At 59.2% G+C, this 57,212-nt stretch carries 52 protein-coding genes (1 of these 52 cut by a window edge); 31 read left to right on the top strand and 21 right to left on the bottom strand.

Translation table 11 applies throughout. The annotated features are described in order from the left end of the window. On the top strand, window positions 1-247 hold the end of the coding sequence (locus DW123_RS08145) for a response regulator (protein WP_199407131.1). The gene continues 467 nt to the left of window position 1, outside the view; the window shows 247 of its 714 coding nt (coding positions 468-714); its start codon lies off the left edge, out of view; the stop codon is at window positions 245-247. 92 nt (window positions 248-339) lie between these two features. On the opposite strand, the gene rlmKL is transcribed toward DW123_RS08145, so the two are convergent. Next, window positions 340-2,898: a bifunctional 23S rRNA (guanine(2069)-N(7))-methyltransferase RlmK/23S rRNA (guanine(2445)-N(2))-methyltransferase RlmL gene (gene rlmKL, locus DW123_RS08150; RefSeq protein WP_118273513.1), complete on the bottom strand. Its 2,559-nt coding sequence runs from the start codon at window positions 2,896-2,898 to the stop codon at window positions 340-342. Between the two features lie 75 nt (window positions 2,899-2,973). On the opposite strand from rlmKL, the gene DW123_RS08155 reads away from it, so the two are divergent. Both DW123_RS08155 and DW123_RS08160 read left to right on the top strand, forming a co-directional pair. Continuing rightward, on the top strand, window positions 2,974-3,801 hold the full coding sequence (locus DW123_RS08155; protein ID WP_117734882.1) for an HAD-IIB family hydrolase: 828 nt from the start codon (window positions 2,974-2,976) through the stop codon (window positions 3,799-3,801). Between the two features lie 192 nt (window positions 3,802-3,993). Then, window positions 3,994-4,698, top strand: a complete 705-nt coding sequence (locus tag DW123_RS08160) for a transaldolase (RefSeq protein WP_233540173.1) — start codon at window positions 3,994-3,996, stop codon at window positions 4,696-4,698. A gap of 884 nt (window positions 4,699-5,582) precedes the next feature. Here the strand turns inward: DW123_RS08160 and DW123_RS08165 are convergent. Both DW123_RS08165 and DW123_RS09775 read right to left on the bottom strand, forming a co-directional pair. Further along, window positions 5,583-7,730 carry a Tex family protein gene (locus DW123_RS08165; RefSeq protein WP_118099226.1) on the bottom strand — a complete coding sequence of 716 codons (2,148 nt, stop codon included), beginning with the start codon at window positions 7,728-7,730 and terminating at the stop codon, window positions 5,583-5,585. Beyond that, the gene (locus DW123_RS09775; RefSeq protein ID WP_233540174.1) at window positions 7,690-8,142 is read right to left on the bottom strand and encodes a hypothetical protein; all 453 of its coding nucleotides are present in this window, start codon (window positions 8,140-8,142) and stop codon (window positions 7,690-7,692) included. Before DW123_RS09775 ends, DW123_RS08165 begins: the two co-directional genes overlap by 41 nt. A 378-nt stretch (window positions 8,143-8,520) precedes the next feature. Between DW123_RS09775 and DW123_RS08175 the strand changes: the two genes are divergently transcribed. Beyond that, window positions 8,521-9,396 (top strand): LysR family transcriptional regulator, encoded by an 876-nt coding sequence (locus tag DW123_RS08175; protein ID WP_118273516.1) that lies wholly within the window; start codon window positions 8,521-8,523, stop codon window positions 9,394-9,396. Window positions 9,397-9,541: 145 nt separating this feature from the next. Here DW123_RS08175 and DW123_RS08180 read toward each other — a convergent pair whose 3' ends face one another. The 3 genes from DW123_RS08180 to DW123_RS08190 are packed head-to-tail and all read right to left on the bottom strand — an operon-like array spanning window position 9,542 to window position 13,767. Beyond that, on the bottom strand, window positions 9,542-11,461 hold the full coding sequence (locus DW123_RS08180) for an ABC transporter ATP-binding protein (protein WP_118273517.1): 1,920 nt from the start codon (window positions 11,459-11,461) through the stop codon (window positions 9,542-9,544). After that, window positions 11,454-13,268, bottom strand: coding sequence for an ABC transporter ATP-binding protein (locus DW123_RS08185; RefSeq protein WP_117797596.1), 1,815 nt, complete (start codon window positions 13,266-13,268; stop codon window positions 11,454-11,456). The genes DW123_RS08180 and DW123_RS08185 overlap by 8 nt, the downstream gene beginning before the upstream one ends. Further along, window positions 13,261-13,767 (bottom strand): MarR family winged helix-turn-helix transcriptional regulator, encoded by a 507-nt coding sequence (locus DW123_RS08190; RefSeq protein ID WP_117793879.1) that lies wholly within the window; start codon window positions 13,765-13,767, stop codon window positions 13,261-13,263. The genes DW123_RS08185 and DW123_RS08190 overlap by 8 nt, the downstream gene beginning before the upstream one ends. Before the next feature lie 689 nt (window positions 13,768-14,456). Between DW123_RS08190 and DW123_RS08195 the strand changes: the two genes are divergently transcribed. Together DW123_RS08195 and DW123_RS08200 are read left to right on the top strand one after the other, a co-directional pair. Continuing rightward, on the top strand, window positions 14,457-15,281 hold the full coding sequence (locus DW123_RS08195) for a PfkB family carbohydrate kinase (RefSeq protein ID WP_118273518.1): 825 nt from the start codon (window positions 14,457-14,459) through the stop codon (window positions 15,279-15,281). Continuing rightward, window positions 15,274-15,603: a TIGR04076 family protein gene (locus DW123_RS08200; RefSeq protein WP_199568905.1), complete on the top strand. Its 330-nt coding sequence runs from the start codon at window positions 15,274-15,276 to the stop codon at window positions 15,601-15,603. Before DW123_RS08195 ends, DW123_RS08200 begins: the two co-directional genes overlap by 8 nt. A 170-nt stretch (window positions 15,604-15,773) precedes the next feature. On the opposite strand, the gene DW123_RS08205 is transcribed toward DW123_RS08200, so the two are convergent. The 9 genes from DW123_RS08205 to DW123_RS08245 form a co-directional block, all read right to left on the bottom strand. Next, entirely contained in the window at window positions 15,774-16,220 is a 447-nt protein-coding gene (locus DW123_RS08205) for a low molecular weight protein-tyrosine-phosphatase (RefSeq protein ID WP_118273519.1), read from the bottom strand. Between the two features lie 160 nt (window positions 16,221-16,380). Beyond that, window positions 16,381-17,586: a site-specific integrase gene (locus tag DW123_RS08210; protein ID WP_199407132.1), complete on the bottom strand. Its 1,206-nt coding sequence runs from the start codon at window positions 17,584-17,586 to the stop codon at window positions 16,381-16,383. 72 nt (window positions 17,587-17,658) lie between these two features. Then, window positions 17,659-18,264 carry a hypothetical protein gene (locus DW123_RS08215; protein WP_117734894.1) on the bottom strand — a complete coding sequence of 202 codons (606 nt, stop codon included), beginning with the start codon at window positions 18,262-18,264 and terminating at the stop codon, window positions 17,659-17,661. A gap of 63 nt (window positions 18,265-18,327) precedes the next feature. Next, the gene (locus DW123_RS08220) at window positions 18,328-18,849 is read right to left on the bottom strand and encodes a Rep family protein (protein WP_117743461.1); all 522 of its coding nucleotides are present in this window, start codon (window positions 18,847-18,849) and stop codon (window positions 18,328-18,330) included. A gap of 169 nt (window positions 18,850-19,018) precedes the next feature. After that, window positions 19,019-19,963: a hypothetical protein gene (locus DW123_RS08225; protein WP_147330301.1), complete on the bottom strand. Its 945-nt coding sequence runs from the start codon at window positions 19,961-19,963 to the stop codon at window positions 19,019-19,021. A 447-nt stretch (window positions 19,964-20,410) separates the two neighbouring features. Beyond that, entirely contained in the window at window positions 20,411-20,626 is a 216-nt protein-coding gene (locus DW123_RS08230; protein ID WP_117743463.1) for a hypothetical protein, read from the bottom strand. Window positions 20,627-20,780: 154 nt separating this feature from the next. Continuing rightward, window positions 20,781-21,104, bottom strand: a complete 324-nt coding sequence (locus DW123_RS08235; protein ID WP_117734898.1) for a hypothetical protein — start codon at window positions 21,102-21,104, stop codon at window positions 20,781-20,783. Between the two features lie 361 nt (window positions 21,105-21,465). Continuing rightward, window positions 21,466-23,004, bottom strand: a complete 1,539-nt coding sequence (locus tag DW123_RS08240; protein ID WP_117743464.1) for an ATP-binding cassette domain-containing protein — start codon at window positions 23,002-23,004, stop codon at window positions 21,466-21,468. 824 nt (window positions 23,005-23,828) lie between these two features. Continuing rightward, window positions 23,829-24,578, bottom strand: coding sequence for a MurR/RpiR family transcriptional regulator (locus DW123_RS08245; RefSeq protein ID WP_117757480.1), 750 nt, complete (start codon window positions 24,576-24,578; stop codon window positions 23,829-23,831). 298 nt (window positions 24,579-24,876) lie between these two features. Between DW123_RS08245 and DW123_RS08250 the strand changes: the two genes are divergently transcribed. After that, on the top strand, window positions 24,877-26,202 hold the full coding sequence (locus DW123_RS08250; RefSeq protein WP_089573127.1) for a 6-phospho-alpha-glucosidase: 1,326 nt from the start codon (window positions 24,877-24,879) through the stop codon (window positions 26,200-26,202). Between the two features lie 82 nt (window positions 26,203-26,284). Then, on the top strand, window positions 26,285-27,847 hold the full coding sequence (locus tag DW123_RS08255) for a PTS transporter subunit EIIC (protein WP_117734901.1): 1,563 nt from the start codon (window positions 26,285-26,287) through the stop codon (window positions 27,845-27,847). A gap of 206 nt (window positions 27,848-28,053) precedes the next feature. Here the strand turns inward: DW123_RS08255 and DW123_RS08260 are convergent, their stop codons facing one another. From DW123_RS08260 to DW123_RS08275, 4 genes are all read right to left on the bottom strand, one after another. After that, the gene (locus tag DW123_RS08260; RefSeq protein ID WP_117743849.1) at window positions 28,054-28,854 is read right to left on the bottom strand and encodes a MurR/RpiR family transcriptional regulator; all 801 of its coding nucleotides are present in this window, start codon (window positions 28,852-28,854) and stop codon (window positions 28,054-28,056) included. A gap of 77 nt (window positions 28,855-28,931) precedes the next feature. Further along, on the bottom strand, window positions 28,932-30,512 hold the full coding sequence (locus DW123_RS08265; RefSeq protein WP_118273520.1) for a PTS transporter subunit EIIC: 1,581 nt from the start codon (window positions 30,510-30,512) through the stop codon (window positions 28,932-28,934). Window positions 30,513-30,536: 24 nt separating this feature from the next. Continuing rightward, a complete protein-coding gene (locus DW123_RS08270; protein ID WP_117763852.1) occupies window positions 30,537-31,862 on the bottom strand; it encodes a 6-phospho-alpha-glucosidase in 1,326 nt (441 codons plus the stop codon). Between the two features lie 236 nt (window positions 31,863-32,098). Then, window positions 32,099-33,337: an MFS transporter gene (locus tag DW123_RS08275; RefSeq protein ID WP_233540175.1), complete on the bottom strand. Its 1,239-nt coding sequence runs from the start codon at window positions 33,335-33,337 to the stop codon at window positions 32,099-32,101. A 250-nt stretch (window positions 33,338-33,587) separates the two neighbouring features. Here DW123_RS08275 and DW123_RS08280 point away from each other — a divergent pair, with 250 nt between their 5' ends. The 3 genes from DW123_RS08280 (at window position 33,588) to prfA (ending at window position 36,831) form a co-directional block, all read left to right on the top strand. Further along, complete coding sequence (locus DW123_RS08280) at window positions 33,588-34,457, top strand: hypothetical protein (RefSeq protein ID WP_117734905.1); 870 nt, start codon at window positions 33,588-33,590, stop codon at window positions 34,455-34,457. 113 nt (window positions 34,458-34,570) lie between these two features. Beyond that, complete coding sequence (locus DW123_RS08285; protein ID WP_118273521.1) at window positions 34,571-35,464, top strand: aldose 1-epimerase family protein; 894 nt, start codon at window positions 34,571-34,573, stop codon at window positions 35,462-35,464. A gap of 299 nt (window positions 35,465-35,763) precedes the next feature. Next, on the top strand, window positions 35,764-36,831 hold the full coding sequence (gene prfA, locus DW123_RS08290) for a peptide chain release factor 1 (protein ID WP_006235697.1): 1,068 nt from the start codon (window positions 35,764-35,766) through the stop codon (window positions 36,829-36,831). 494 nt (window positions 36,832-37,325) lie between these two features. Here the strand turns inward: prfA and DW123_RS09510 are convergent, their stop codons facing one another. Beyond that, window positions 37,326-37,589, bottom strand: a complete 264-nt coding sequence (locus tag DW123_RS09510; protein ID WP_147351610.1) for a hypothetical protein — start codon at window positions 37,587-37,589, stop codon at window positions 37,326-37,328. Window positions 37,590-37,625: 36 nt separating this feature from the next. Between DW123_RS09510 and DW123_RS08295 the strand changes: the two genes are divergently transcribed. The 17 genes from DW123_RS08295 (at window position 37,626) to DW123_RS08375 (ending at window position 52,574) form a co-directional block, all read left to right on the top strand. Beyond that, entirely contained in the window at window positions 37,626-38,876 is a 1,251-nt protein-coding gene (locus tag DW123_RS08295; protein ID WP_118273522.1) for a HemK/PrmC family methyltransferase, read from the top strand. Window positions 38,877-38,944: 68 nt separating this feature from the next. Then, a complete protein-coding gene (locus DW123_RS09875; RefSeq protein WP_118273523.1) occupies window positions 38,945-39,130 on the top strand; it encodes a type II toxin-antitoxin system HicA family toxin in 186 nt (61 codons plus the stop codon). Continuing rightward, window positions 39,097-39,588 (top strand): type II toxin-antitoxin system HicB family antitoxin, encoded by a 492-nt coding sequence (locus tag DW123_RS08305; RefSeq protein WP_128620077.1) that lies wholly within the window; start codon window positions 39,097-39,099, stop codon window positions 39,586-39,588. Before DW123_RS09875 ends, DW123_RS08305 begins: the two co-directional genes overlap by 34 nt. A 134-nt stretch (window positions 39,589-39,722) precedes the next feature. Next, a complete protein-coding gene (locus DW123_RS08310; RefSeq protein WP_117734912.1) occupies window positions 39,723-40,466 on the top strand; it encodes an L-threonylcarbamoyladenylate synthase in 744 nt (247 codons plus the stop codon). 13 nt (window positions 40,467-40,479) lie between these two features. Next, complete coding sequence (glpK, locus tag DW123_RS08315; RefSeq protein ID WP_117734913.1) at window positions 40,480-42,021, top strand: glycerol kinase GlpK; 1,542 nt, start codon at window positions 40,480-40,482, stop codon at window positions 42,019-42,021. A 123-nt stretch (window positions 42,022-42,144) separates the two neighbouring features. After that, entirely contained in the window at window positions 42,145-42,792 is a 648-nt protein-coding gene (gene upp, locus DW123_RS08320; RefSeq protein ID WP_118273524.1) for a uracil phosphoribosyltransferase, read from the top strand. A gap of 281 nt (window positions 42,793-43,073) precedes the next feature. Next, on the top strand, window positions 43,074-43,385 hold the full coding sequence (locus tag DW123_RS08325; protein ID WP_117734915.1) for a hypothetical protein: 312 nt from the start codon (window positions 43,074-43,076) through the stop codon (window positions 43,383-43,385). Window positions 43,386-43,388: 3 nt separating this feature from the next. Next, window positions 43,389-44,192 (top strand): F0F1 ATP synthase subunit A, encoded by an 804-nt coding sequence (atpB, locus tag DW123_RS08330; RefSeq protein WP_022094263.1) that lies wholly within the window; start codon window positions 43,389-43,391, stop codon window positions 44,190-44,192. Between the two features lie 124 nt (window positions 44,193-44,316). Further along, on the top strand, window positions 44,317-44,511 hold the full coding sequence (locus DW123_RS08335) for an ATP synthase subunit C (RefSeq protein ID WP_022094262.1): 195 nt from the start codon (window positions 44,317-44,319) through the stop codon (window positions 44,509-44,511). 15 nt (window positions 44,512-44,526) lie between these two features. Next, complete coding sequence (gene atpF / locus DW123_RS08340) at window positions 44,527-45,129, top strand: F0F1 ATP synthase subunit B (protein ID WP_117635548.1); 603 nt, start codon at window positions 44,527-44,529, stop codon at window positions 45,127-45,129. Next, window positions 45,119-45,595 carry a FoF1 ATP synthase subunit delta gene (locus DW123_RS08345; protein WP_006235713.1) on the top strand — a complete coding sequence of 159 codons (477 nt, stop codon included), beginning with the start codon at window positions 45,119-45,121 and terminating at the stop codon, window positions 45,593-45,595. Before atpF ends, DW123_RS08345 begins: the two co-directional genes overlap by 11 nt. After that, complete coding sequence (gene atpA / locus DW123_RS08350) at window positions 45,595-47,193, top strand: F0F1 ATP synthase subunit alpha (protein ID WP_117734916.1); 1,599 nt, start codon at window positions 45,595-45,597, stop codon at window positions 47,191-47,193. The genes DW123_RS08345 and atpA overlap by 1 nt, the downstream gene beginning before the upstream one ends. A gap of 5 nt (window positions 47,194-47,198) precedes the next feature. Next, on the top strand, window positions 47,199-48,107 hold the full coding sequence (gene atpG, locus DW123_RS08355) for an ATP synthase F1 subunit gamma (protein ID WP_117743860.1): 909 nt from the start codon (window positions 47,199-47,201) through the stop codon (window positions 48,105-48,107). Next, complete coding sequence (atpD, locus tag DW123_RS08360) at window positions 48,107-49,561, top strand: F0F1 ATP synthase subunit beta (protein ID WP_006235717.1); 1,455 nt, start codon at window positions 48,107-48,109, stop codon at window positions 49,559-49,561. Before atpG ends, atpD begins: the two co-directional genes overlap by 1 nt. 3 nt (window positions 49,562-49,564) lie before the next feature. Next, window positions 49,565-49,957 carry an ATP synthase F1 subunit epsilon gene (gene atpC / locus DW123_RS08365; RefSeq protein ID WP_006235718.1) on the top strand — a complete coding sequence of 131 codons (393 nt, stop codon included), beginning with the start codon at window positions 49,565-49,567 and terminating at the stop codon, window positions 49,955-49,957. An 88-nt stretch (window positions 49,958-50,045) separates the two neighbouring features. Beyond that, a complete protein-coding gene (gene murA, locus DW123_RS08370; RefSeq protein ID WP_117734918.1) occupies window positions 50,046-51,329 on the top strand; it encodes a UDP-N-acetylglucosamine 1-carboxyvinyltransferase in 1,284 nt (427 codons plus the stop codon). Between the two features lie 12 nt (window positions 51,330-51,341). Beyond that, window positions 51,342-52,574, top strand: a complete 1,233-nt coding sequence (locus tag DW123_RS08375; RefSeq protein ID WP_118273525.1) for an LCP family protein — start codon at window positions 51,342-51,344, stop codon at window positions 52,572-52,574. Window positions 52,575-52,825: 251 nt separating this feature from the next. Here the strand turns inward: DW123_RS08375 and pepT are convergent, their stop codons facing one another. Further along, on the bottom strand, window positions 52,826-54,073 hold the full coding sequence (pepT, locus tag DW123_RS08380; protein ID WP_117818412.1) for a peptidase T: 1,248 nt from the start codon (window positions 54,071-54,073) through the stop codon (window positions 52,826-52,828). Between the two features lie 120 nt (window positions 54,074-54,193). Between pepT and DW123_RS08385 the strand changes: the two genes are divergently transcribed. From DW123_RS08385 to DW123_RS08395, 3 genes are all read left to right on the top strand, one after another. Beyond that, the gene (locus DW123_RS08385) at window positions 54,194-54,616 is read left to right on the top strand and encodes a metal-dependent transcriptional regulator (protein ID WP_040359600.1); all 423 of its coding nucleotides are present in this window, start codon (window positions 54,194-54,196) and stop codon (window positions 54,614-54,616) included. Between the two features lie 10 nt (window positions 54,617-54,626). After that, window positions 54,627-55,520 carry a homocysteine S-methyltransferase family protein gene (locus DW123_RS08390; protein WP_118273526.1) on the top strand — a complete coding sequence of 298 codons (894 nt, stop codon included), beginning with the start codon at window positions 54,627-54,629 and terminating at the stop codon, window positions 55,518-55,520. Between the two features lie 159 nt (window positions 55,521-55,679). Beyond that, complete coding sequence (locus DW123_RS08395; RefSeq protein ID WP_117743864.1) at window positions 55,680-57,080, top strand: phosphoglucomutase/phosphomannomutase family protein; 1,401 nt, start codon at window positions 55,680-55,682, stop codon at window positions 57,078-57,080. The last annotated feature ends 132 nt before the right edge of the window (window positions 57,081-57,212 follow it).

Consider the following 57,212-nt stretch of genomic DNA (forward strand, 5'->3'; position numbering starts at 1 on the left):
TGGCGAGGAGCTGCATCTGACGCCGATCGAGTACAAGTTGCTCTGCCTGCTGGCACACAATGCCGACAAGGTGCTGACGCACCAATTTATCCTGAACGAGATTTGGGGTACGGCGACTAAGAGCGACCTGGCGAGCCTACGCGTCTTTATGGGCACGCTGCGCAAGAAGATCGAGTCCGACCCCGCCCATCCGCGCTATATCCAAACGCATGTGGGTATCGGTTACCGATTGGTCACCCAGGAGTAGGGCAGAGCGCGGCCCCTCTATGAGTTGCGGTGAAATAGATCCTATTTGGGCCTTTACCAGGCATTTTTAGGAACTATTCCACCGCAATTTTGTTATTTGCCCTTGGGCTTGCTGGCGTAGAACTTCTTCTTTTTGGGCTTACCTGCACAGGTGGGCTTGCCGTCACCGCGCGGCCCTCGGTCGCCGGCCTGCGCGTGCGCGGGCACTGCTGTACGGGGCTTGCGGGCTTCGGGGTTGCGCAGCTCCTCGGTTCGCTCGGCAATCTCCTCGGTACTAAAGCCGACTTCGGCCATGGCATCCTCGATGGGCAGGCGGCGCACGATATAGCAATGGTGCACCTTCTGGTTGCGCGCGAAGTCCTCGGGGATGGTCTGCGCCGTAATGTCCTCCAGCACGACGCCCGCGCGCGCGAGCTTGCGCGTCTCGGGGCGGAAGCCGCGCAGGTTGCAGCTAAAGATGGCGTGGCCGCCCTGCGCGAGCAGGCGCGATACACCGGCCAAAAGCTCAACATGGTCGCGCTGAACATCCCAGGTGCGGTGGCCCATCTTGGACGAGTTCGAAAACGTGGGCGGATCGACAAAGATCAGGTCCCAGCGATTGCGCGTCTGGCGCTGGTCGCGAATCCAGGCGAGCACGTCGTCGCGCACAAAGTGGTGCTGCGGCCCCACAAAGCCATTCTGGCGCATGTTGCGCTCGGCCCAGTCCAGGTAGGTGTTGGAGAGGTCGACCGTCACGGTTTCCTCGACGCCGCCGTCGGCTGCATAGCAGGTGGCGGTGCCGGTGTAGGCAAACAGGTTGAGGAAGCGGCGCGCCTGCTTGGCGTGCTCGCGCACCAGATTGCGCGTGACGCGATGATCCAGGAAGATGCCGACGTCCAGGTAGTCGTCAAAGTTGACGGCAAAGGTAAGGCCGCCTTCCTCGATGAGCGGCAGGCGACGGCGCGCAATGTTGGCGCGCTCGCCCGAGCCGCCCTTGCCGGCGCCCTGCTTACCGTACTGCGAACCGCCGCGCGAACGTATGCGGGCTTTGGCGTGCACGTGCTCGGCTGGAACATCCAAGATGAGCGGCGCGATGGCCAAGATATCGAGCATGCGGGCCTGGGCCAGCGCAGGATCGATGGTCTTGGGTGCGGCGTACTCGGCGATGACGAGCCAGCGGCCCGGCGTCTGCGAGCAGCCCTCGTACAGGTCGATGGCGGCGGAGTAGTCGGGCAGGTCGGCATCGTAGACGCGGTAGCAGCTCACGCCCTCACGCTTTGCCCACTTGCGGCGCAGGCGGGCGTTCTTGCGCAGACGGTTGGCGAACTGCTCGGACTCGGGAATGAGCACGGGCAGCGGCTTGCCGTCGCCCAAATCGAGCGTGGCGGCAGGTTCGGGCATGGGGGTGTCGGCGGCTTCGTCTTGGGCGTCCGCGGTCTGCTCCTCGGCATCCGCGCTGGTCGCAGCTTCAAATGCTGCGGCGGCGTGGTCGAGCGAGAGCCAAACCTCAATAGTCGCCTCTTCGTTGTTGGGCATGACGGCGATGGAGCGCGCGGGCTCGGCATGGAGCGCGCGGGCCATAAGTCCGTCGCGGGTGAGCGCGGCGACCGGTGCGGCGGTAAGCTCGGGCGCGCGGTGCAGCTCGCCGACCAGCGTCATGGCGTCGTGCATGAGCGAAAGCGGGGTCTCGGTGGTGTCTGCGACCACGGCGGCGCCGGCGACAGCACCCGCATGGTCCAGTACGGTGGCGGGCTTGGCGGCGCAAAAGTCGACAAAGCGCTTATAGCCGGCGCACTTGACCATGCGCTCGGCGGTCTTGCGCGCGGCGGGGTCAACATCCACGGCAACGATGCGCGCCTGGCGCTCGCGCGCTGCCGTCTCGCGCTCGCGTGCCTCGGCAAGCAGCTGCTCCCATAGGGCGGCATCGTGCAGCTGCCAGCCCTCAAAGCCCCAGTGCTCGCGCGCGGCGCCCGGGGCGCGGTCGGCCAGAATGTTCACGGCCTCTAGCAGCAGGCCGCCGCCGGCGCACGAGGCGTCGATCAGCGTAGGCAGGGCTTCGTTTTCGTAGTCGTCGGCCGTCAGCTCGCGCTCGCACAGTGCGGTCCAGCCGACCTGCGCCAATACCAGGGCGGCGTAGTCGGGGCGCAACACGTGCGCGCCCTCGCCGGCGCGAGTCGCGGCGGGAGGCAGGCGCTTGAACAGCGGGTCGCCCGAAAGGTCCAGGCTTATGCTCGCGCGGCGCTGACGCAACGAAAGCAGCAGGTGGACATCGGGATCGGTGGCATCGACATCGGCGCGACGGCCTGTGGTCTCGGCCAGGCGATCGCACAATGCGTCCTTGGCGCGCAGGGCAGAGAAGCGCGTGTTGCGCAGCTGCTCGGTCACACCACGGGCAGTGATGGCAATGGTGGCGCCGGGACGGACGATGTTTTCCCAGGCAATGTCGTAAACGGCATCGTACAGCTCGTCGGCATCCTGTGCCTCAAAGCGCCCGAGCACCACAAACACGCGGCTGGCCAGGCGCGACCACAGGCAGGCACGGTAGCCTTGCTCGAGCTCGCCCTCAAACGTGGCGCGGCCCTTGAGGCGGCGGACATGCGAAAGCCCGAGCCGTTTAAGCTCGTCGGCGAGTGCGGACTCAAAGCCCTCGGGGCAGCTTGCGTAAAATTCCATGGGTGACCTCTCTGGTTGCGTCGCTCCATTATATGATGGATGCTTCGTTTACTCTCGCCCCCGAAAGGAACCTATATGATTGATGCGTGCCCCGATTCCGCTGTACTGTTTTTTGACGTGGACGGCACGCTGACGTCGTTCGATCCCGACAGCATGACCGATAAGGACTTTTCGGCGGTGCGCCCCTCGCAGACGGTCATTGAGGCGTTTCATCGCCTGCACGATGCGGGGCACAAGGCGTTTATCTGCACAGGACGCCCCTTGTGGCTGATTGCCGATGGTCTGCGTGAGCTCGAACCTGCGGGTATCGTGGCCATGGCGGGGGCGACGCTCGAGGTTGAGGGCCGTGTGGTGCACGAGGATTGCTTCGAAGAGGACATTGTCGAGGAGCTTGCGCGTCGCGTTGTGGACGCCGGCATTGAGGTCTTTTTTGAGGCCAACGCTGCGACTTTTGCACTGGAGCCCGCGGGTGTTGAACGGTCGTCTCTGATCGGCACGCATGTGGTGCATAGCGCCGAGGAAATGCGCATCGACGGCCGCCTGCGTGTGGGCAAGGTGTGCCTTAACGAGCCCGGCTTGGCTCGCGTGGCCAATGACGACGGCTTTATCGAACGCAACTTTGAGCTGTGCAACACCGGCGGCCAGAATCGCGAGCTGAGTCCCAAGGGCATTGACAAGGGCGTGGGCGTGGCGCGAGCGCTTGAGTATCTGGGGCGCGCCGGCAACGCGCGCACCTTTGGCTTTGGCGATTCGGGCAACGACCTGGGCATGCTTGCCGCCGTCGAAACGGCTGTTGCCATGGGCAACGCCATGCCCGAGGTCAAGGCGGTCGCCGACTACGTGACCGACGACGTCGCACGCGACGGTACCGTCACCGCCATGCGCCACTTTGGGTTGATCTAATTATTTCGCCGTTCGGACGATTTTCGATCTGCAACTCACCGGATTCACATGCTCAATCGATTTATCAATTCAAACGCTAAGGCGTTTATACCGTTCGCCGAGAAGATAAAAAACCGCAGTTCACGCCTTGATAAACGTAGATAAAGTGTTTAGCAGTTCCACGCCCGTATGCTAACGAAAGGAATCAGGCAGATGGCAATCAAGGTGTTCGCTGACGGTGCAAACCTCGAGGGCATGCTCGACATGTACGAGAACGGCAACGTTCAGGGCTTCACGACCAACCCGTCCCTTATGAAGAAGGGCGGCGTGACGGATTACCGCGCGTTTGCCAAGGAGGTCCTGGCCCACATCACCGATGTGTCCGTATCGTTTGAGGTCTTTGCCGACGACGTCGAGACCATGGAGATCGAGGCCCGCGAGATCGCTGCCTGGGCCGAGAACGTCTATGTCAAGATTCCGTGCGTGACCACCAAGGGCGAGTCCACGGCCGAGTTGGTGCGCAAGCTTTCCGCCGACGGCATCAAGGTCAACGTCACCACCATCTTTACGCCCGCGCAGGTTGACGAGATGGTCGACGCCGTCGACGCCGAGACGCCGTCCATCATCTCGCTCTTTGCCGGCCGCATCGCCGACACCGGCGTCGATCCCATTCCGTTTATGACGGAGTCGGTCAAGAAGGCCGCCGCCAAGCCCAACTGCGAGGTTCTGTGGGCGTCCACGCGCGAGCTTATCAACATCTACCAGGCGCAGGCCTGCGGCTGCCAGATCATCACGGTGCCCAAAAGCATTCTGGCCAAGCGCAAGAACACCGGCCGCGACCCGTACGAGGTTTCGCTCGATACCGTGCGCGGCTTTGCCAAGGATATCGCGGCGCTCGGTTTCCATATCCTGCCGTAATGCGAACACTGGCTGCGCCGCGGATTGTTCGCCCCGGCCTTTCCTTTCCCTATCGCTCACGCGCTTCGCGAGGGTCGCGCTAGGCAAAGGAAAGGCCGGGGCTGCCGACACGAACCCGTCGGTAGGTCCTGAGCTGAATCGCTACCTTTATTCCGATGGGGGTCGACAGCGCTACCCCGCCAACTGTCTCGGGCAGTAATGGGGCTGGGCTCGGATGGCAACGCCGCGTGCCACTGGCGGCTTCGTTCGCCGGATGACGATTCGTGTTACGCGTCCGGCGTCACCTCGGACGGCGGCGTGGGCTCCGACGGCATCGCGTGGACAACGCGGTTCCGCATCATGGATCAACTTGTAATCTAATGATCTTCTAATCCATATCTATCAAGTATCGAAAACGATCCGGCCCCGAGTTGGCAGTCATCGCCAAGGCAAAGGACCCTGCCGGCTATGTGTTCGGGGCGACGCGCAAGTCGCCCAAGACCCTTCGATTATCCTTTGTTCCGCGCATGTAAGATCTCATACTTGACGTGGTTGAACAGCTCTACCGGGCAAACGAGGTCTTTGCGGTTCGTGCCCATAAGTGCTCCACTAACAAAAATCGAGATATTCGGCCTCAGGGTGCCGTCAAGATTGCCAATATGGCTGAAAAACGTCCCGTACCGCACCTCTGCGGGTGCAGATATAGGACGTTTGTAGAATATCTGACGCTTATTTGTTGAGCTTGCACTTTGAAGAGGTGTTATCGCGGCCCAGTGAGGCCGAATATCTCAAAAATTGCAGGTGAGGATTAGCGGAAACGGCGTCTCGCACTTCGGGATATCGCCAAATCGTTTTAGAAGGAGGGGCGCTCGGCGGAATGGGACCCGCCGAGCGCCTGCAGCGGCTTATTTGCCCCGCACCATGGTGAGCGAGATCTTCTTGCGGTCGCGATCGACCTTCTCGACCCACACCTTGACCGTGTCGCCGACGCGCACCACGTCGCTCGGGTGCTTGACAAAGCGGTTGGCAAGCTTGGAGATGTGCACGAGGCCGTCCTGGTGCACGCCCACGTCGACGAAGGCGCCAAAGTCCACGACGTTGCGCACCGTGCCCTTGAGTTCCATGCCGGGCTCCAAGTCGTCGATGGAAAGTGCCGAGCGGCTAAAGACCACCTCGGGCGCGTCGTCGCGCGGGTCGCGGCCGGGCTTCTTGAGCTCGTTGACAATGTCGATGAGCGTCAGGGTACCGCAGTCCAGGTCGCTTGCCAGCGCCGAGATGCTGCCCAGACGGCGCTCGATGTCGGGCACGCCGCCGCGGCTGAGCTCGCTTGCTTTAACGCCGGCGCGCTCCAGGACGGCCGTGGCCACCTCGTAGCTCTCGGGGTGGACGCTTGTCGCATCGAGCGGGTTTATACCGCCGCTGATGCGCAGGAAGCCCGCGGCGTTGAGATATGCCTTGGGTCCTAACTTGGGAACCTTCTTAAGCTGGCGACGATCGGTAAAGGCGCCGTTTTCCTCGCGGTAGGCCACGATGTTCTTGGCCACGCTCGGCGTGATGCCCGATACGTATCCCAGCAGGCTCGCGCTCGCGGTGTTCACGTCGACGCCCACGCGGTTGACGACGTCCTCCACCACGTGGCCCAGGGCGCGCGAGAGCTCGGCCTGGTCAAGGTCGTGCTGGTACTGGCCCACGCCGATGGACTGGGGCGGAATCTTGACGAGCTCTGCCAACGGGTCCTGCAGGCGGCGGCCCAGGCTCATGGCGCCACGCACGGTGACGTCCAGGTCGGGATACTCCTGGCTGGCGAGCTCGGAGGCGGAGTACACCGACGCGCCGGCCTCGTTGACGATGGTGTATCGCAGCCCAGGCGCCTGCTCGGCGATGAGCTCCGAGACGACTTCCTCGGTCTCGCGGCTGGCGGTGCCGTTGCCGATGACGATGGTGTTGACGCCGTCCTTCTTGACGAGGCGGGCGAGCTCGCGCTTAGTGCCGGCGACGTCGTGGCGCGGCTTGGTGGGGTAGACTACGCTGTGGTCGAGCAGCTTGCCGGTCTCGTCCATGACGGCGACCTTGCAGCCGGTGCGGTAGCCCGGATCGAGCGCGAGCACACGGGCGCCGCGGACGGGGCGTGCCGAGAGCAGGCCCTCAAGATTCTTGGCAAAGACGTTGATGGCCTCGGTCTGGGCACGAACGGTGAGTTTGGCGCGGGCCTCGCGCTCCAGCGAGGGGGCCATGAGGCGCTTGTAACCGTCAGCGATGGCGGCATCGAAGATGGGAGCAAACACGCCCTGGCGTCGGGGCCAACGGCTGCCGAGGCGTGCCGTGGCGGCAGCGCCGTCGACGTTCACGCGCACGCGGAGCTTGCCCTCGCGCTCACCGCGGTCGATAGCCAGCACGCGGTGGTTGGGAATATGGCGCAGCGGCTCGTCAAAGTTGTAGTACGGCTCATAGGGGGTCTTCTCGGCAGGGTCGGTGGCCTCGACGACGATGTCGGCGGTGTTTTGCGTAAAGGCGCGCAGGTCGGCGACGTTCTCGGGGTCCTCGGCCACCGTCTCGGCCACGATGTCGGCGGCGCCGGCGAGCGCTTTCTCGGGCGTGTCGAAGCCGGCCTCCTCGTTGACGTATGCCGCGGCGGTGTCGAGCGCGCTGCCCTTGGCCGAGGCCTGCATGATGATCATGTTGGCGAGTGGCTCCAGGCCGGCCTCGCGGGCCTTCTGCGCGCGAGTCATGCGCTTTTTGCGGAAGGGCTTGTAGAGGTCCTCGACACGCTGGAGCTGCGTGGCCTCGCGAATCTGCTGCTCAAGCTCGGGCGTGAGTTTGCCCTGGGCATCGATGAGCAGGATGACGTCCTCTTTGCGCTGTTCAAGATTGCGCAGGTAGGACAGGCGCTCGTCGAGTGCGCGCAGGGCGACGTCGTCCATGCCACCCGTGGCTTCCTTGCGGTAGCGCGAGATAAAGGGGATGGTGTTGCCATCGTCGATGAGCTTGACGGCCGCCTCGACGTTGGCGGCCTTAAGGTTGAGCTCGCGGGCGAGCTGGGCGATAAGATCCATGGGACTCCTTGCGTTTAAGGTGCGTTTGCGACACAGGGCTACCAAGGATACCACCTGTCCCAAAAGACTGTTTTGGGGCGAACGAACCAAGCCGAGGTGCGAAATAGCCCCCCCCGCCCCAGAAAAAAACGTCGGCAACGTAGCAAAATACCCCGCGGGCAGGAGGCTGCTCGCGGGGCAAAGAAGAGGGGCTTGTTGGTGGCGGGCCGAGACGCTCGGCGGGGAGTTTGCCGCGGCCCGCTCTTAAGGCATACAGCTCGACGAGCTGGCCGGTCTTGGCGGCCTCCTTGATGGCGTTGAGAAGCGTGAGCGTCTTGACGTTGTCGACCGGCGTCACGACGGGCTCGACCTCGCGGCGGACAACCTTCACAAAGTGCTTGAGCTGCATCTTGTGCGGCAGTGCCGGGTCCACGGCTGGAATCTCCATCTGCAGCGGCTTGTGCCAGTTGGAGGTGCCGTCGTAGGAGAACTGGTGCAGGCGGGGCAGCGACAGGGCGCCCTTAGTGCCGCCGATGAAGTAAGCGTCGGCGTCGATCGAGCTTAAGCCAGTTGCTCATAGGAACTTCCCTTCTTGAACCTCCCTGTGGGCCGCTCCCATTAATCGACCCACGTGGTTTTCGCTGGTTATCGTATGCTTTGAATTTGCGCAGGTGAATTGCATATTTGTTAGAATGGCGTTAACCGTAGGTTCATACCGCTTGATGCGATTTGTATCCGATTGAGCGCGTGACCTGCGAAAACGACCCCCTACGGCACCGTGTGGCCGTACGTGCGAAAACGGAGAGATGACGTGTACGATCGACGACTTGAGGCTATTTCGGCTGCCGCAGAGCTGGGAAGCTTCTCGCGCGCCGCGGCAAAATTGCGCGTGTCGACGCCGGCGCTCGTCAAACAGGTATCGGGGTTCGAGGCCGAGTTTGGCATCACGCTGTTCGAGCGCTCACATTCGGGCGTCAAAGTGACGCCGGCGGGTGCGTTGCTGGTAGACGACGCGCGCTCGATCATGCGCCAGTCCGAGGATGCCCTGCGCCGCGCCCGACGCGCGGCGGGCGATGGCGGTGCGGTTCGCCTGGGCGTGTCGATGATGTGCCCGGGCCGCCAGACGCTTTCGATGTGGACGGGCGTGCACGAGCTGGAGCCGTCGCTGCGTTTTGAGATCGTGCCGGTGAGCGACCTCTACGACGAGCGCGAGACCGTCATGCGCAGCTTGGGCCGTGAGGTCGATGTGGTGCAGTCGAGTTTTTCGACCCCGCGCTGGGGTGACGCATGCCAAAAGCTCCTTATCGTCAATGTGCCGTTTTATATCGATGTGCCGCGCACGAGCCCGCTTGCGCGCAAGAGCCGTATTGCGGTTGCGGACTTGGAGGGCATGCGCTTGCGCGTGCTGCGTCACGGCAACGACGCCATGGACAGCCTGCGCATCGACCTTTTGGCCGACGGCGGCGTGGACGTGATCGACGTGGACAGCTTTGACTTCGCACTCTTTAACGAGGCGGAGGAAAAGGGCGACGCGGTACTCACCTGCGGCGCGTGGTCGGGCATGCATCCGGCCTTTGTGGGCGTGCCGTTCCTGTGCGGCCGCGAGGTGCCGGTCTATCTGCACTACCCGCTCGAGCCAACCTTACAAGTGCAAAAATTCGTCAACGCCATGGCCCAACTCCTCTGATGTGACAAAGGGACAGTCCCTTTGCCACACAAAACGAGGCCCTGGCCAAACGGCCAGGGCCTCGCAAACTTTTATTCCGTTTTTAATGACGGGCTGATCGCGCGCAGGAGGGCGCCCCCGGGGCGCCCTCCGTCAGTAACCGGTCCTACTCCAGCTCAAACGCTCCAGTGTAGAGCTGATAGTAGTAGCCGCGCTTGGCGATCAGCTCGTCGTGGTTGCCGCGCTCGATGATGCGGCCGTGGTCTAGGCAGATGATCGCGTCGGAGTTGCGCACGGTGGAGAGACGGTGTGCGATGACAAACGTCGTGCGACCCTCCATGAGCTTGTCCATGCCTGCCTGCACGATGGCCTCGGTGCGGGTATCGATGCTCGATGTGGCCTCATCCAGAATCATTGCCGGCGGATCGGCGACGGCGGCGCGTGCAATCGAAATCAGCTGGCGCTGGCCCTGCGACAGCTGTGCGCCGTTGCCGGTGAGCATGGTGTCGTAGCCGTCGGGCAGGCGGGTGATAAAGTCGTCCGCGCCCGCGAGCTTGGCCGCCGCGATGCACTCCTCGTCGGTGGCGTCCAGGTTGCCGTAGCGGATGTTATCCATCACGGTGCCGGTGAACAGGTTCACGTCCTGCAGCACCACGCCCAGCGAGCGGCGCAGATCGGCCTTGCGGATCTTGTTGACGTTGATGCCGTCGTAGCGGATCTTGCCATCGGCGATGTCATAGAAACGGTTGATGAGGTTGGTGATGGTCGTCTTGCCGGCACCGGTGGCACCGACAAACGCGACCTTCTGGCCCGGCTTGGCAAACACAGACACGCCGTGAAGCACCTCGTGGTCGGGCGTGTAGCCAAAGTCGACGTTGTCCATGACCAGGTCGCCGCGCAGCGGTACGTACTCGATCTCGCCGGTCGCGCGGTGCGGATGCTTCCACGCCCACATGCCGGTGTGGTGGTCGGCCTCCTCGAGCTGCCAGGTATCGGGGTTCACCTGCGCGTTGACGAGCGTCACATAGCCTTCGTCGGCCTCGGGCTCCTCGTCGATGAGTTCAAAGATACGGTCGGCGCCGGCGAGGCCCATGACCACGGCGTTGATCTGCTGCGAGATCTGGCCGATCTGTCCGCAGAACTGCTTGGTCATGTTAAGGAACGGCACCACGACGGCGATGGACAGCGCCATGCCCGAGATGCTCAGGTTGGGCACGCCCAGCGCTAGGAAAATGCCGCCCGCCAGTGCGACCAGCACGTAGAGCAGGTTGCCCAGGTTCATAAGGATGGGCATGAGGATGTTGGCGTACATGTTGGCCTTCTGCGAGACCTCGAAGAGCTTTTCGTTGCGCTCGTCAAAATCGGCCTCGGCGGCAGACTCGTGGCAGAATGCCTTGACGACCTTCTGGCCGTTCATGACTTCCTCGATATGACCCTCGACCACGCCGAGCTCGGTTTGCTGCGCAATAAAGAAGCGCGCGGAGTTGGAGCCGAGCAGCTTGGTCATAAAGGTCATAAAGGCGACGCCGGCGATGATGACCAGGCACATCCACACGCTGTAGTACAGCATGATAAAGAACACCGTGACGATGATGATGATCGTCATGAGCAGGTTGGGCAGCGACTGACTGATCATCTGGCGCAGCGTATCGATGTCGTTGGTGTAGTGGCTCATGATATCGCCGCGCTGGTGCGTGTCGAAGTAGCGGATCGGCAGGTCCTGCATGCGGTTGAACATCATCTCGCGCAGCTTCTCCAGCGAGCCCTGCGTGACGATAGCCATGGCGCGGTTCCAGAAGAGCGAGGACAGGACACCGACGCCGTAGATGCAGGCGAGGGTGGTCACGAGCTGCAGAATCTTGGGCTGTGCGGCTTCCCAATCGCCCGACTGCCACGATTCGCTAATAATCTGCAGGGCGCTCTGCAGGAAGGTCGCGCCGATGGAGTTGATGATGGCGCAGAGCACCACGCCGGCGACGACAAGGGGCAAAAGCACAGGATAGAAGCCAAAGAGCGTCTTGATGAGGCGCGACATGGTGCCGCCCTTACGGTTGAGCGCGCGCTCGGCGGTCGTTGCCTTACTCATGTGCCTCGCCTCCTTCCTGGGTCTGAGCTTGCGTTGCGGATGCCTCGGTGTCGGCCTCGACGGCCCCTTCGCCCTCGGCAGACATCTTGTTTTGCGAGGTAAAGGTCTCGCGGTAGATCTCGCTCGTCTTGAGTAGCTCGTCATGGTTGCCGATCTGCGCGATACGGCCGCCCTCCATGACGATGATGCGGTCTGCGTCCTGCACGGAGCTGATGCGCTGGGCGATGATGAGCTTGGTCGTGTTGGGCAGATAGCTTGCCAACCCTGCGCGGATCTTGGCGTCGGTCTTGGTGTCGACAGCGCTGGTGGAGTCGTCCAGGATCAAGATCTTGGGGCGACGCAGCAGGGCGCGTGCAATGCACAGGCGCTGCTTCTGACCGCCCGAAACATTAGAGCCGCCCTGTTCGATCCAGGTGTCGTAGCCCTTGGGGAAACCGTCGACAAACTCGTCGGCGCAGGCCAGATGCGCTGCCTCGCGGACTTCCTCGTCGGTGGCGTTCGGGTCGCCCCAACGCAGGTTCTCGGCGACGGTGCCGCTAAACAGCACGTTTTTCTGCAGCACCATGGCGACCTGGTGACGCAGCGCGTCCAGGTCGTAGTCGCGCACGTCCACGCCGCCCACGCGCACAGCGCCTTCGGTGGTGTCGTACAGGCGGGCGATGAGGTTAACGAGCGTGGACTTGGCCGAGCCGGTGCCGCCGATGATGCCGATGGTCTCGCCGCTCGTAATGTGCAGGTCGATATCGTCGAGCGCCTGGCGCTTCGCATGCTTGGAATACTTAAAGCTCACGTGGTCAAAGTCGATGGAACCGTCGGCAACCTCGAGCACGGGCTCGGCGGGATCGGCGATCGTGGGCTCGGCGGCCAGCACCTCGGCAATGCGGTGCGCCGATTCGTCGGCCATGGTCACCATGACAAAGATCATCGACAGCTGCATCAGGCTCATGAGAATCTGGAAACCATAGGTAAAGGTCGAGGAGAGCTGGCCCACGTCGAACAGCGTGCCCTGGCTCGTGATGATGAGCTTGGAGCCCAGGTAGATGATGACGACAAACGCGCCGTTGACGCAGATGTTCATCATGGGGTTGTTAAAGGCGAGCAGCTTCTCGGCGCGGGTGAAGTCCATCTGGACGTCGCGCGCGGCGGTCGCGAACTTCTCCTTCTCAAAGTCTTCGCGCACATAGCTCTTGACCACGCGCATGCCGGTGACGTTTTCCTCGACGGACTCGTTAAGGGCATCGTACTTGTGGAACACGCGCGAGAAGATGGGGCGCACCTTAAAGATGATAAAGAACAGTCCAAAGCCCAGCAGCGGAATGATGACCAGGTAGACCATGGCGACGCTGCCGCCCATGATAAATGCCATGGTAAAGGCGAAGATCAATACCAGCGGCGCGCGCACGGCGATACGGATGATCATCATAAAGGCCTGCTGCACGTTGTTGATATCGGTGGTCAGGCGTGTGACGAGCGAGGAGCTCGAGAACTCATCGATGTTGGCAAAGCTGAACGTCTGGATCTTGTAGAACAGGTCGTGACGCAGGTTCTTAGCGAAGCCGCAACTCGCATGGCTGCAGGTGACGCCGGCAGCGGCGCCAAAAGCAAGCGACGTCAGCGCGATGAGCACCAAAAAGCCCGCGGTGGGAAGCATCTCGGCTACGGTGGCGCCGTCTTTGATGGCATCGATCAGGTTGGCGGTGATAAATGGAATCAGCATCTCGCAGAGCACCTCGCCAAGCACGAGCAATGGCGTGGCAACAGTGACTTTCATATAGTCGCGGATGCTGCCCATGAGGGTTTTAATCATCCAGTTCCTCCCAGGTTACACGGATTTTCTCGAGCATTTCGGCGAGCTGCTCGCGCTCGTCGTGGGTGAGGGCACTAAAGGCCTGCTCTCTAAAGCGAATGCGGGCTGCCTGCTCAACGCGGGCCTTTTCCCATCCCGCATCGGTCAGGCGGATGGTGAGCTGCCGACGGTCTTTGGGATTGCGACTGCGCTCGATAAGACCGCCCAGTTCGAGCTTGGACAGAATCTCGGAAAGGGACCCCGGCTTGAGGTCGAAGTGCATGCCGAGCTCCTGTTGGGACAGCTCGCCGGTCGGCTGCTTGGCGAGTAGGCAGACAATAGGCGCCTTGCCAGATATGCCGCCGCCGTGAAAATGCATGTAATGGCCGCAAAACCCCAGGCCATTGAGGATGCGCTTGGCAAGCTTGTCTTCTGAGCTAACCGCTTCGGGTACATCCGCCGGCTGTGACGGGTCGCCGCCGGGCTCGTGCGAACAAAGGTTAAGAGGTTCATCGCACATGAATTAGTGTTGCTCCTTTCTTTAGTTAGGTAGTGGAATTGTTTTGTGCCTAACCAATCTAGGAGCATGAGAAATGAATGTCAAGGTACCAAACTTATAGTTACGGCGTTTTGCCAAACGCCGTAACCGCTCGACGCTGCAAACGTTCCTAAGCGGCAATCTGGCGTTCAATCGTCGGGCATGGCCACAAGGCCTATGCCCTCCTCTTTCACGCCACCTTGCTCGCTTAGGAACGCTTTCGCTGTCCGTCCTCAATCTGTAGCGCTGCCTGGGTTGGCATTTGAGTGATCCGTGGGGGACGGAGGATAACGGATCATTTTGGGCTGCGGTGACACCCTTCCGAAGCTGCTTTGCCCAAAACTATGCCGGATTACTACGATGAATTCGAAATCTCAGACCTCGGCATTGTTTTCGGAAAATCACAAGCTGTCTACCTGCGGTTTTGCTGGAGTGCAATTTGTTGTGGTTGGAGACTGGCGGTTTATCGTAGTAATCCGGCATAGTTTTGGAATGGTAGTAAATAGGTGGCAGCTACTGTGCCGCTACTGCCGTGATTTGCCTCCCATTTCCGAAACCTTTCCGCAACAATGCGCTCTTCGCGACCCTAGCGACTGCTCACGACGCCTCCTGCGCTACACTTAGTCGCACTGTGGCGCTGCTGCGCCGTGCCCGAACCAAGGGGGACACTCATGAAGAACACTCAGCTGCTGCTGATTAACGATATGTGCGGCTACGGCAAGGTCGCGCTTTCCGCCATGCTGCCGGTGCTGTCGCACATGGGTTACCGTATCCATAACCTGCCGACGGCGCTTGTGTCCGATACGCTCAACTATCCCAAGTTCTACATCCACGACACCACGGAGTACGTGCGTCAGAGTCTTGCCATCTGGGAAGAGCTCGGCTTTGAGTTCGACGCCATCTCGACCGGCTTTATCGTGACCGAGGAAGAGACGCGCATCATCTCGGACTTTTGCCACCGCCGTGCGCAAAAGGGCACCAAGGTGTTCGTCGATCCCATCATGGGCGACAACGGCAAACTCTATGCCGGTGTTCCCGAGTCCACGATCGGCCTCATGAGGCACTTGCTCGAGTGCGCCGACTATGCGGTGCCCAACTACACCGAGGCCTGCCTGCTCACCGACACGCCCATCGCCGAGCAAATCACGCCTGACGAGGCCCGCGTCCTTGTGGACGCCATGCGCGCGCTGGGAGCCAAGTCGGTGGTCATTACGAGCGCTGTGGTCGACGGCACGAACGCCGTCATCGGTTACGACCACGTGGCGGGGGAGTACTTTACGATTCCCTTTGAGCTCATTCCGGTCTATTTCCCGGGCACGGGCGACACGTTCTCGGCGGTGCTCGTCGGCCGCGTTATGGCAGGCTGGAGTCTGCAGTGCGCGACGTCCGATGCCATGCGTGTGGTGGCTGAGCTTATCGAGCGCAATGCCGACCAAGAGGACAAGTCGGCCGGCCTTCCCATCGAGGCCTGCCTGGATGTGGTTGACCATGAGTAATGCTGACGAGAGCGGCGTCAAGCCTGCGGGCGAGAACAGGCCGCTCGGCGCGCCGCGTGGCAAGCGTCCGCGTATCCGCGTGAGCTGCGTGGATCAGCTGGGTGCGTGCCGCTGCCACCATGGTCACAAGCCCGGCGACGTCTTCGACTTCGACCGCGATCGCGGCAAGATGTGCGCCATGGCCTGTCACGTGGGCTTTCCCTATATCGATATCCTGCGCTATGGCGGAACCGTGCCCGGCAACGAGCCCGGCACGGCAAAGTTCTGCTGCCCCGAGGTCGATACGTTGAACGTTTGGCTCGCCGAGATCGTCGACGAGTAATCGAGCGTAGATTTTCTCCCGTCAAGATAATGAGCGTGGATAATCTCCCGTTTAGAGCGCGCTTGAACGCTCAAAGTGGGAGATTATCCACGCTCAATTTGCATGCGGGAGAAAATCCACGCTCGTTTTATGCCGATGGCGCGGCTCGTGTGTCTGCGCCGCCCGAACGTCTACAGTTGCTCGAGCATGGCCGTGCAGCCGGCGAGCACATCGCGGTAGGTGGCATCGAAGTTGCCGGTGTACCAGGGATCGGCGACGTCGCCGGGGCGATCGGTCCAATCCGGCAGCCGCGAAATCTTGCCGTCGGCATCGTCGCCGAAGATGCGGCGCAGACCGCGCGCGTTCTCGGCATCCATATAGACAATGTGATCCCAGTCGGCATACTCCGCGCGACGCACCTGGCGCGCGCGGTGCGGGACAACGGGAATTCCGACCTCGCGCAGCTTGGCGACGGTGCCATGATGCGGAGGGTTGCCAATCTCCTCGGTCGAGGTCGCGGCAGAATCAATGACGAACTCCGCCTCGCGCCCAGCACGGCGCACCAGCTCGGCAAACACCGACTCAGCCATCGTCGAGCGACAGATGTTCCCATGACAGACAAATAGGATTTTGCGCATTGGCTAAAACCTCTCGAATATCAGAGTTTTCGCAGATAATCGCACTGCTTTTTGATCCCTCGTCAAGGACAGAATATCAAATTGATTCATAAATGAGCGGATTATTCTTCTTTCCAGCGTCGTAAGAATTGCGTAAAGAACGAGGGTTTACGACTTGTTGTCACAATGTTGACCGTCCTTTGCATCCAATTTTCAGCATATCCTCTCTGACGTCGTCGAAATCAAGATGGGTGTATGTGTTAAAAGTCACGTTGATGTCGGAGTGGCCCATGATGCATTTTAGCTTCGCAGGGTTCATTCCCCTGCGTGCCATCTTCGAGCAGAAGGTATGTCGGCAGACATGTGGTGTGATTTTGGGAAGCTCATCCTTGTAGATGCGATTATGTTTCTCTATCGCGTGGTGGAAGTACTTCTCCCAGTGCAGGGCAACACGCGGCATCTCGTTTTTATCAAGAAACAGAAAACCGCTAACACCGTCAACGACCGGCTCACTCGAAGGCTTTAGACGTTGCGCAAGGATACTCCTGAAACACTCTGTCACGGCTTGAGTCATGGGAACATAGCGGATCCCGCTCTCCGTCTTGGGACGTTCGATGTAGTATCGCATGTTGCTGGTCCGCTGAAGTTGCTTGTTTACCCGAATGCTTCCGTTTTTGAAATCAAGGTCTTCGACGGTAAGACCGCAGAATTCAGAAATGCGCAGGCCCGTATTTAGAAGGATGTAGATGGCGTCACGATAGCGGTGAAAGTGTTCATCGCCCTCCACGAAAGCAAGAAATCTGCGTTCTTGGTTAGTGGCCAAGGCCTTGCGTGTAACCATGTCGTTTGTCAGTATCGTTGCGAGCTCGAAATAGAAGGGATTTCGGCGAATCAGGCTGTTCTCCTCTGCCAGTTGAAACGCCGGTCTCAGAACACCACGGATGCTATGGATTGTGCTATAGCGCTTGCCGTGGATTTTTTGCAGGTTGATGAGCCATTCCTTGGCATCAAGGGAGGTGACACCGCATATTCGTCGCGAGCCGAATTCATCTGTAGCAAGAAAATTGAGGATTGTCTTGTAGGCGGCTCGAGTGGATTGTTTCACGGCAGTCTTTGTTTCAGTGTAACGAGATGCGAGTTCGTAGACTGTCATATTGTTCGGCGCGACCTTATCAAGCAGATCGCGCTGGATCTCATGCTCCAACGCGCGCAAGCACGGACTGGCTTTCTTCCCCTTCGGAGTTAGATCATGAGTTGTCAAGGTCCACGAGTAGACGCTCCGCGTTTTACCTCTTGCATCCACATACTTGAAGCAGTAACGGCCGTTTTTTCTCTGGCTTTCCCCGCGTCTGAGGATTCGCCCTTTGCTGTCTTTTCTCACAGTCACTAGCAGGCTCCTTCCTGTTCAGAAAAGAGCCCTGATGCGATATTTCAAGATTATCGCACGGGGCCCGATTGGTTAAGCTGTCAAGTGCGAAACGGTGTCGAGAAGCTCTTTATAAAGAGCGTTGGCGCAGGACGAGGGGGCGAGTCCTCGCGCATAACTCGAATATGGGTTTGTACGAGAGGAACCTTCGACCGGCCAGTATCCGTCGAGATCGTGCCTAAACTCAGAGAGACAGATCTCCCTCGTCTGCATCTCCGCAACGACGGAGAGGCGCCTCTCAAGTTGACCAAATCCGTCGACATCGTTTTGCGGACGATAAGTCGCGGATCGGCGCATCTGTTCTCCATAGAATTCCAAGGGGCTGTAGGGCGTCGTGACGATTACGAGATCGGCGGCTATCGCTTTGTCGGAATATCGGGACGGTGCCATCACCTCATGCTCCATCGCATAGGGATCCGTGATGCGAAGCAGGTCGGCGTAGGGGATGGATGAGGGACGAAGTTCGTCAAGAATCACCGTGTGCTTGCCCTCATACCCCTGAAAGATGTCTCTCGTAGATCCAGAGACGAAGAACGGTTCGCCCTTCCGCTTCGCATAGAGCTTTGCGAGGGTGGACTTCCCCGTTCCAGCAGGCCCGAAGATCCAAACTGATTCCACCCTTCTTTCGCCCTTGAGCATCAACCCCCGCCATTCCCGGGCCTGAACCTGAAGGCGGCGTGCATAAACGTCTTCGATCTGACGCTATGTCCGGGCATATTCGGATCCGGAGAGCTGAGAGATCAAGGACTCCTTGTCGATACGACCTTCGAGAAGGTCATCGAGAAGGACTTTGATGCTGCTATGGGACCTCGTTCGAGCAACGCGCGACTCAATAGAAGCAAGTAGCGCTGGGTAATCGAAATTGGAGCGCACGATTTTGGGGTCGTACTGATGCTTGGATCGTGCGCCATCCGTTCTGTGGCACAGGTAGGAAAAACCGTTTTCCACACCTGCCTTCCAAGCCTCGATGCGCTCAGGTTTATCTCCAAGGAGCTTCGCGATGCTATTGAGCGAGCGCGGATTCTGGAACTCCATCATCACGTGAAGATGCGCGGCTGCCGGACGTCCCGCGTCCGTCGTGTCGCTGTCGTGCACGATGCCCGCATAGCGCTTCGGGGCGAGTGTTTCGATTCTTCGGTACATTTCGTCCACAAGACGGGGCAGGTGATCGAGCTGCTGCTCGTACATCATCGCGCGGGTCTTCATGGGCAGAGAATTGGTCATGGTTCCGAGTCCTTTCTCGTAAATGAGCTATTTCGGGACGATTTTGGAACGCGCCCGAGGGTGCGCCTTGGGATAACAAGCTCCCCAAGGCGCATAAATGAGCAGAATTTCAAGTAATGGAACAATCGACGGGGTCCGCTTTTGCTGCGCGAAGCGGACCCCGCGGTGGTTATTCTCTGAAGTACAGGTCAAGGAGCCGCCCAAGCTCGCGGTACACGGGGAAGTCCATGATCGGAAAATGCACAAAGCCGATGCGGTCGTGCGCCCCGTCCGTACTGCTGAACCAAGCGTCGCCCGGGGAGAAGGTGCGAGGTGCACCGAGGTCGAGCAGGCGTTCCGCGCCCCATATGAGCCGCGCCTCGGGAAGCGTCGGCTTGAAGAGGACGCGGGTGCTGCACGCCGAGCGCAGCATCGACGGCAAGCCCCCCTCCTCAACAGACGCCTCGGCGATCGAGATGATGGCGTAGCAGCCCGCGCTCGCCCCCATCGTTACGATGCGCTTCACCAGCCCATCAAACGTCGCGAGGCAGTAATCGGGGTCCTCCTTGCTCGCGCGCTTGGGAAACAGCGTGCGGAGTGCCACGTACTCATCCATGAAGAGAAGCGAAACGTGAAGCCCCGCATCCCACCAGTGCACGGCGTCTCCCGTCTCTGTCGACCTGTCGTTGAGGAAGCTCTGTCGCTCTTTGATGCTGTCGGCGAACCGTGATAACGCAGACAGGATTGCGCGAGCGTCCCCGTCAGCATTCAGTGAAACCACGCGAGGAAGTCGGGAGGGCTCGGCCTGCTTGGGGTCTATGATGAGGACTTGCGATCCGTGTCCGTCAGGACCAGCCAACAGGGCTTGGAGCAAGAGGGCGATCACGCCCGTGGTCTTTCCAGCGATGAGCATGGAACCGGAGGTGCGGAGGTCGATGCTCGTGCCGTTTTGAACGCGGAATTCGTAGGCGTTCGCCGGGCACAAATCCTCGACACGCGATGCCTTGATCTCTCGATGCAACGTCACATCTTCAAGGAAGAAGGTCACTTGATTGCATGCGACGTCTGCTTCGGCAAGTACGACGGCGTAGCGGGAGAACCTTCCGCGAAGTCGGGAGCTAATGCTAGGTCCCATCTTCGATATTTCTTCTGCCGTTGAGGATGAGGTTGAGATGGCGAGCTCGAACTGTCCAGGAGCCGTCTCTTTGCAAGAGATGTCGGGAAGAAGCTCGCCTTCTCGCAGGTGTAGAGGATTCCCGTAACGTGGATCAAAGAGCCCCTTCCTAATGCGTGCATGCAACCGTGTTGATTCAGATAGCATGACGTAATGTGTGATCCCTCCCGCAAACAACATGGTCCCAGCGAGGCTAAGAGTGGCCGCTGCGGAGGTAAGGTTGCCGCCAAACGCCATCACCGTACTGGGCTCTATGGCGATGGGCGCAAGAATGGTGTTCACGAATAGCCCGATGCAATAAACGCACGCGGCGACCGCAAATAAAGCGACCCCCAGCACACAAAGCTTTGCGCTGGGGGTCGAATACACGATCGCCGGTGCGCCACTGGAGTAACGCACCACAATCACCTAGCCCTTCGCGGGGATGACGGTAATGCCGTCCGCCGTGATGGACAACTGGTTGCGATAATCACCGTAAACCTTTGCGACCACGCCGGTGGGAATGACGTGCTGATTGACGGGAATCTCGATATCATTCGAAACCTTGATGGAAAGCTTCTCGAAACGATTGCTGACCACCTCGCCTTCGTTTTGGTGATACTGCGTGTTATCGGTTGTGATCACCACGTCGATCTTGGTGCCGCGATGCTCTTTGGTGTTTTAATCAACCCATTTACCACCTCCGACACAAAGGAAACGCTTGCCTTTCGCAAAAGCTTCCCAATCGAACTTCATAAACTGATTCAATTTCCTCATACTCGAACTCCTCTCAATCCAATTATTTGCTGACTCCGCGTTGCGGCTCGCCGTGGACATCGAGATAGAGGCGCAGGACGTTGCGCAAGATCTCCTCGACATTTCTTGTTGCGGCATGAAGATCATCGTCCCCAAACATTGCCCCATGGAGCTTCGTGTGGGCACAAAGAATCTGGCGATACATGACGCGAGAGAACATCTCTTCGGCCTTCAGGGCATGTCGAACAGCTCGTTCAGAACAAGTCGGCATGCTCGCCGAAGACTCCTTTATAGACGACATTGCCGTACTGGTTGTTGAGATGGAGCCGCATTCAAACGGTCCGCGCATGATCTTCGGTCGGGTCATACACACCTCTTTCCTAAAATTGGATATTACCGACGATTCGTCAATCGTCATCGAGCACTCGGTGAGCACATCATGCCATAAGCTTCTGAGCTGGGATTATTTCGCAAGGACCTGTCGTTCTCGACGTCCTCTGATGAGAAGAAGTGGGGCGTAATGATGACAAAGTATTCAATCACGGAACAAACACAATTTAATAATCACCCAGATGGGGCAAATATGGACATCCAGATATTGAATCGTCGGTATCGTTGGTGTCGCTGAGCCTTCAGGCTGAGGGGGATGGGCCATTTGCGCTGAGTTGCTTGCAAAACGGGGGAGGGGATATCAGAAGAAGGCGGCTTGCAGAAGACATGCCTGAGCGCTAGAGGAGGGGCTGACCAATAGTGTGCTCCTCTTCTGGGGCCAAATCCAAGCGGAGGGGGCATGAGGCCGAGAGGAACTGCTCGTCATGGCTCACCAAAACAAGCGCGCCGGGAAAGGCGGAAAGCGCTCGCTCGAGTGCCTCCACCGAGTGCAGGTCCAGGTGATTCGTGGGTTCGTCCATGACGATGATTTCGGGGGCATCTAGTATACCGCGGGCGAGCATGAGCTTCCGCAGCTCCCCCGGGCTGATGTTCTCGCCGGACAATATTCGTTCGGGATCCGAATTGAGTTGCGCAACGATCGAAAGCAGGGCTCCACGTTCGGCTTGGGGCAGGTCCTTGATTTCCGAGAGGAATTCAATTGAGGATGAATCGTCGACTTCCTGAGGGATATACAGCGTGCGAATGTCCAATCCCGTGGCCTTGCGGCCTTCCAATATCTCCAGGATATGCTTGACCAGTGTTGTTTTCCCCGCTCCGTTGGGGCCGCTTATGCCCAGATGATCGGTATTTCCCAGATAAATCTCGGGAACCCGCAAAGATTGCCTCGGGCCGCACGGTATGCGATCTGAGCTGACGTGAATCAGTGTTTTGCGCGGGCTGGGTTGCGCTTCCATCCACAAGGTGCTTTCGTAGCGCTTTTCGACATGGTGGGCGTCGACGGCGGCTTGCGCGCGCTGGATTCGGGAGTCCATGCGCGAAGCGAGCTTGCCCGCAACGCCGTCTCTGCCAGTGAGAATGGCGAGTTTGATTCGTGCTTTCGCGTCGTGATCCTTCGGATCGACATGACGGGCGCTTCTCTTGGATGCGGACCGTGAGGCGTTTTCAACGCGCCTGATATACTCAGCCTTCATGCGCTTTTCTTCGGATCGCGCAATCGATTTGGCCCGCGCCGCGCTTTCGCGCTCCAGATTCGCCTGCGAGCGAGCTTGGGAGTAGTTGCCGGGGCGCATGGTGACGTGCCCCGACTCAAAGCACAGGCAGTCCTTTGCCAAGGAGTCGAGCAACGCACGGTCGTGCGAGACGAGGAGGCCAATACCCTTGTACTCGGCGAGTGCTTTGCAAATCTGCCTTCTGCATTCTGCGTCCACATGGTTAGTCGGTTCATCCATTGCCAGAAGATCGGGATTCTGCCAAAGCGCGACGGCTATTTGAATTTTCTTCTGCTCGCCACCGGAGAGCTCGGAAAAACGCCAGAGCATATCATCGGTGATGCGGAGCATCCTTCTGAGGTGCGTGGTCGCCGGGGCGAAGTCGCACGCAAAATCGAAGAGCATGGGCGGTTCGACTCCGGCTTCTTGCGCGCAATATGCGGAGACGAGACGCGGTGAAACGACGCCGCGATCTGGAATCAGAAGTCCGCACGCAATGCGGACGAAAGTTGATTTCCCGCACCCGTTGTCTCCGACGATGCCGTGCCAGCCGGGGGCAAATGTCGCCGACACGTTGTCGAGTGCGGGCATTGCGCTGCCAGGATATGCATAAGTAATATGGGAAAGAACGAGGGTGGTGGAGCTGTTCAAATTGGTTCTTGACATTGTGCCTCCTCGGCATGGGAGGCCGCGTTTTGCCGCATATGCTCTGATTGGCTCGTTCCGACCAACGTGAACGCCCGTCGACTCGAGTCAAGCTGAAAGAAAATGAGTCGACGGCAATGCTCGCAAAGGTAGTGTTTAGGATATACGAGGATCAGTGAAAAGACGATACGACAAATGTGCAGCCAGATTTATTCTTGGATAGATGGCAATTTGCAAATTGGCGTCGATATGTATCGTCTACAGCTTCACGAATCCTTTTCCTTTCCGGGGCGCTGGCTTGGCATATGGGCCTGCGCTGAATTCTTCCGTAGAGTCTAACAAAGCAATAATGCGGACGCAAGGAGGCGTTGCGTCTGAAAGCACGCCATTGCGTTGGACGCTTGAAGGGGTTTGCAAGTCGATTGAAAGAATACTAGTGCATCCGCTTCTTGTAACTAGCATGCGATGGTGGTCGTCGTGAATGTTGAGCGAGGTCATCGACTTGATTTTTCTGGTGTTTGAGATATTAGCTTTCGCGATTTACCCTCCAAATTGCAGAGGTTTGAGACGACCGGAAAGGAATGCTTATGCTCGATTCTCCGTTCTTCAGCTACTGGGGAAAGGCGAAAGGAGTTGCTTTTCTCCATCACGGCAATATCGCATCGGGGCTCAAAGTCGTAAAAACGTCGTAAGGTACGCGATATGGTTCGCCGGGATCCTAACTAGCTAGGCATTTTTCTGAATCTGCAGATATTCCCATGACAGATAAACAGTACGCGTTGCATAGAACGATACCTTTCATATAGAAGGCTGCTAAAGAGTCGAAGCCGGGCGCATACAGAGTTTTATTTCTTAGCCAGTTTGAAGTAGCGCTCAAATATCAATTCGAAAACGTAATAGAACATTAATCGACTGTCGAGGTCCATGCTGCCCAAGCGGATTTCTTTTTGCACGGTGTAGATAGGGTAGTCGGCTAGTTTCGAGAGAGAATTTCGAGAAAAGCCGGTGAGTGTGACGACCTTGCATCCGCGCGTTTTGGCTATCGATGTGGCGTCAATAGACACCTGCGTCTCGCCGCTTACGGAAACGCTGAAGACCAGGTCGTTTTTGCCAAGCAGTTCTGCGTAATGCCTCATGACATGGCGTTCGCTGAGCGTATCGGTGTTCTTGCCCATTATTTTGAGCTTTTCAGCCATCTCGAGGCACGGGTATTTCGAAAAGCCCGAGCAGAAGAACACGATATGCGAGGCGTCCTGGATAAGGCTTACAACCGAGTCGATGACCCGGTCGTTAAGCAGATCTTTGGTCTGTACGAGCTGGGTATCAAGAGGAAGTGCCTCGATAGTGAATCGATTGCGATCGAGCGAGGCGGAATACGATTGTTTGAGCTCCGTAAACCCCGAGAAGCCAAGCTTATGAGCAAGCCTGACGATTGTATTGGGAGCGACGAAGAACCGTTCAGCAACGCTCTTAAGCGTGACATCGTCAATATCATCACGCAGCTCGATGATGTAGCGCATGATCTCGCTTTCGAGATCGTTGAGCTTGCTCTCGCCAGCCCGCACATGATCATAAAAAGATTCTTGATCTTTCATAAGATGTTTCAGCCCCTCGCACCTCGTCGTACATATGGTACCGCTTTGTGTAGCCAGGAGAGAAATCGGTAATCGGTCAAGATTGCCTATTGCCTATGAACTGGGCAAACGCGCGTGTTTGCCTACACATATCTGTGTCGTGAGCGAAATCATGTGTCCCCGTTTCGCATTGGCTCACACGGGGACTCGCAAATGACCTTATGTCGCAAAATATCAATCGAAACGAAGCAAGCCGAGGACAACCGCGGAGCCCAAGGTCTTCGAGAACACCGATCAGCCAACCCTGGAGGGACGGAACATGAAGGATAAGCTCAATATTGTGATCGTTGGCGGCGGCTCCACGTGGTGCCCTGGCATTCTTAAAGCCCTGACCAAGCACATGGACATTCTGCCGCTGAACCGCGTGATGCTCTATGACATCGATGCCGAGCGTCAGCGTCCGATTGGCGAGTTTGGCAAGATCCTCTTCGCCGAGGAGGAGCCCGGTGTGGAGTTTGGTTACACCACCGATAAGGACGAGGCATACACTGACGTTGACTTTGTGCTCTGCCAGATTCGTACCGGCGGCTATGAGATGCGCAGCAAGGATGAGAAGATTCCGCTGCATATGGGAATCATCGGCCAGGAAACGGTGGGCCCCGGCGGCATGGCTTACGGTATGCGCTCCATGCATGACATGGTTGAGATCGTCAACGACGTTCGCGCTCATAGCCCGGAGGCGTGGATTATCAACTACACCAACCCGGCTGCTATTGTGGCATATGGTCTCGAGCGCGTTCTGCCCGATGAGCATCGCGTCCTCAACATCTGCGACCAGCCTGTCAACCTCATGCGCTCTTACGGTCGCCTGCTCGGTCGCGATATGAGCAAGACGGAGCCCGTGTACTTTGGCCTCAATCACTTCGGTTGGTTCAAGCACATCTACGATGAAGAGGGTCATGACCTCGTCCCGCAAATTAAGGAGTACACGGAGAAGAACGGCTTCCTTCCTGCCGATGCCGAGCAGCGTGACCAGTCCTGGCTTGATACCTACGCCATGGTCAAGGACATGCTCGAGGACTTCCCCGACTATCTGCCCAACACTTATCTGCAGTACTATCTGTATCCCGAGTACAAGGTCGCTCACCTCGACCCCGACTACACACGCTCCGATGAGGTTATCAACGGCCGTGAGAAGCGCGTGTTCGCCGAGTGCGAGCGTGTTGCCAAAGTCGGCACCGCAAAGAACTCCTCGGTTGTGCAAAACGACGCTCATGGCGATATGATCGTGGAAATCACCTCGGCCATTTATCGCAACACCAACAAGACCTTCATTGTCATCGTGCCCAACAACGGCATTATCGAGGGGATGCCCGATGACGCCATGGTCGAGGTCGCGGCAAGCGTGGGCGCCAATGGCCCGCAGCCCTATGCTGTTGGCAAAATCGGTACCTTCTATCGCGGCCTTATGGAGAACCAGTACGCCTATGAGCGCCTGACTGTTGAGGCTTGGATGGAGGGTTCCTACGAGAAGGCTTTGCAGGCACTCACGCTTAATCGTCTGGTCGGTGATGCTAAGAAGGCTCGTAAGGTGCTCGACAAGCTCATCGAGGCGAACAAGGATTATTGGCCGGAGCTTAAGTAACTAGTTCCATATCGCTTGATAACTGTTATGGGGCGTGTGGATTGTAGAGCCGCGCGCCCCGTTTCTTTAAGAGGGGTATCCCATGAACAAAGATGAGCTGCTGGCAAAGTTCCAGCGCCTGGGCAAAGTCCTCATGACGCCCGTGCTGATTCTGCCAATTGCCGGCATCCTCCAGGGCTTTGGCAATGCCTTTACCAGCCCCACCCTTACGGCAGCTGTTCCCTGGCTTGCTGCTCCGGGCTTTGCGATTTTCTTTTCGATTCTCAAGGCCGCAGCCGGCATCGTTATGAACAACATCCCGGTTATCTTCTCGATTTGTCTCGCCTATGGCTTCGCCAAGTCCGAGAAGGCTACCGCGGCGCTTTGTGGCTTTTTGGGCTACATGTGCATGAATTCCGTGATGGGCACGTTCCTTACGGCGACTGGCGTTATCGATCCCGCGAATCTTACGACGGGCCAGAGCACGATTCTCGGTATCACCACGCTCGACACTGGCGTTATCGGCGGTCTTCTGGTGGGCGCAATCGTCGCATGGTTGCATAACCGTTACTACAAGATTGAGCTGCCCGCCGTGTTCTCCATCTTCAACGGTACGCGCTTTATTCCGGCGGTAACGCTGCTCTCATGCAGCATCCTCGCATTGGTCATGTCCTTTGTTTTCCCGTTTATTCAGAACGCTCTCGGTGCGCTGTCCGAGTTCATCAAGACTACGGGTGCCTTTGGTGCATTTGTCTACGGCGCCGGCGAGCGCATGCTCCTGCCTTTTGGCCTGCATCACTTTGTCTATTTGCCGTTCTTCTTCACGTCGCTCGGTGGCGTCGAGACCATCGACGGCCAGACCGTTCAGGGCGCTATCAATATCTACAATGCGATCCTGGGCTCTCCCAGCACGCCGTTTAACATCGAGGTCAGCCGTTTTGTCATGAACGGCAAGGTTATCTTCGCCATGTTCGGCCTGCCCGGCGCTGCACTCGCCTTCTACAAGACGGCGCTTCCCAAGAACAAGAAGAAGACCGCGGCGCTCATGATCGCCATCGTGGTGCCTTGCATCCTCTCCGGCATTACCGAGCCGCTCGAGTATTCCTTCCTGTTTATCGCGCCCATCCTCTACGTGTTCCACGCTCTCATGGCTGGTCTTGCCTATGCGCTGACCTATGTCCTGCAGTTCAACGTGGCTGGCTCCGCGTCCTTCGGTGGCCCGCTCTTGTCGTTGATTTTTAACGGCATTATGGGTGCAGCCAAGGGCTCCAACTGGCAGGTTATCCTGTTCCTTGGCCCCATCTACTTCGTGGTGTACTACTTCGTCTTCAAGTTCATCATTCTTAAGAAGGACCTTAAGACCCCTGGCCGCGAGGAAGAGTCCGACGACGAGGCCGAAAAGGCTCCCAAGACCGTGATCAGCGACCTCATTCCCGCCATCGTTGAGGCAGTGGGCGGCGACAACAATATTAAGTCTGTCGAGGCCTGTTTCACCCGTCTGCGCATCCAGCTCAATGACTGTGACAAGGTGGTTGATGACGCCGAGTTTACCGAAAAGCTCGAAGCGCGTGGCATCGTGCATGTCAACGGCGGCGTGCAGATTGTCTACGGCAACATGGCATCTAACTACGCAACTCAGATGCGCGAGCTGCTGGGTATGGAGTAAACGACTCAACCACACGATCAAGATTAATACAGGTCGGCGTCCGATTCTTCAATCGGGCGCCGACCTGTGCTGTTTTGGGGCGAATGGGCAAGTACATGACGTGCTCGCTGCTCTCTTTTGGCACTGCCTATCGTGTATTCGGACGCCTTGCGACGGTGAGGGCGTTCTTTTCAGTTCTAGTATGTTTGCGGCTAGCATGTTTGCGGCTAGCGCTGCGCCCGAAGTCGATTTGCACAGCTGATATATAGAGCGTTAACCGCGCTTTGTAGGCTCATGCCCTCAACCAAGGCGGTCGAATACTCGCTGAGTGACTCCGTGCTCACGGGTAGCAAGAGCTCACGCGCCCCGTTGTTATCGAATGCCATGTTGCTCGATATCCAAATAACGCGGCAACCTCGCCGCTTGGCCTCAACGTAAAGATTGAAGATATAGCTCGTCTTTCCTGAGAACGATACAAAGATGGTTAGATCGTCGGGTTGGAGCAGACAGAGCGACGTCTCCTGTCCCTTGACGGAGCCGAATGAGAAGCACAGTCGGTTTACGCGGCTCAGCTTTTCGCAGAGTGAGCGGGCGGCGAGATTGGAGAATGAGCTTCCGTATACGTAGACATTTTGCGCATCGAGAAGCCAGTCAACGGCCTGCTCGAGTCGATCCTCAGTGAGCAGGCGTTTTGTTTCAAGCAAAGAGGTCTCTACGATATCGAAATACCAGGGTATATCGATTTGCTTATGCGCCCTTGCCTCGGTTGTCTCACGCTGGAGCCAAGCGTTGAAGTCGTCAACTTGCTCTTTGAACGATCGAAAGCTCGAGCCGTTCACGCGCCTGCAGAAGCGCGAGATGGTCGCGGGCGATGTATTGCACGCGCGGGCAAGTTCTTCTATTGAGAGCTCTGGGACCTCGTCGTGATGGGAGAGGGCGTAGAGTGCGATGTGGGCGTCAAGGCTGCCGCCCTTCTCGACGTCTTCGATACAAGATCTGAGGTTCGAATAGACCTCGTACATCGACATTCAAATCACTCCAAACAATAATGCCCCGGAGCGGATATGCCATCTCCGGAGCATTGTGGTGAAGCTATGGGACGGATTTATTCCATGCCCAAGTATTCTCTCATTTCGACTTTGTAGACAGAAGCTTTATTGCCGTAAACGATCTGAACACCGCCGCCAACGTGCACGATGGCGCTGGCGCCGAGGTCTTTGGTGAAGACGCTATCGTCCTTGACTAGGGCGGTGTCTTTGAGGCTGAGCCTCAGGCGAGTGAAGCAGGCGTTGACACCCGAGATGTTATCGGCGCCGCCCACGGCTTCCACGGTCTGTGGGATGAGCTCGCTTACCTGGACAGGTGCTTTGGAGTCGATTGCCGACGTGTCATCCGCTGCCTGCGTGTCATCATCCTCGCGGCCCGGGGTTTTGAGGTCAAATTTCTTGATAAAGGCGCGGAACAGCACGTAATAGATCCCGAAGTAAGCGATGCCGAGCGGAATAAGCCAGAACCAGTTGGAGCCTTTGTCGGCGTTCATGATGCCGTTGAAGATCCACGAGAGGAGCGGTCCGCCGAAGGCGGAAGGCCCGGGCACATTGAACTGTACCAGGTAGGTGAGTACATACGCGATGCCGCACAGCAGGGCGTGGACCACATAGAGTACGGGTGCTACAAAGAGGAAGGAGTACTCGAGCGGTTCGGTTATGCCCATGATGGCGGCCGGGATAACGGCGGCGATCATGAGGGAGCCGACCTTCTTTTTATTCTCGGGACGGGCACAGTGGTAGATGGCGAGTGCCGCCGCGGGCAGGCCGCACATGGCGAACAGCACCTTGCCGTTCATGACGTATTTTGAGATGTCGATGTCGTACATCATGCCGGGCGTGTTGAGCATGGCGTTGTAGATGTTGACAGCACCTTCGACGGTCTGGCCGTCAACCTGGATGCTACCACCCAGAGAAGTGAAGAAAAACGGCAGGTAGATGAAATGATGCAGGCCGAAGGGCAGAAGCATGCGCTCGGAGAAGCCATAGATGAACGCGCCAAACACCCCGGTGGAATCGATGAGTGTCGAGGCGGCCTTTAGGCCGGTTTGCACAAACGGAAACACGAAGGCGAGCGCAACGCCCACTAGGCTCGCGAAAACGACGGTGAGGGCGGGGACGCAGCGTGTGCCGTTGAAGATGCCGAGCACCGGCGGAAGCTGCACCTTATAGAATCGGTTGTGGATCCACGCGACTACCAAGCCGATGATGATGCCGCCGAATACGCCGGTGTCGAGTGTGGTTACGCCCAGGATGGCGTTCTGACCGGTCTGCAGGTTGGCGGGATCGATGGTGCCCAGCAGGATAAGCAGCTGACCCATGATCGTGTTCATGGTCATGTAGCCGATGAAGCCTGAGAGTGCGGCGGTCGCCTTCTCGGCCTTGGCGTAACCGTAGGCGATGCAGATCGCAAAGAGAACCGAGATGTTACCATTGATAACGTTGCCGGCTGCTTTGATGAGTGTGCTAAAGATCACCATCGGCTCGGTGCCCAAAAACGGGCAGAGCGAGATGAGGTTAGCATTGGAAAGGGCGGAGCCCAGACCGACCAAAATGCCGGAAACGGGCAGGAGGAGGACCGGCGCCATGAGTACCTTGCCGAGTCTCTGGAACTCGCTGTAGAGCTTGCTTTCTTTCATGATGTTCCTTCGATGCGCGGGGAGTTAGGACAGGGTCGGCCAATAATCGCCGTTCGCTTCGATCAGGTCGTCGAGGATTTGGCGCGCGACGGTAGTCGAAGGGACGGTCTTGTTGATTGCAATGGCTTCGAGCGCCTTCTGGTAGGAATGCTCGTAATATGCGTCGACGGCGAGCTTTTCACTGGCATTCTGCTCTTCGATAAGCCCCTTGTAGAAGGTGGGGATAGCAGGCTGGCTGATGGGTTCGGGGCCCCAAGAGCGCAGGTAGGCGGGGACCTCGACCATGGCGTCGTCGGGCAGATTGGGGATGGCACCGTTATTCTCGACGATTACGAGATAACGTTCGCACTTGTTGTAGGCGATAGAGGCGGCTGCGTCGACGATAAAGTCGCCAAAGACCGTGAAGCTCTGTACAGGGCTCTTGTAATTGGCGGGATCTGCCAGGTACTTGTCGTGCTCGGCAAACATCTCCTTCTCGCGTCCGTTGATGACGTTGTCGGCGCGCGTCCAGTTGGGGTCCATGTCATCTGCCATGTCTTTGGAGTACAGGTAGTACTGCAGGTAGCTGTTGGGCAGATACTCGGGATAGTCCTTCACAATCTTGACGTATTGACCCCAGGTGTGCATCCAGTCCTTGTCCTTGTGATGCTTGTCGCTCACGGCCATGCCGTGCTCGAGAATCATCTGACGAAGCTCCGGCAGACGATCGCGTCCCTGCTTGTCGTAGATTTTGGTAAACCAGCCAAAGTGATTGAGTCCAAAATACATGGGGTCGATATCGCGCCAGCTGGGAAGTCCGAGCATCTTAGAGTACGAGAGCAAGATAGCCGTGGGCATATCGCAGATGTTAAGGATATGGTCGTTGTTAAACTCGCGACGTGTGGCCTCGGCGACAACTGCGGCGGGGTTGGAATAGTTGAGGATCCAGGCGTCTGGACTGTATTTCTTGGCGTAGCGTACGAGGTCGAAGACGCCGGGGATGGACCTGATGCCATAGGAGATCGAACCGCCGGCGCCGCAGGTTTCCTGTCCTACACAACCGTACTTGAGAGGGATGCGCTCGTCCTGGCGACGCATCTGAAGGCCACCCTGGCGGATTTGTGCGAAGACGAAGTCGACATCGGTGAATGCCTTTTCGGGATCGGTCGTCACGACAACTTCAATGTCAGGAGCTTCCTGCTCGATGAACTGCTTCATGATGTCGTAGACGAGATGCATGCGCTTCTCGTCGATGTCGTACAGGGCGAGTTTGCGCAGCGGCAATTCGTTTTTCTTCTGCAATAGGCTCTGGATGATGCCGGGAGTGTGGGTGCTGCCGGCCCCGGCGATTACAACTGCTTTCTTGTCCATGTGGTAAACCCCTTTCGTGTGGATTGACCACTTCAGACTACGAAAGCTTTACCTGCGATTCTACCGATTTTCAGATTGCGAAAAACGATAGCGGTAATCTTAACAGGATGCGTTTTGCGTGGTTAAATAGCGCCGGGAAAGATGCTGACTTGGGCGACGTGTTGCATGGCTGCGGGAGCGAACGCCAGGCGGTCAAAAGATGGTGGGCGGTGCTGCGGCTTTTGGCTGCAATTGCGCTACCCGCGACGACGCTCCCAGCGAGCCAACTTAATCGTCACCAGCGTAAGCGCCCAGGCCACAAGCGAGAACGCGGCGCCCACGGCACCCACGTACGCAATGCCAGCGCTGCTCACAACGGCGCCGCCTACCGCGGTGCCAAACGAGATGCCGACGTTAAACGCCATGGGCTCAACCGAACTTGCAAGTACCATCGACTTGGGATGGCGGCTGCGTGCCACGTCCATAAAGTGTGTGATGCACGACACCGAGAACAGGTACATGAGCATTGCCAGACTAAAGACAAAGACAAGTGCGAGCGGCATGGCAGCGCCCGCGGCAAACAGCCCAAACAATGCCGCCGCCTGCAGCGCGAACGTAACCAGCAGTGCCTTCATGCCAAAACGCGCGTCGATCCATCCGCCCAGGATGTTCGAGATCAGGCAGAACACGCCGTAGGCCATAAGCGTGGTACTGGCTTCGACCGTGCCCATGCCCAGCACCTGCTCAAGATAAGGCGTCACATAGCCGTAGAAAACGTAGACCGACCCCACGCCAAACAAAAAGATGAGCATGCCGGTGATGATGCTCGGCTCGCGTAGCAGCCCCGCCTGCTCGCGGAAGGTGGCGGGCTCATCGGTCTGACCGGAGCGCGGCATAAACGCCACAAGCGCTCCGCAGATCAAAACGGCAAAGGTCAGCGTGCCGTACATGGCCACGTGCCAATCGAGCGTGTCGGCCACAAACTTGCCGATCGAAGTGACAAAGACCATTGCCACGGAAAACGCACCATATACCACCGAGATGGCAAGTGAAGTTTGCTGCGGAGACAGCAGCTCGGGGATGTACGTTACGCCCACGGCGAGCAGCGCGCCCGAGACGGAGCCCAGGACAATGCGCGAGATAAACAGCACCTGGAAGTTGGGCGCCAACGCCATGACCAGGTTGCCGAGCACAAAGACGATGCTGTAGCACACGAGCAGCTGGTAGCGCCGGAAGCGTCCCGTGCTGAGCGCGAGCACCGGTGTGGCGATAGCGTAGACGAGCGCGAACACGCTAATAAGTTGGCCTGCGGTGGCAAGCGATACGCCGAGTTCCGTTGCCAAGTCGCTTTCGATGCCGATGACCACGAACTCGGAACAGCCGAGCGAAAAGCCTAACAACACGAGTAACGCCAGACAGAGCTTGGTGCGCGCAGGGGAGAGCGCGGCGGCGGTTGACTTGCTTTTAGGCGTGGTTGCGGCGATCAAGGTTGTCACTCCAATGTCGCATGAATAAGCGGGATTCAATCCCTGCAACTCTAACAGAATGTGACAAAGGGACAGTCCCTTTGTCACATTCGCGGCGTGGCTGCCGCCCAAACCGTCACAACATTCGATGAAAAGCTCGAAAACGAGGAAAAGCGTCGAATGTTGTGATGGTTTTCCTATCTGTGCCGGCGAGCCGCCGTGCCGTCTGGGGGTATAAAACTAGCAAGTGTTTATTTGCGAGGCCTAAGGGGCGCCCCGTATGGATATCGATAACTTTGAATGGTGGTACAGCGAGGGTGAGGCTCCGGACGAGGGGTGGGACGAGCCTGCGCCGCGTGACGTGTCGATCGACGAGGACGAGACTGGCAACGACGTCGCCGCCGACTCGGACGCCGCCCTCGGCCCTGTCGATCCCCTGACCTTCGAACAAGCTTGGGCCCAGGCCGAGGCAGACGAGGCCAAAGCCGATGCTACGGCCACGCTCGGCGAGCCAGCCGACATGTCGATCTCGCCGGCAAAGACCCCGCAGCCGCGCCACACCATCGACCCCGACAGCACGGCATCCTTCAGCATTCTCGACGTGCCCTCGCAGGGTGCCCAGGCGCTCGCGCCCACACGTCGCCCCAATCTGTCTCACGAGGAAGATGCGGGACGTCGCTCGCCGCTCGGCCCCATCCTTATCGCCTTTATGGCCGGCGTTATCGCATGCTCGGTAATTGGTAGCGTTTGGAGCCATGTTGAACAACAGCGAAGAGACGCCGCCAAGGTCGAGATGTCTGTCGAGCAATCGCTCGGCCGCACGCGCTCGGTACATGTGTCGGTCGAGGTCAAGGACGGCGCGACGTGGGACACTGCGCGCGGCGACAGCCAGATGCTCGTCCATATTGTGGGTCGCACGCTCAAGGGGCAAGCGGTCGACGAGTACCAATACGTCAATTCCGAAGGTGACGGTATCGAGCTCAAGCCTGGTGACTACGAGCTCACGGTCGATGAGCCGCCCGTCGCCACCGACGGTACGCGTTTCCGCGCCTCAAAGCGCATGGTTCCCGTGAGCTTTAACTCGCAGGCGCCCGATACGGTCGACACCACGCCGCAGGGCGGGTTCGACCTTTACGTGGATACCCAGTAGGCGTTTGCCGCTCATTCCGCTATGGCTACTCAATAATCGCCTGCCGTCCCGTCCCGCCGCCAAGAGTGGGACAATAGCCCTCGACACTATTGTTTATTTTTGGAGGAAGTAGCATGTCCACCGTCACTACCATCAAGCGCGGCGGCCTCACCGCGGCCATCGATTCCATGGGAGCCCAGCTCACGAGCCTTGCTCTCGACGGCAACGAGTATCTGTGGCAGGGCGACCCCGCCTTTTGGGGCAAGCATGCGCCCATCCTGTTCCCCATTGTGGGCTCGCTGCGCAACAACACGGCAACGTCTGCGGCCGGCACCTGCGAGATGCCGCGCCACGGACTCGCGCGCATTGTCGAGCACAAGCTGGTCGAGGTCTCTGAGGATGGCTCGTCTGTCACCTACGAGATTACCGACACGCCCGAGTCGCTCAAGGCGTTCCCGTTCCACTTTAAGCTCAACATGACCTATGCCCTGACCGGCGACGCCACCCTCACGCAGACCTTTGCCGTCACCAACACCGGCGACATGGACCTGCCGTTCTCGGTGGGCGGCCACCCCGCATTTAACGTGCCCGCCCCCGGTGCCGAGGACGAGGCGTTCGAGGATTACGAGCTGGCGTTTACCGAGGCCTGGACTAACGAGGCCCCCGTCATCACGCCCGATGGCCTTATGACGTTCGAGGGCAGCTACAAGGCCCCCGATAACTCGGACGTGCTGCCCATCACGCACCGCAGCTTCGATAACGACGCAATCATGTTCACCGATACCCCGGGCTCCACGCTCACGCTGCGCGGTTGCAAGTCGGGTCACGGCGTCAAGATCGACTTTGAGGGCTTTAAGTACATCGGCGTGTGGTCTGCCGCCAACGACGCCCCGTTTGTGGCGCTTGAGCCTTGGACCGGTCACACCACCATGGACACCGAGGACGACGTCTTTGAGCACAAGGTCAACACCATCACCCTGGCCCCCGGCGAGACGGACAAGCGCACCTTTAGCGTTACCCTGCTCTAGGCACGGTAAAGCGACGGTCCCTTTGTCGCGTTTCGATAGTAGCCGTTGGACGTTCTTAAACGACTAGTCGTTAAGGAACGTCCAACGGCTTCGTCCGCTCATTCCGTGCGGGTTATATGCAGGTTTGCCTGCGCACGCTATCATGTATGGGTTAGACCGCAACTATGTACCCCATACGCGAAGGGATGCGCATGTATCTGAAGATCGACATGTTCTAGCCGGGCTTACCCCCGCAGCGGCGCCCCGCGCCCCATCAATTCTGCCGATTTTCACCTTCACGCATATAAAGGAGTCCCGCCATGCGCGACAAGCTCGAAAAGATTATCAAGGCCTACGAGGAGCTCGAGAAGAAACTCTCCGACCCGGCCGTCGCCTCCGATATTAAGGAGTTCACGCGTCTCAACAAGGAGTATGCGCACCAGTCCGACCTCATCGCCGCCTCGCGCGAGTACATCGGTGCGCTCGATGACATCGAGGCTGCCAAGGAAATGCTCCGCGACACGACCGACGCGGACGAGAAGGAGATGCTCCAGATGGACATCTCCGAGAACGAGGAGAAGCTTCCCCAGCTCGAGGAAGACATCAAGTACATGCTCATCCCGAGTGACCCCAACGACGACAAGAACACTATCGTCGAGATCCGCTCCGCCGCCGGTGGCGACGAGGCCGCCATCTTCGCCGGCGACCTGTACAAGATGTACCAGCGCTTCTGCGAGTCGCGCGGCTGGAAGACCACCGTGCTCGACTCTAGTCCCAGCGAGGCCGGCGGCTTTAAGTCCATTGAGTTCAAGGTCGAGGGCGACCGCGTCTACTCCGTCATGAAGTTCGAGTCCGGCGTGCACCGCGTCCAGCGCGTTCCCAAGACCGAGTCCCAGGGCCGTATCCAGACCTCCACGGCGACCGTCGCCGTGCTTCCCGAGGCCGAGGAGATCGACGTTCAGATCAACCAGTCCGACCTGCGCATCGACACCTACTGCGCCTCCGGCCCTGGCGGTCAGTGCGTTAACACTACTTACTCCGCCGTGCGCATCACCCACCTGCCCACCAACACCGTGGTGCAGTCGCAGGAGCAGCGTTCCCAGATCCAGAACCGCGAGGTCTGCATGCAGATGCTGCGTGCCCGTCTGTACGAGATGGAGCTCGAGAAGCAGCAGGCAGAGCTCGGTGCCGAGCGCCAGAGCCAGATCGGCCACGGCAACCGTTCCGAGAAGATCCGTACCTACAACCAGCCCCAGGACCGCGTGACCGATCACCGCATCGGTTTCAACTCCACCTACAACGGCGTCCTTCTGGGCGATCAGCTCGGCACCGTCATCGAGGCGCTCGCCGCCGCCGAGCGAGCCGAGAAGCTGGCACAAGCTGTGTAGGTTCCGCCGTTCTACCGAACGGCGGACCAGCCGACGCTGCGCGCCGCCCAGGGCGACAATTTGTCATTCAAAAGGCAAGGCATGACCAGAAGGTCTATGCCTTGCCTTTTTCATGCCAACTTGTTCGCCCTGGACGTCGCTCGCTGTCCGTCCTCTACCTGCAGCGTTGCCTTGCTCCGGATGCGGTATGCTCAACCTGCGGGGTTTCCAGGGTAGTCATTGGGGACGTTCTTAAATGACTAGTCAAAAGGGACATTCTTGCGGCACCTGGCAGTTGGGGACGCTCCTTTTGTGCCGGCAGTTGGGGACTGTCCCTAAAGGCCGGCAGATGGGGACGATCCTTCGCGGTTGGCTGCGAAGACTGTCCCCGATAGCTAGTCGTTTAAGAACGTCCCCAATGACTGGGTTGGGCACAGTGCTTTGAGATGTTATTCAATCGGCTTTGATGGCCATTAAGCCAGCTACCTGCTCAAAGAAATTGCGGCGTTCATCTGTTATTGAAAATATTGCTCAAAAAATCGTCCAAGAAGCTGCAGTGCATTTTTTGATGCGTCGCGCGTCAAGTGATTTGGCAAGTTCTTGGTTAGATATTGGTCAGTTTTGGGGCAACCTTGCCAAAAACTTGACGGATGCAGATTTAGACGTCGACGAATGAACACTTCGGGCAGGTTCCAAGTAAAAATCTGGGCTGATTCTCGATAATCGCCTTCAATCGTCCCTTGCCAAACGCTTGCCTCGCTTACAATCTGCTCCGACATTCGCGCGCCGCCCGGCGCTTAAGAGGGGAGGGCCCCATGGCAAACGAGATCTGGACCATCAAGCGTTGTCTTGAGTGGACCAAGGAGTACCTAGCCGAGCGTGGCGAGGAGCACCCCCGTCTTTCTGCTGAGTGGCTGCTGTGCGCTGCCACGGGTTTGGCACGCATCGACTTATATATGCGCATGGACGAGACGCTTAACGCGGCCCAGCTCGAGACCATGCACGCGGCCGTTGTCCGCCGCGCTAAGGGCGAGCCGCTGCAATACATCACGGGCAGCACGCAGTTTCGCATGATCGACGTCGCGTGCGCCCCCGGTGTGCTCATTCCGCGCCCCGAGACCGAGATGCTCGTCGAGGAAGTTCTCAATTATCTGGATGCCGAGGTGCTGAGCCCCGAGGCTGCTGCCCGTCAGCGTGTTGAGCTGCCTTGGAACGATGAGGTCGAGCAGGCCCGCAAAGCCGAGGCCGCGCTGGCAGACGAACGCGCGACCGCCGAGCGCCGTGCCGCTAACCTGACGGCTGCCGATGAGGCGGCGCTAGGCAGCGACGTGCTGGGTAGCCGTGCCTATGCCGAGGAACTGGCCGACCGCGAGGCCGAGGAAGCCGCCGCGCAGGCAGCGGAAGCCGAGACTGCGGAAGCTGCTGAGCCCGAGCTCGACGAATACGGCATCGCCATCGAGGGTGCCGACCAGGAGACGGCTTCAGCTCTGGATGCCGCTGCGCCTGCCCCAGCCGAGCCCCGCACTGCTCGCGTTCTCGAGGTCGGCTGCGGCACGGGCTGCATCTCGCTCTCCCTTGCTTGGGAGCGCCGCGGCCACGTTACCTGCACCGCTACCGATATCGAGCCGCGTGCCATTGATCTGGCCACCAAAAACCGCGACGCGCTCGGCCTCACGGCAGATGAGGTTGCCTTCAGCCTCACCAACCTGGTGAGCTCCATTCCCCACGACGAGTGGGGCACCTTCGACGTGCTCGTCTCCAACCCGCCTTACATCCCGACCGACGTTATGCGCTCGCTGCCGCACGAGGTCAAGGACTTCGAGCCCGATTTAGCGCTCGAGGGCGGTGCCGATGGCCTGGACATTTTCCGCCGCCTGCTCAATGCGGCACCCTATATGCTGCGTGCCGGCGGACTCTTTGCCTGCGAGCTCTACGAGGGTGCCCTCGACGCCGCCGCCGAACTCTGCCGCCAGGCGGGCCTTTCGGATGTGCGCGTCGTCCGCGATCTCACCGATCGCCCCCGCATCGTTCGGGCCATCGTCACCGAGCCCAAACAGCGCCAGTAATATTTATTAACTGGTTAGCAAAAATTATAAAGTAGTTTATAATTAGGACGGCTGACAGAGGTCGGCCCATGCAACCTCCTACCTTTCGGGAAATCATTGCCCTACTCAAGCACGATGGATTCGTGAAGGTCGCGCAAGTCGGTAGTGATGCTAAGTATGTTTCTGGTGACCGTGTTGTCACCGTGAACGGCTCTGGTGGCGATCGACCAAAGAAGGGCACGTGGGCAAGTATTCGTCGCCAAGCTGGATGGTAGTTGGAGGCAAAATGAGGCAGCGATTTACCTATGACTGCGTTCTCATAAAAGAAGACGACGGTTACTGCGCCAGCTTCCCGCAGATTCCCGGCGCCTTTGCCGATGGCGATACGCGCGAAGAAGCGATTGCCCATGCCACCGAGGCACTGATGGCGTTTTTGGCCGACGACCTCAACAACGGTTTGACTCCGGCAGGGTACGAACGCTCGGCCGAGGTCGTGGCCCTTTCAGTCGAAATCGACCACGAGGACGCTCGGGAAGCGGCGTGCCGAACATTTAAAGACGCAGCGCTGGACCTCAAAGTCTCCGCTCCGCGGATTACCGCGCTGGTCAAAGCCGGAAAGCTCGATGTTGAACTCGTCGACGGCCGTCGGATGATAACGATAGACAGCATCGAGCGCTACGCCGCCCAAGAACGCCACGCCGGCAGGCCAAAGAAGTTCGTCGCAGTCCAATAACCCCCTCACTTTCACCGACTACTAGAGCCGCTCACCAAACCAACATGCGCTCTGGGCAAATAGGTTGAACGTTTCGTGCGAGAATGCCCCACAGTAAACAAACTTGCACCAGAGCGTAAGGGGCTGGCATACACATGCAGACGGTCTATCGGGTATACGAGGGAACGCGCGAGCCGCATCGGCTTGCCGTCGAGCGCACGGCCGAGGTGCTCGGCCGCGGCGGCCTGGCTTTGATCCCGACCGAGACCGTCTACGGTGTCGCCGTGGCAGTTAAAGCCTTCTCCGATGCCGTCCCCCAAGATACAAGCGAGTTCCCGTCGTGGTCATGCGACCCGCAAGCCACCGTCAATGGCGCCGCGGTCCCTGCGCTCGGTACCGGCTACCGCCGCATCTTCACTCTCAAGCAACGTGAACTCACGCAAACCGTCGCTTGGCTGGTCGATGGCGTCGAAGCGCTCGACCGCTATGGCGTGGATATCCCGGAAGATGCCCGCGTACTCGCGCGACGATGCTGGCCGGGAGCCCTGACTATCGTGATTAAGGCAGCCCCCTGCGTGCCGACCTTTATGCGCGCTGCCGACGACACCGTGGCCCTGCGCGCTTCGGCCTCTCCCGTGGTCCAGGCGCTCATCCGCGCCTGCGGCAGTCCCCTTGCCTGCACGAGCGCCAATACGCACGGCGCGCCCTCGCCGGCAAGCTTTGCCGCCGTCGAGGGTCGCATCCTGGAGGGGGTCGATGTTGCCGTCGACGCCGGTGAGACCCCGTGTCGCGACGTCTCGACCATCGTGTCGTTCCAGCACGGCGGGCTCCAGATCCTGCGCCAAGGCGCACTTCCCGCATCAGAGATCGAACGGGTCCTGTCCGACCCGATGCAATAGAAAGGTGTAAGCGATGTCGTTGAATCTGGGCAGCCTGGGCATGGAAGATGCCTCGTTTAACTTTGGCGGTTCCTACATCATGGCGCTCGACTGCGGCACCACCTCGGTACTTGCGACCATCGTCGACGAGTACGGATGCATCGTCGCGCAGGCGCGTCGCAGCGTCAAAACCAGTTTTCCGCGTCCCGGTTGGGTAGAGCAAGACCCCATGGCGGTCCTCGCCAGTCAAATCGCCGTCATGATGGAAGTCCAGTTTAAGAGCGGTATCCACTCCGACCGCATTGCCGCCATCGGCATCTCCAACCAGCGCGAGACCACGGTGGTCTGGGACCGCGTGAGCGGTCAGCCGATCTATAACGCCATCGTATGGCAGTGCCGCCGTACCGCGCCGGCAATCGACGCGTTGGTTGAACAGGGTTGCGAGGAGTTGGTGCGCTCCCGCACGGGACTCACGCTCGACCCGTATTTCTCGGCCTCCAAGGTGCAGTGGATTCTCGACAACGTCGACGGCGCACGCGAGAGCGCGGCGGCGGGCGACCTCATGTTTGGCACCATCGACACCTGGCTCATCTACAACCTCACCGGCGGCCAGGTCTTTGCCACCGACTACACCAATGCCAGCCGCACGGCGCTCTTTAATATCCATACGCTCGATTGGGACGACGACCTGCTGGCGCTCTTTGACGTTCCACGTTCCATGATGCCCGAGGTTCGCTGGAGCTCGGGCGACTACGGCCGCGTCGCGAGCGACATCATGACCAACACGCCGCCCATCATGGGCGTGGCGGGCGACCAGCAGGCGTCGCTGTTCGGTCACTGCTGTTTCCGTCCCGGCCAGACCAAAAACACCTATGGCACGGGTTGCTTTATGCTCATGAACACCGGCGACGAGATCGTCGAATCCAAGAACGGCCTGGTCTCCACCATCGGTATCGCTGCGAACGGGAAGATCAGCTATGCACTCGAGGGCTCCATCTTCGCTGCCGGCTCCACCATGAACTGGCTTCGCAACAACATGGGCATCATCTCGAGCGCGAGCGAGTCGGCACAACTCGCCGCTTCGATTAACGACAACGAGGGCTGCTACTTCGTTCCCGCCTTTGCGGGTTTGGGTGCTCCCTGGTGGGACCCGCATGCTCGCGGTATCGTGTGCGGTCTGACCGGCGCCTCGAGCCGTGCGACCATCGTACGTGCCGCCTGCGAATCCATGGCATATCAGAGCTACGACGTGCTGCGCGCCATGGAGCAGGACGTGGGGCTTTCGATCGAGCGCCTGTCTGTCGATGGCGGTGCCTCGCGCAACGAGTTCATCATGCAATTCCAGGCCGACCTGCTGGATATCCCCGTGCTGCAATGCGAGACGGTGGAGACCACGGCAATCGGTGCCGCGTACTTGGCGGGTCTTGCCGTCGGCTATTGGGAAGACCTAGAAGAGCTGGAGCAAAATGCCCAGATCGTTAGGACCTTCCTTCCCCACATGTCTGCCGAGCGCCGCGAGCAAAACCTTGCGGGCTGGCGTGATGCAGTCAAGCGCTCGCTCAGTACCGCACAGTAGGGCTGCGATGGGCTGCTCGATACAATAAACCGCTAAACTAATGCTTGGCGTTCGGCGGCAACATTGCTGCGCGCCTTGTCAGCAAGGCCGTTTTGCGGCCGCAACGAAAGGGGCAATCAACCCATGACCGTCACCTACGACGCGTCCCGTGTGACGCTTGTCGATCACCCGCTCGTCCAGCACAAGCTGTCGATCCTGCGCGACAAAAACACCGGCACCAACCAGTTCCGCCAGCTCGTGCGCGAACTCGCGCTTTTTGACGGCTACGAGGCCATGCGCGACCTGCCTATGGAAGACGTCGAGGTCGAGACCCCCATCACTACCGCCACGTTCAAACAACTCGCCGGCAAGAAACTCGCCATCGTGCCCATCCTGCGTGCGGGCCTTGGCATGGTCGACGGCATCCTCGACCTGGTGCCCTCCGCTCGCGTGGGCCACATCGGCATGGAGCGCGACGAGGTTACCCACGAGCCGCACGAGTATTACTGCAAGATGCCCAAGGATATCGACCAGCGCATCTGCCTGGTCGTCGACCCCATGCTCGCCACGGGCGGTTCGGCCGAGATGGCCATCAGCTACCTGCGCGAGCGCGGTGTCAAGGACATCCGCATGCTGTGCATCGTCGCCGCGCCCGAGGGTCTCAAGTCGCTGACCGAAAAGGACTCCGGCGTACATATTTATACGTGCGCCATCGACGATCATCTCAACGAGGCAGCCTACATCGTTCCCGGCCTGGGCGACGCCGGCGACCGCATCTACGGCACGCTCTAGTCGTCGGGCCTTGTCGGCTACGGTCACAAATACGAAGAAATGGTGCGCGCGGGCGAGCAAAAGACGTCCACGCGCGCTCCTGTTAACGGACGTTTAGCCCAGAGGGGTTCGAGAAAAACGTATTACCTACCTGCGACATAAAGAAGGTCTTAAGAAAACGAACAGGTGAGTATTAACCGATGCTTTTTCGGTTGTACTTTAGCGATTGGCTCGTAAAATAGTCACCAATGTTTGGCGGGAACTGTTCTGGGAAGCGTTAAAGAAGGAAAGTGAGGACGCCAGTGTTTCAGATAGCCGATCTGCTCGCTATCGTTGCAGGCGTCATCGCGGGCGCGGTCGCCTTTCTTCCCTTTGTTTTTACGCTCAAGCCGGTTCTTGACGATAAGCAGAATGCGGACATGCTCAAGGGCATGGTGAGTCTGGCGGTCTCGGCAATCGCCCTGCTCGTCTTTACCTTGGTTGTGTTTGTGTTGTTCGGAGAGGCATTTCGCATGTTCCTCCTGGGCGAGGCGATCGGCTTCGTGGCCTTTATGGCCGCCTGCACGGTTCGCGTCGCCAAGGCGCTGCGAGATCCTCATGAGGTCGAAAGGTAAGTCGTGGAAATTTTTGAAAAGCTGCCTGATGAGATTAATCATCTGGTTAGCGAGTTCAGCTCCACCCCCGTCGTGGGCGATCTGAGCTGCGGCATCACGCAGTACTCGTTTTGGCTGATCGTCTCCACGATCGTGCTCCTGATCGTCCTAGCCGTGTTCAAGAAGAAGCAGACCCTGGTTCCCAAGGGCTTCTTCGTCAACGGTTTCGAGTACATCATCGAGTACGTCGAGAACGATATCGGCAAGGGCGTCGTGGGTGAGAACTGGAAGAAGCACTTCCCGTTCCTGTGCTCGCTTTTCCTGTTCATCCTGATCAATAACATGATCGGCCTGATCCCGGGAATGAAGCCCGGCACCGGCGCAATCGGCTCCACCGCCGCGCTCGCCATCTTCGCCTTCGTGTACTTCATCTACTACGGATGCAAGGCTCACGGCGTGATCGGCTACATCAAGAGCCTCGCCCCGCAGGGCGTGAGCTTCCCGATGAACGTGCTTGTGTGGGTCGTCGAGCTTTTCTCGACCTTCCTGCGCCTCATCACACTCGCCGTCCGTCTGTTCTGCAACATGTTCGCAGGACACGTGGTCATGGGCTCGTTCGCCATCATGGCGAGCATGTTCATGCAGCCGCTGCTTCAGCAGGTTTCCGCGGCCCACGCCGTCGGTGCCCTGCCTTCGCTGGCCTGGCTTGCTATCCTCATCCTGATCTATGCGATCGAGCTTGTGGTCGGCGCCATCCAGGCTTACGTCTTCACGGTCCTTACCGCCGTGTATGTCTCTGAGGCAGAGGAGGTCGCGGAGGAGGAGTAGTCTTCCGTTCGCGTCTTAAAGGTAAGGCAATTCGTTAAACCGCCGGTGCCCGTACCCATGGAGCCCGGCAGTTATAAAAAGGTTATCCTGCGTGAAATAAGACACGCACGACAAAGGAGGAATCGTGGGAGTTATCGGTTACGGTCTCGGTGTTATCGGCGCTGGTCTTGCTATCGGCCTGTCTGCTCTGGGTGCTACGGGTGCTATGGCCCGTCAGCCTGAGGTCCAGGGCCGCGTGTTCACCGTCTTCATCATGGGCTCCGCCTTCGGCGAGGCTCTGGCTCTGATCGGCTTCGTTGTCGCGCTGATCGTTAAATAGCACGGAGCGTCAAGTATGAATCTTTCATCCCAGAAGAGCGCGATCGCACTCTCCGCGTCCGCGGCCGCGCTGCTCATGCCGGTTTCCGCGTTCGCCGAGGACGGCGCTGCCGGTGCGGACATCCTCATCCCTAAGATGGCGGAGTTCATCCCGGCGCTTATCGCCTTCCTGATTATCTGGATCGTGCTGGCCAAGGTCGCCCTGCCGGGCATCATGAAAACCATGGAGGAGCGCGGCAAGAAGATCGAGGAGAGCCTCGACGAGGCCGAGAAGACCAAGCAGGAGGCTATCGCCAAGCGTGCTGAGTCCGACTCGATCGTCACCGACGCCCGTCGTCAGGCTGCCGACATCGTTCTCGAGGCCCGTAAGGACGCCGAGTCCGAGCGCGCCCGTATCATCGAGGCTGCTCACAAGGAGGCAGAGGAGATCATCGCCAAGGCCCATACGACTGTCGAGGACGAGCGCAAGTCCATTTACGCCGGTGCCGCGAGCTCCATCGCCGACCTGTCCGTTGCCGTCGCCACCAAGATCGTGGGCGAGGCACTCGAGGACGAGGCCGAGCAGAAGAAGCTCATCGAGCGCTACATCCAGGAAGCAGGTAGCCTGAATGCCGACTAGCCGCTATCAGGACAAGGTGCTCGAGACCTATGCGCGCTCCCTTCTGGAAGCCGCCAAGGCCGAGAACCATGTGTTCGAGGACCTCGAGATGATCGAGCGCTTGGCTTCTGCCAGCCCCGAGATCATCGCCGTGCTCGACACCATGTCCAAGCGCGACCAGCTCGACCTTCTTCCCAAGGTGGCAGCTGCCTTTAAGTATGTTGCCGAGGAAGACGAGGATGTAGTGGGCGTGACCGTCACCACGGCGATCCCGCTCGACGACGAGCTGCGTCAAACCATCACTAAGAAATGCGAGCAGGACTTCGGCCGCAAGGTATTCCTTATCGAGCAGGTCGACCCGTCTATCGTGGGCGGCCTGGTGCTCGAGGCCCGCGGCGAGCGTCGTGACATTTCCGTCAAGACGCAGCTGCGCATCGCGCAGGAGACCCTCGCAAACTCTGCTAATTCGTACGGAGGTGAAGCCTAATGTCCGAAACCCTCAATGCCCAGGATATCGCCAAGAAACTGCAGGAGCAGCTCACGAGCCTCTCCGCGACGGTCGATACGCATGAGGTTTCAACGGTCGACGAGGTAGGCGACGGCATCGCGCGCGTCTCCGGCCTCAAGAGCGCCATGGCAGGCGAGCTTCTGGAGTTCAAGAGCTCCGATACCGGTGAGACCGTCTTCGGCCTTGCCCAAAACCTTGACCGTGACGAGGTCGGCGCCGTTCTGTTTGGTGCCGTCGACTCCATCAAGGAAGGCGACGAGTGCCGCACCACTGGCCGCATTATGGATATCCCTGTGAGCCGTGCTATGCTTGGCCGCGTCGTCAATCCGCTCGGCCAGCCTATCGACGGCCTGGGTGACATCGTCGCCACGCACCGTCGTCCCATCGAGTTCAAGGCCCCCGGTGTCATCGACCGTACCCCGGTGTGCGAGCCGGTTCAGACCGGCCTGTTGGCTATCGACTCCATGGTGCCTATCGGCCGTGGTCAGCGTGAGCTCATCATCGGCGACCGAAAGACCGGTAAGACCGCCATTGCCATCGACGCTATCCTCAATCAGAGCGGCAAGGGCATGGTCTGCATCTATGTCGCCATCGGCCAGAAGGCCTCCACGGTTGCCAACATCCGCGAGACCCTCGCTCAGCACGGTGCGCTCGACTACACCATCATCGTTTCGGCCACCGCTGCCGATTCCGCCCCTATGCAGTACATCGCGCCTATGGCCGGTGCCGCTATCGGCGAATTCTTTATGTACAACGGCGAGGATGGTAAGCCCGCCAACGAGACCAACCCCGGCGGTCACGTGCTCGTCATCTACGACGACCTGTCCAAGCAGGCTGTGGCCTACCGTCAGATGTCGCTGACGCTGCATCGTCCGCCCGGACGCGAGGCCTATCCTGGCGACATCTTCTACCTGCACTCTCGTCTGCTCGAGCGTGCCGTCAAGATGTCCAAGAAGAACGGTTACGGCTCCATGACGGCCCTGCCGATCATCGAGACCCAGGACGGCGATGTCTCGGCCTACATTCCGACCAACGTCATTTCCATTACCGATGGTCAGATCTACCTGCAGTCCGAGCTCTTCTTCCAGGGTCAGCGCCCGGCAGTCGACGTGGGCATTTCCGTGTCCCGCGTTGGTGGCGACGCGCAGACCAAGGCCATGAAGCAGGTCGCCGGCAACCTCCGTCTGGACCTCGCTTCGTATCAGGAGCTCGCCGGCTTTACGCAGTTCGGCTCCGACCTTGACGAGGCTACTCAGAAGCAGCTGACCCATGGTGCCCGCATGACCGAGCTCCTGAAGCAGCCGCGTTATAAACCATTTGAGGTTGGCGAGCAGATCGTTGCGCTGTTCGCTGGCAACGAGGGCTTCCTGGACGACCTGGAGATCGCCGACGTGCTGCCTTTCCGTGCCGAGCTCATCGAGTACATGGACAATGGCTTTGGCTTACTGCTCGACAAGGTTCGCGCCAAGAAGATCGATGATGACACCAAGGCTGAGCTCTTGCGCGTCATCGGCGACTTTAAGCAGCAGTTCATGGCCAAGCACCATTCGGATGTTTCTGGATCAGAGGAGAACTAAGCCCTATGGCCAACCTTCGCGACATTAAGAAGCGAATCTCCTCGGTTACCACGACCAAGCAGATCACGCGCACGATGGAGATGGTCTCTACGGCCAAGATCCGTCGTGCCCTCGATCGCTCCAAGCAGGCCGAGCCCTATAAGGAGGCGCTGACCGACGTCATGTTGACGGTCGCCGGCGACGCCTCCTGTTCGGGCACCGATCCCATGCTGCAGAAGCATGAGAGCGTCAAGCATGGCCTGATTGTCGTCATTGCCTCGGACCGCGGCCTTGCCGGCGGTTTCAATACGACAGTGGAGCGTACGGCCGAAAAGCTCGCCGCTTCTTGGGCGAACGACGGCATCGAGTGCGAGATCATCGCGTGCGGGCGCAAGCCGGCCACGTATTTTCGCGACCGCGCAAACGTCATCATGCACTTTGAGGGCAACTCCTCTGAGCCCGATTTCAATCAGGCCCGCATGATCTCCTCTCATATCTGCGATGCGTATCGTGCCGGTGAGCTTGACCGTGTCGAGCTTGTCTACCACCACGCAAAGAACCGCGTGGATCAGGAGCTTCGCGTCGAGCATCTGTTGCCGCTCGACCCCGAGATGATCGCTATGGCCCACGGTCCGCGTAAGAACGAGACCGACGCCCCTAAGCGCATCTCGTCCACGTTCGAGTTCGTGCCCTCTCCCGAGCATGTTCTCGGCAAGCTTGTACCGTCGTATATCCTGACGGTCATCTACCAGGCCCTGATCGATTCGGCGGCTGCCGAGCAGGGTGCACGCCGCAAGGCCATGCACTCCGCGACGGAAAACGCCACCGCGATCATCTCGACCCTTACCCGCACGTATAGTCGCGTGCGCCAGGCTTCGATCACGACCGAGATTAACGAGATCGTCGGCGGAGCCTCAGCATTGGAGGAACAGTAATGGCTAATAACACCGTAAAGCTTGCGGTCGAGGAAGCCACCAAGAAGACGACTGCCGGTGATGGTCGCATCGTGCGTATCATCGGCCCTGTCGTCGACGTCAAGTTTGACGGCGCGGTGCCCCCGATCTACAACGCGCTCACGGTCGAGGCCGAGACCCCGATCGGTCATCTGAGCACGATCCTCGAGGTCGAGAGTCAGCTTCCGGGCGGCGTCGTCCGCACGGTCGCCATGTCCTCGACCGACGGCCTGCAGCGCGGCCTCATCGCCACCGATACCGGTGAGCCCATGAAGATGCCCGTTGGTCCCAAGACGCTCGGCCGCATTTGGAACGTCATGGGCAAGCCCGTCGACGGCAAGCCCATGCCCGAGGTGGAGGAGTTCTACCCCATCCACCATGCAGCGCCCCGCTTTGACGAGCTCACCACCAAGACCGAGATCTTCGAGACCGGCATCAAGGCCGTCGACCTGCTTGAGCCCTACATCCGTGGCGGCAAGACGGGCCTGTTTGGCGGCGCCGGCGTCGGCAAGACCGTTCTGATTCAGGAGCTCATCAACAACCTCGCCCAGGAGCACGGCGGCACCTCGGTGTTCACCGGCGTCGGCGAGCGTACCCGCGAGGGCACCGACCTGTTCCTCGAGATGAGCGAGTCTGGCGTTATCGACAAGACCTGCTTGGTCTATGGTCAGATGAACGAGCCGCCCGGAGCGCGTCTGCGCATCGGTCTGGCCGGCCTTACCACCGCTGAGTATTTCCGTGATCGTGGCCAGGACGTTCTACTGTTCATCGACAACATCTTCCGCTTCTCCCAGGCAGGTTCCGAGGTTTCCGCACTGCTGGGCCGTATGCCGTCCGCCGTTGGTTACCAGCCCACGCTGGCAACCGAGATGGGCGACCTCCAGGAGCGCATTACCTCGACCAAGACGGGCTCAATTACCTCCGTCCAGGCTGTCTACGTCCCCGCAGACGACCTGACCGACCCGGCGCCTGCCACGACGTTTACGCACCTCGACGCCACCACGGTTCTTTCGCGTAGCATTTCGTCGCTCGGCCTGTTCCCGGCTATCGACCCGCTCGCGTCTTCCTCCGACGCTCTCGATCCCTCGATTGTCGGCGAGGAGCACTACCGTGTCGCCGTCAAGGTCCAGGAGCTCCTGCAGGAGTACTCCGACCTTCAGGACATCATCGCCATTCTGGGTATGGACGAGCTGTCCGAGGAGCAGCGCCTTACGGTCAACCGCGCTCGTAAGATTCAGCAGTTCCTCTCGCAGTCCTTCCACGTCGCCGAGAAGTTCACCGGCAATCCCGGTGTCTACGTCCGCGTCGAGGATACCGTCCGCTCCTTTGCCGAGATTGTCGACGGCAAGGCCGATGACCTGCCCGAGCAGGCTTTCCGCTATGCTTCCACGATTGAGGACGTGCGCGAGCGCGCCCGCAAGATGGGGGAGAAGTAGGTTATGCGTATCCGCATCGTGTGCCCCGTGAGCTGCGCCTATGAGGGCGATGCTGCGTTTGTGTCGATTCCGTCCACGGATGGCGAGTTTGGCGTTCTGCCTGCTCACTCCAGCGAGATCTGCACGATCGACCGCGGTTACGTTCGCGTTTCCGATAAGGCCATGGGCACTGTCGACCACACGTTTGCCGTGGCCGGCGGCTATGCCCAGGTTGCGGACGATGTCGTGACCGTTCTCGCCGAGCGCGCTTGCGATCTGGCGACCGTCGATGCCGACAAGCTTAAAGCTGATATTCAAGGTTTTGAAGAGAAGCTGGGTAATTTGTCGGAGGATGATGCACGCCGCGCCTACCTCTATAATGAAATCGCATGGTGTAAGCTCAAGCTTGCCCAATAGTCAAACGATTTAACGTTCGACCATTTGCGAACACATCATGCCCGGGATGGCCCAGCCACCCCGGGCATGCTTTTTGAAAGGGTAGACCTTGGATATTATCCGCGTTGAGGGTGGCCATGCCATCGGAGGCTCCGTGCCCGTTTCGGGTGCCAAGAACTCCGCGCTCAAACTCATGGCGGCAACGCTTCTGGCGCCGGGCAAGACGACGCTGCAGAACGTGCCCGATATTTCCGATGTCCACGTGATGGGCAAGGTGCTCAAGGGCATGGGCGCTACGATCGATGTTCTCGACGAGCACACGCTCGAGATCGATACCTCTCAGGCCGATTCTTGGGAGGCCCCCTACGAGCTCGTTGCCAAGATGCGTGCTTCCACCGCCGTCATGGGACCCCTGCTGGGTCGCTTCCATCGCGCCAAGATCGCCATGCCGGGCGGCTGCAACCTGGGTGCTCGCAAGATCGATATGCACATTCTGGGTCTTGAGGCCCTGGGCGTAGAGTTTGATACCGCCCACGGCTACATCAACGCCAGCGCGCCTCAGGGCCTGCGCGGCACCACCGTCACGCTCGAGTTTGCCAGTGTCGGTGCGACCGAGAACCTCATCATGGCCTCTGTGCGCGCACAGGGCACCACGGTTATCGACAATGCCGCCCGCGAGCCCGAGATCGTCGATCTCGCCAACATGCTCAACGAAATGGGCGCCAAGATTGTCGGCGCCGGTACGCCTGTCGTGACCATCGAGGGCGTGGAAGAGCTCCATCCCGTTACCCATCGCGTGGTGGGCGACCGCATCGAGGCCGGTACCTTTATCGTCGCCGGTGCGCTGATGGCTGACGATCGCGGTGTCGACGTCACGGGTTTTTGCCCCATCCATCTGGGCATGGTGCTCAAGAAGATGGAGCTCATGGGCATCGATTGCGAGCGTACCGACGACGGCGTTCACGTGAATCGCGCCGAGCGCATCAAGCCGGTCGACATCCAGACGCTTCCGTTCCCCGGCTTCCCGACCGACATGCAGGCACAAATTATGGTGCTCTCCGCCCTCGCCGATGGCAGTTCCGTTATTACCGAGAACATCTTCGAGAATCGCTTTATGTTTGCCTCTGAGCTGGTGCGCATGGGTGCCGACATTCGTATCGAGAGCCATCATGCCATGATTCATGGCGTCAAGGGCTTCTCGGGTGCACAGGTCACCTCGCCCGACCTTCGTGGCGGCGCGGCGCTTGTGGTTGCCGGTCTTATCGCCGACGGCGTTACCGAGGTCTCTGCCATCCATCACATCAAACGTGGCTACGAGCAGTTTGTCGAAAAGCTGCAGGCGCTTGGCGCGCATGTCGAACATGCCACTGTCCCCGATCCCGTCATCTACTAATGCAGGTTGCCTATGTTTAACAAGAAGCCCCTGGCGGATAACACCCGAAGACCCTCGACTGGTGCGCAGGCCAAGATCTACAGCCGCGACAACGTCGCTCGCTATTCCGAGCGCGCCCGCCAGCGCCGTCGTAGCCACACGATTCGTCACGTCGCGCTCATTGTCGTGCTTGGCGTGCTGCTGAGTGCCACTACCGCTGCCGGCCTGTGGTTTGCCACCATTATGGGCAAGCTCGGCGATTCTAATGTCATTACCGACAATCTGCGTCGGGTTCTGGTTGACACCGATGAGGCAAAGGATCCGTTCTACGTGCTGCTTCTTGGCACCGACGGCCGTCCGGGCGAGGATACGTATCGTGCCGACTCGATTATCTTGGCACGCATCGACCCCACGCAAAAGCAGGCGACGCTCATTTCCGTTCCGCGCGATACCAGGGTCGTGTACAAGGGCGAGACCATGAAGATCAACGCCTGCCATACCGTTGGCGGCGCCGAAGCCATGGTCGAGGCGGTCAACGAGCTGTGCGGTGTTCAGATTTCCCACTATGCCGAGGTCAGCTTCGACGGTATGCAGGCGCTGATTGATTCGGTTGGCGGTATCGACATTAACGCAACCGATGATGTTGACGACCCCGAGCACCTGGATATTAAGATTACCGCTGGTCAGCAGCATATGGACGGAGCTACCGCCCTTACCTATGCCCGCTGCCGCTACATCTATGCCGACGGCGATTACACGCGCATGCGCCACCAGCGTCAGGTGCTTGGCGCCCTTGCCAACCAGATTCTCAATAACTTCGATGCCACGAAGATTTTTGGCCTGGTTAATTCGCTGTCCGATATGCTCGTAACCGATATGAGCGTTCAGGATATCGTGGCTACGGTCAACGCCATGCGCGGTATGGATGTCGACGGTATCTACTCGGCCAACCTGCCCTCGTACGCCGACGACAGCACCATGATCGACGGTGTGAGCTACGTCTTTGTCTACGAGGACGAGCTCAAGGAAATGATGGAGCGCGTCGATGCCGGCAAGGATCCCAAGGGTCCCAACACCATGGGCCTTTCCGACGGTTCCAGCTCTACGATCGGCGACCTGAACAACAACACGTCTGACGATTACGCAAACGGTACCGCAACCTCATCGGTCAGCTCTGACGATTCCGATGACTCAAGCGATTCGAGCGATTCGGACTACTACGAAGAGCCCACCGGCGACGGCAACGGCTACGAAGCCAACTACTAAGTTACGGCGTTTTACCAAACGCCGTAACGGCTCGACGCTGCGCGCCGCCCAAGGCGACAATTTGTCATTCAAAAGGCAGGGCATGACCAGAAGGTCAATGCCCTGCCTTTTTCATGCCAACTTGTTCGCCTTGGACGTCGCTCGCTGACGTTGGCTCAACCTGCGATGTTGACTACTCCCCTTGTATCAAAAACCGCCCCGTTCTCTGTAGAGGACGGGGCGGTTCGTCTTTTGGACCTGTGCAGCCAGGCTTATGCGAAACGGGCGACGAGCTCCTGGAGCACGTCGGTCATCTTGACGAGCGAACTGACCGGGACAAACTCGTTGACGCCGTGGTAGCAATAGCCGCCGGTGGAAAGGTTGGGGCAGGGCAGACCGCGGAACGACAGCTGAGCGCCGTCGGTGCCGCCACGAATCGGCAGCACTTGGGGCTCAACGCCGCAGGCAAGGTAGGCTTCCTTGGCAACATCAATAAGCTCGGGATAGTCACGAACGATCTCGGCCATATTTCGATACTGCTGCTTAATCTCGACCGTCACGCGCTCCTCACCCAGACGCTGGTTGAGCATCGAGGCGGCGGCATCAATAAGGTCGAGTTTCTGCTGGAACTTGGCGGCGTCATGGTCGCGGACGATATAGCGCGCTGTGGCGTGATCGACGGTCGCAGATACACCCTCAAGGTGATAAAAGCCCTCGTAGCCTTCCGTATACTCCGGGCGCTGCACGTAGGGGAGCAACGCGTTGAAGTCGCAGAACAGATTGCCTGCGTTGACCATACGGCCCTTGGCGTCGCCCGGGTGGATGGACTGGCCCTCAAAGCGGACGGTCGCCTCGGCGGCGTTAAAGCACTCCCACTCCAGCTCGCCGATGGGGCCGCCGTCGACCGTGTAGGCGTACTTGCAGCCAAAGGTATCGATATCCAACAGCTCGGCTCCGTGACCGATCTCCTCGTCAGGGCAGAAGCAAATGCCGAGTGCGGGATGGGGCAGAGAGGGGTCCTGAGCGATACGCGCGACAAGCGACATGATCTCGGCGACGCCTGCCTTGTCGTCCGCGCCCAGCAGCGTGGTGCCATCGCTGCAGACCAGGTCCTCACCCGCGAGGTCGTTCAGGGCGGGAAGCTTGGCAGTACTCATGGCAACGGGCTTACCGTCAACCGTGCCGCAGACCAGGTCGCCGCCTTCGTAGTGTACGATGTGTGGCTTCACGCCGGCGCCCGGTGCAACTTCGGTGGTGTCGAGATGGGCGATCAGGCCCAGGGCGGGCTTGTCCTCAGCGCCCGCACTTGCGGGGATATGCGCGCAGACATAGGCGTGCTCGGTCACGTGGGCATCTTCCGCACCAAGCTCGCGCAGCTCTTCAGCCAGCACGTTGGCAAGGTCAAACTGAACGGCGCTCGAGGGTACCTGGTCGCAGTTTGCATCCTCGGACTGCGTGTTGATCTGGACGTAGCGCAAAAAGCGCTCGAGGACATCGGGGTTCGTGGTGGTGTTTTCCATAAAGACCGCTCCAATCTTGGTCGTCGTGTGCAACAAGAACTCTAGCACGGTATGCCACGGCATACCGCGACGCTTGGATGGGGTAGAATCAGCCATTGAATGCAGAAGGGACGGAAGATCATGGATACGACAAATAGCTCGCGCGAACTACATCTGACGGTGGCGAACGAAGACTACTTGGAGTGCATGGTTCGCATTGAAAGCGAAGAGGGGGAAACCAACGGCGTGCGATCGGTCGACATCGCGCAGCGCCTTGGCGTCTCCAAGGCATCGGTCAATAAAGCGGTTTCGGCGCTCAAGGCATCCGAGCTTGTCGAGCAATCGCACTATGGCAAGGTAATCCTGACCGATCGCGGCCGCGAGGTTGGCACGGCTATCTGGTACCGTCATCGCCTCATCCGCACGTTTTTGGTTCAGGAGCTCGGTGTCGAATTTGAGCGAGCCGATTCCGAGGCCTGCATGATGGAGCATGCGCTATCCGAGGACACGATGAGCCGCTGGCTCGCCTATCTCGAAAAGCAGGGAATCAGCGTCGAGGAATAGCGGGATATATATGGATACGAGTTATTACAACCGCTTTGGTGCCGAGGAACTTACGCGCCGCTTGTCGAGCGAGACCTTGTTGGCGCAGGGCCCCATGGGCAGTGTTCTGTTGAGTGAGTACGATGCCGCCGATATTCCACCGGCGTTTTGGAATCTGGCAGAGCCGCAGACCGTTTCTCGTATCCATCGCTTGTATGTCGCCGCCGGCGCGCAGGTACTCATTACCAATACCTTTCAGGCATCAAGCTATGCCCTCACGCACGACCAGATTGCGCCGTCCGTGGCGGAGGTCAATCGCGGGGCCGTCGACGATGCCCGCCAGGCGCACCCTCAGCTGCTGCTGGGCTCGATGGGTCCGATCGGTATTGAGTGGTTTGCCGAGGACTCTGCCGAGTTTCGTGAGATCCGAGGCATTGCGCGCGAACAGGCGCACGCCTTACTCAATGCTGGTGTTGATGGTCTGCTGATCGAGACGGTGACGTCTATCCGTAATTTGCAGCCCATGCTTGCCGGCGCCCGAGATGCCGCCGACGACATGCCTGTCCTGGTGAGTTTTGTCGTTGACGATAAAGGCGACCTGTTGGGCGATGGCCTCAACATCGAGGCAGCCGTTTTGTACGCCGAAAAACACGGCGCAAACTCGGTTGGTGTTAATTGCTGTTCGCTTGCGGCCGCGAACGCGGCGGTGCCCAAGATGGTTGCATCGGCGACTACTCCCGTCACGGTGCGTCCCAACGTGGGCGATCCGGTCCAGACTCAGGATGGCCCCGTATGGCACGAGAACCCCGAAGCTTTCGCGCGCGCATGCATCGAATGGAGACATGCCGGTGCCGCAATGGTGGGCAGTTGCTGTGGAACCACGGCAATCACTACGGCAGCGATGGCCGAGGCGCTCGATATATAAAGGGCAAAACCGCTCCATACGGGGCGGTTTTTTTTATTGCTTGCATGTCCTCGGCAGCATTTGCCCAAATGGTGAATGCTGGTGCCGGCAGGTTGCCGAGTGCATGTTGCGGGTATACCCCATGCGTACCATGATCCAAACACTGTGAGGTGTCTGCGCGTGTGCGCGATAATTCATTTTGGAACTGACGGTTGGCGCGCTCGCGTCGATGAGGACTTCACTGCCGATAACGTTGCCCGTATCGCCGATGCCGTCGGCGAGTTGTGGCAAAAGACCAATCCGGGCAAAACGGTATATATAGGGTTCGACACCCGGCCCCTGGCGAGCGAGTTCGCTGAACTTGCGGCGGGCGTGCTAGCAGCGCACGGGCTGGACGCCGTGCTCGCTTCGCGACCTGTTCCGACCCCTGCCCTTACGTGGGCGGCGGCTTATGACGGTGAGGCGTGCGGCGCGCTCATGGTGACGGGGTCCCATCATCCGCAGGGTTATCTGTGCCTCAAGATTCGCATGGGTGACGGCTCAACCGCCAACCAGGATGTCATCGAAGAGCTCGAAGAGACCATGGCTCCCGAGCCAATGGGGATCGAGGGGCAATATCGCACCGCGGATATCATTCCTGACTATATGCAGGCGGTGGCATCGTTTGTCGATGCCGAAGCCATCCGCGCCGCGCACCTGCGCGTGGTTGTCGATCCCATGGGCGGCGCGGCCCAGGGCTATCTAGCCGACTTGCTGCGCGAGCTTGGCGTTGAGGTGCACGAGATTCACGCCGGGCAGGCGTCTGACCAAGAAGATATCTGCCCCGACCCCGTTGAACCGTGGGTGGACGCTTGCGAGCGCACGGTTATCGAGGACGGAGCTTGCGCTGGCCTGGTGACCGACGGCGACGCCGACCGTATCGGCGCGGTTGACGAGCGCGGCAGATATATACATCCGCATCAGATCATGGCGCTCGTTTTGGGCGACTTGGTTCAATTTCGTAATTTGGAGGGGCGCGTCGTCGTCAATCTTTCATGCTCGACGCTCGTGCGTCGCATTGCCGAGGCGCTTGGCTGCCGCGTGACCGTCAAACCAGTCGGTTTCAAATATATAGCGGCGGAGATGAAGAAGGGCGGCGTCCTCATGGGCGGCGAAGAAGCCGGTGGTATCGGCATCGCCGCGCATATGCCCGAGCGCGATGGAATCCTCGCCTGTCTGATTCTGTGTGAGCTTATGGCAAAGACGGACGCGCCTTTGGGCGTTCTGGTCGACCAACTCGAGGACAGTTTTGGTAAGACGAGTTACGGTCGACGCGATTTGCGCCTTGAGGCCGAAGATGCCGAAACGTTACGAACCCTGCTGCCGGGCGTAAACCCCAAGTCGATTTGTGGCAAGGTGCCGCAAAACGTTAGTCATATGGACGGCTTGCGTCTGTCATTTAAGGATGACACGTGGCTGCTGGTCCGTCCTAGCGGGACCGAACCAGTGGTGCGCGTCTACGCCGAGGGGTTCTCGGTGGAAGAACGTGATGAGTTGCTCGATGCTGGCTGTGCGTTAGCTAGGGGGACGTATCCGCTTTAACCATGAGACTGCCTTATATAAAGAGATGCTCGGCGAGCGGTAGGTAACGGCTGGCAAACGTTAGTCGGATCACAAGATATGTAGGAAATGTGTACGCCCAGATTCCCGCCCCCGGGGCCCCTCCGGTCTGGC

It is taken from the genome of Collinsella sp. AM10-26 (assembly GCF_003472525.1).
Lineage (GTDB): Bacteria > Actinomycetota > Coriobacteriia > Coriobacteriales > Coriobacteriaceae > Collinsella.

What these genes read in the sequence shown, in the direction of transcription:
- DW123_RS08260 (WP_117743849.1), bottom strand. Translation starts at nt 28,854, where the DNA reads ATGTCGATGTACGAGGTCTATTCGAACCTCAGATCTTGTATCGAAGAC.
- glpK (WP_117734913.1), top strand. Translation starts at nt 40,480, where the DNA reads ATGTCGTTGAATCTGGGCAGCCTGGGCATGGAAGATGCCTCGTTTAAC.
- DW123_RS08385 (WP_040359600.1), top strand. Translation starts at nt 54,194, where the DNA reads ATGGATACGACAAATAGCTCGCGCGAACTACATCTGACGGTGGCGAAC.
- atpF (WP_117635548.1), top strand. Translation starts at nt 44,527, where the DNA reads ATGAATCTTTCATCCCAGAAGAGCGCGATCGCACTCTCCGCGTCCGCG.
- DW123_RS08245 (WP_117757480.1), bottom strand. Translation starts at nt 24,578, where the DNA reads ATGAAAGATCAAGAATCTTTTTATGATCATGTGCGGGCTGGCGAGAGC.
- DW123_RS08255 (WP_117734901.1), top strand. Translation starts at nt 26,285, where the DNA reads ATGAACAAAGATGAGCTGCTGGCAAAGTTCCAGCGCCTGGGCAAAGTC.
- DW123_RS08345 (WP_006235713.1), top strand. Translation starts at nt 45,119, where the DNA reads ATGCCGACTAGCCGCTATCAGGACAAGGTGCTCGAGACCTATGCGCGC.
- DW123_RS08165 (WP_118099226.1), bottom strand. Translation starts at nt 7,730, where the DNA reads ATGGATCTTATCGCCCAGCTCGCCCGCGAGCTCAACCTTAAGGCCGCC.
- DW123_RS08215 (WP_117734894.1), bottom strand. Translation starts at nt 18,264, where the DNA reads ATGCTCAAGGGCGAAAGAAGGGTGGAATCAGTTTGGATCTTCGGGCCT.
- DW123_RS08200 (WP_199568905.1), top strand. Translation starts at nt 15,274, where the DNA reads ATGAGTAATGCTGACGAGAGCGGCGTCAAGCCTGCGGGCGAGAACAGG.
- DW123_RS08390 (WP_118273526.1), top strand. Translation starts at nt 54,627, where the DNA reads ATGGATACGAGTTATTACAACCGCTTTGGTGCCGAGGAACTTACGCGC.
- atpG (WP_117743860.1), top strand. Translation starts at nt 47,199, where the DNA reads ATGGCCAACCTTCGCGACATTAAGAAGCGAATCTCCTCGGTTACCACG.
- DW123_RS08310 (WP_117734912.1), top strand. Translation starts at nt 39,723, where the DNA reads ATGCAGACGGTCTATCGGGTATACGAGGGAACGCGCGAGCCGCATCGG.
- DW123_RS08220 (WP_117743461.1), bottom strand. Translation starts at nt 18,849, where the DNA reads ATGACCAATTCTCTGCCCATGAAGACCCGCGCGATGATGTACGAGCAG.
- DW123_RS08280 (WP_117734905.1), top strand. Translation starts at nt 33,588, where the DNA reads ATGGATATCGATAACTTTGAATGGTGGTACAGCGAGGGTGAGGCTCCG.
- DW123_RS08180 (WP_118273517.1), bottom strand. Translation starts at nt 11,461, where the DNA reads ATGAGTAAGGCAACGACCGCCGAGCGCGCGCTCAACCGTAAGGGCGGC.
- DW123_RS08265 (WP_118273520.1), bottom strand. Translation starts at nt 30,512, where the DNA reads ATGAAAGAAAGCAAGCTCTACAGCGAGTTCCAGAGACTCGGCAAGGTA.
- atpC (WP_006235718.1), top strand. Translation starts at nt 49,565, where the DNA reads ATGCGTATCCGCATCGTGTGCCCCGTGAGCTGCGCCTATGAGGGCGAT.
- DW123_RS08240 (WP_117743464.1), bottom strand. Translation starts at nt 23,004, where the DNA reads ATGTCAAGAACCAATTTGAACAGCTCCACCACCCTCGTTCTTTCCCAT.
- DW123_RS08250 (WP_089573127.1), top strand. Translation starts at nt 24,877, where the DNA reads ATGAAGGATAAGCTCAATATTGTGATCGTTGGCGGCGGCTCCACGTGG.
- DW123_RS08155 (WP_117734882.1), top strand. Translation starts at nt 2,974, where the DNA reads ATGATTGATGCGTGCCCCGATTCCGCTGTACTGTTTTTTGACGTGGAC.
- DW123_RS08205 (WP_118273519.1), bottom strand. Translation starts at nt 16,220, where the DNA reads ATGCGCAAAATCCTATTTGTCTGTCATGGGAACATCTGTCGCTCGACG.
- DW123_RS09875 (WP_118273523.1), top strand. Translation starts at nt 38,945, where the DNA reads ATGCAACCTCCTACCTTTCGGGAAATCATTGCCCTACTCAAGCACGAT.
- DW123_RS09510 (WP_147351610.1), bottom strand. Translation starts at nt 37,589, where the DNA reads ATGTCGGAGCAGATTGTAAGCGAGGCAAGCGTTTGGCAAGGGACGATT.
- rlmKL (WP_118273513.1), bottom strand. Translation starts at nt 2,898, where the DNA reads ATGGAATTTTACGCAAGCTGCCCCGAGGGCTTTGAGTCCGCACTCGCC.
- atpD (WP_006235717.1), top strand. Translation starts at nt 48,107, where the DNA reads ATGGCTAATAACACCGTAAAGCTTGCGGTCGAGGAAGCCACCAAGAAG.
- prfA (WP_006235697.1), top strand. Translation starts at nt 35,764, where the DNA reads ATGCGCGACAAGCTCGAAAAGATTATCAAGGCCTACGAGGAGCTCGAG.
- DW123_RS08160 (WP_233540173.1), top strand. Translation starts at nt 3,994, where the DNA reads ATGGCAATCAAGGTGTTCGCTGACGGTGCAAACCTCGAGGGCATGCTC.
- DW123_RS08270 (WP_117763852.1), bottom strand. Translation starts at nt 31,862, where the DNA reads ATGGACAAGAAAGCAGTTGTAATCGCCGGGGCCGGCAGCACCCACACT.
- DW123_RS08235 (WP_117734898.1), bottom strand. Translation starts at nt 21,104, where the DNA reads ATGACCCGACCGAAGATCATGCGCGGACCGTTTGAATGCGGCTCCATC.
- DW123_RS08195 (WP_118273518.1), top strand. Translation starts at nt 14,457, where the DNA reads ATGAAGAACACTCAGCTGCTGCTGATTAACGATATGTGCGGCTACGGC.
- DW123_RS08285 (WP_118273521.1), top strand. Translation starts at nt 34,571, where the DNA reads ATGTCCACCGTCACTACCATCAAGCGCGGCGGCCTCACCGCGGCCATC.
- DW123_RS08375 (WP_118273525.1), top strand. Translation starts at nt 51,342, where the DNA reads ATGTTTAACAAGAAGCCCCTGGCGGATAACACCCGAAGACCCTCGACT.
- DW123_RS08185 (WP_117797596.1), bottom strand. Translation starts at nt 13,268, where the DNA reads ATGATTAAAACCCTCATGGGCAGCATCCGCGACTATATGAAAGTCACT.
- upp (WP_118273524.1), top strand. Translation starts at nt 42,145, where the DNA reads ATGACCGTCACCTACGACGCGTCCCGTGTGACGCTTGTCGATCACCCG.
- DW123_RS08225 (WP_147330301.1), bottom strand. Translation starts at nt 19,963, where the DNA reads ATGGGACCTAGCATTAGCTCCCGACTTCGCGGAAGGTTCTCCCGCTAC.
- DW123_RS08295 (WP_118273522.1), top strand. Translation starts at nt 37,626, where the DNA reads ATGGCAAACGAGATCTGGACCATCAAGCGTTGTCTTGAGTGGACCAAG.
- DW123_RS08190 (WP_117793879.1), bottom strand. Translation starts at nt 13,767, where the DNA reads ATGTGCGATGAACCTCTTAACCTTTGTTCGCACGAGCCCGGCGGCGAC.
- atpA (WP_117734916.1), top strand. Translation starts at nt 45,595, where the DNA reads ATGTCCGAAACCCTCAATGCCCAGGATATCGCCAAGAAACTGCAGGAG.
- pepT (WP_117818412.1), bottom strand. Translation starts at nt 54,073, where the DNA reads ATGGAAAACACCACCACGAACCCCGATGTCCTCGAGCGCTTTTTGCGC.